43 protein-coding genes and 1 pseudogene are annotated in these 47,766 nt (G+C 66.5%); 18 read left to right on the plus strand and 26 right to left on the minus strand.

What is annotated here, in order from left to right; translation table 11 throughout:
* Positions 1-29: 29 nt before the first annotated feature.
* Positions 30-617 carry an SEL1-like repeat protein gene (locus HWX62_RS32150; RefSeq protein WP_175933112.1) on the minus strand — a complete coding sequence of 196 codons (588 nt, stop codon included), beginning with the start codon at positions 615-617 and terminating at the stop codon, positions 30-32.
* Between the two features lie 421 nt (positions 618-1,038).
* On the opposite strand from HWX62_RS32150, the gene HWX62_RS32155 reads away from it, so the two are divergent.
* The 3 genes from HWX62_RS32155 to HWX62_RS32165 all read left to right on the plus strand — a co-directional run bounded on the left by HWX62_RS32155 (position 1,039) and on the right by HWX62_RS32165 (position 3,506).
* Entirely contained in the window at positions 1,039-1,644 is a 606-nt protein-coding gene (locus HWX62_RS32155; RefSeq protein ID WP_175933113.1) for a TetR/AcrR family transcriptional regulator, read from the plus strand.
* Between the two features lie 40 nt (positions 1,645-1,684).
* Positions 1,685-2,068 carry a hypothetical protein gene (locus tag HWX62_RS32160; RefSeq protein WP_244136130.1) on the plus strand — a complete coding sequence of 128 codons (384 nt, stop codon included), beginning with the start codon at positions 1,685-1,687 and terminating at the stop codon, positions 2,066-2,068.
* A gap of 145 nt (positions 2,069-2,213) precedes the next feature.
* Entirely contained in the window at positions 2,214-3,506 is a 1,293-nt protein-coding gene (locus tag HWX62_RS32165; RefSeq protein WP_175933114.1) for an Nramp family divalent metal transporter, read from the plus strand.
* Between the two features lie 30 nt (positions 3,507-3,536).
* On the opposite strand, the gene HWX62_RS32170 is transcribed toward HWX62_RS32165, so the two are convergent.
* Entirely contained in the window at positions 3,537-4,541 is a 1,005-nt protein-coding gene (locus tag HWX62_RS32170) for a chemotaxis protein CheB (RefSeq protein WP_175933115.1), read from the minus strand.
* Between the two features lie 136 nt (positions 4,542-4,677).
* Complete coding sequence (locus HWX62_RS32175) at positions 4,678-8,826, minus strand: CheR family methyltransferase (RefSeq protein ID WP_175933116.1); 4,149 nt, start codon at positions 8,824-8,826, stop codon at positions 4,678-4,680.
* A gap of 493 nt (positions 8,827-9,319) precedes the next feature.
* Here HWX62_RS32175 and HWX62_RS33355 point away from each other — a divergent pair, with 493 nt between their 5' ends.
* Positions 9,320-9,601 carry a hypothetical protein gene (locus HWX62_RS33355; protein WP_059578822.1) on the plus strand — a complete coding sequence of 94 codons (282 nt, stop codon included), beginning with the start codon at positions 9,320-9,322 and terminating at the stop codon, positions 9,599-9,601.
* 289 nt (positions 9,602-9,890) lie between these two features.
* Positions 9,891-10,796 carry a manganese catalase family protein gene (locus tag HWX62_RS32185; RefSeq protein WP_175933117.1) on the plus strand — a complete coding sequence of 302 codons (906 nt, stop codon included), beginning with the start codon at positions 9,891-9,893 and terminating at the stop codon, positions 10,794-10,796.
* A 21-nt stretch (positions 10,797-10,817) separates the two neighbouring features.
* Here the strand turns inward: HWX62_RS32185 and HWX62_RS32190 are convergent, their stop codons facing one another.
* The 3 genes from HWX62_RS32190 to HWX62_RS32200 form a co-directional block, all read right to left on the minus strand.
* Positions 10,818-11,105, minus strand: coding sequence for a hypothetical protein (locus HWX62_RS32190; protein WP_175933118.1), 288 nt, complete (start codon positions 11,103-11,105; stop codon positions 10,818-10,820).
* A 116-nt stretch (positions 11,106-11,221) separates the two neighbouring features.
* On the minus strand, positions 11,222-12,844 hold the full coding sequence (gene groL, locus HWX62_RS32195; RefSeq protein ID WP_175933119.1) for a chaperonin GroEL: 1,623 nt from the start codon (positions 12,842-12,844) through the stop codon (positions 11,222-11,224).
* Positions 12,845-12,925: 81 nt separating this feature from the next.
* Positions 12,926-13,243 (minus strand): co-chaperone GroES, encoded by a 318-nt coding sequence (locus HWX62_RS32200; RefSeq protein WP_175933121.1) that lies wholly within the window; start codon positions 13,241-13,243, stop codon positions 12,926-12,928.
* Positions 13,244-13,686: 443 nt separating this feature from the next.
* Here HWX62_RS32200 and HWX62_RS32205 point away from each other — a divergent pair, with 443 nt between their 5' ends.
* On the plus strand, positions 13,687-14,010 hold the full coding sequence (locus tag HWX62_RS32205; protein WP_175933123.1) for a hypothetical protein: 324 nt from the start codon (positions 13,687-13,689) through the stop codon (positions 14,008-14,010).
* Positions 14,004-14,282, plus strand: coding sequence for a hypothetical protein (locus HWX62_RS32210; protein WP_175933125.1), 279 nt, complete (start codon positions 14,004-14,006; stop codon positions 14,280-14,282). Before HWX62_RS32205 ends, HWX62_RS32210 begins: the two co-directional genes overlap by 7 nt.
* A gap of 172 nt (positions 14,283-14,454) precedes the next feature.
* On the opposite strand, the gene HWX62_RS32215 is transcribed toward HWX62_RS32210, so the two are convergent.
* The 3 genes from HWX62_RS32215 to HWX62_RS32220 all read right to left on the minus strand — a co-directional run bounded on the left by HWX62_RS32215 (position 14,455) and on the right by HWX62_RS32220 (position 16,981).
* The gene (locus HWX62_RS32215; RefSeq protein WP_175933127.1) at positions 14,455-15,297 is read right to left on the minus strand and encodes a formate/nitrite transporter family protein; all 843 of its coding nucleotides are present in this window, start codon (positions 15,295-15,297) and stop codon (positions 14,455-14,457) included.
* A 124-nt stretch (positions 15,298-15,421) separates the two neighbouring features.
* Positions 15,422-15,580, minus strand: coding sequence for a hypothetical protein (locus tag HWX62_RS32930; protein ID WP_208458657.1), 159 nt, complete (start codon positions 15,578-15,580; stop codon positions 15,422-15,424).
* A gap of 45 nt (positions 15,581-15,625) precedes the next feature.
* On the minus strand, positions 15,626-16,981 hold the full coding sequence (locus HWX62_RS32220; RefSeq protein WP_175933164.1) for a nitrate regulatory protein: 1,356 nt from the start codon (positions 16,979-16,981) through the stop codon (positions 15,626-15,628).
* A gap of 393 nt (positions 16,982-17,374) precedes the next feature.
* Here HWX62_RS32220 and HWX62_RS32225 point away from each other — a divergent pair, with 393 nt between their 5' ends.
* Complete coding sequence (locus HWX62_RS32225) at positions 17,375-18,472, plus strand: IS3 family transposase (protein ID WP_244136133.1); 1,098 nt, start codon at positions 17,375-17,377, stop codon at positions 18,470-18,472.
* 128 nt (positions 18,473-18,600) lie between these two features.
* Here HWX62_RS32225 and HWX62_RS32230 read toward each other — a convergent pair whose 3' ends face one another.
* The 3 genes from HWX62_RS32230 to HWX62_RS32240 all read right to left on the minus strand — a co-directional run bounded on the left by HWX62_RS32230 (position 18,601) and on the right by HWX62_RS32240 (position 20,906).
* Complete coding sequence (locus tag HWX62_RS32230; RefSeq protein ID WP_175933129.1) at positions 18,601-19,644, minus strand: LLM class flavin-dependent oxidoreductase; 1,044 nt, start codon at positions 19,642-19,644, stop codon at positions 18,601-18,603.
* Between the two features lie 114 nt (positions 19,645-19,758).
* The gene (locus HWX62_RS32235; protein WP_175933131.1) at positions 19,759-20,157 is read right to left on the minus strand and encodes a DoxX family protein; all 399 of its coding nucleotides are present in this window, start codon (positions 20,155-20,157) and stop codon (positions 19,759-19,761) included.
* A gap of 134 nt (positions 20,158-20,291) precedes the next feature.
* Complete coding sequence (locus HWX62_RS32240; RefSeq protein ID WP_175933133.1) at positions 20,292-20,906, minus strand: NAD(P)H-dependent oxidoreductase; 615 nt, start codon at positions 20,904-20,906, stop codon at positions 20,292-20,294.
* A 131-nt stretch (positions 20,907-21,037) separates the two neighbouring features.
* Between HWX62_RS32240 and HWX62_RS32245 the strand changes: the two genes are divergently transcribed.
* A complete protein-coding gene (locus HWX62_RS32245) occupies positions 21,038-21,949 on the plus strand; it encodes a LysR family transcriptional regulator (RefSeq protein ID WP_175933136.1) in 912 nt (303 codons plus the stop codon).
* Positions 21,950-22,178: 229 nt separating this feature from the next.
* On the opposite strand, the gene HWX62_RS32250 is transcribed toward HWX62_RS32245, so the two are convergent.
* The 3 genes from HWX62_RS32250 to HWX62_RS32260 all read right to left on the minus strand — a co-directional run bounded on the left by HWX62_RS32250 (position 22,179) and on the right by HWX62_RS32260 (position 24,377).
* Positions 22,179-22,880 (minus strand): pirin family protein, encoded by a 702-nt coding sequence (locus HWX62_RS32250; protein WP_175933138.1) that lies wholly within the window; start codon positions 22,878-22,880, stop codon positions 22,179-22,181.
* A 113-nt stretch (positions 22,881-22,993) separates the two neighbouring features.
* A complete protein-coding gene (locus tag HWX62_RS32255) occupies positions 22,994-23,605 on the minus strand; it encodes an NAD(P)H-dependent oxidoreductase (protein ID WP_175933140.1) in 612 nt (203 codons plus the stop codon).
* A gap of 238 nt (positions 23,606-23,843) precedes the next feature.
* Positions 23,844-24,377, minus strand: a complete 534-nt coding sequence (locus tag HWX62_RS32260) for a hypothetical protein (protein ID WP_175933142.1) — start codon at positions 24,375-24,377, stop codon at positions 23,844-23,846.
* A gap of 554 nt (positions 24,378-24,931) precedes the next feature.
* Between HWX62_RS32260 and msrB the strand changes: the two genes are divergently transcribed.
* The 4 genes from msrB to HWX62_RS32280 all read left to right on the plus strand — a co-directional run bounded on the left by msrB (position 24,932) and on the right by HWX62_RS32280 (position 29,542).
* Positions 24,932-25,462 (plus strand): peptide-methionine (R)-S-oxide reductase MsrB, encoded by a 531-nt coding sequence (gene msrB, locus HWX62_RS32265; RefSeq protein ID WP_175933144.1) that lies wholly within the window; start codon positions 24,932-24,934, stop codon positions 25,460-25,462.
* 31 nt (positions 25,463-25,493) lie between these two features.
* On the plus strand, positions 25,494-27,353 hold the full coding sequence (locus HWX62_RS32270) for a cytochrome c biogenesis protein DipZ (RefSeq protein ID WP_175933146.1): 1,860 nt from the start codon (positions 25,494-25,496) through the stop codon (positions 27,351-27,353).
* A 61-nt stretch (positions 27,354-27,414) separates the two neighbouring features.
* The gene (gene msrA / locus HWX62_RS32275; RefSeq protein WP_175933148.1) at positions 27,415-28,158 is read left to right on the plus strand and encodes a peptide-methionine (S)-S-oxide reductase MsrA; all 744 of its coding nucleotides are present in this window, start codon (positions 27,415-27,417) and stop codon (positions 28,156-28,158) included.
* A gap of 268 nt (positions 28,159-28,426) precedes the next feature.
* Positions 28,427-29,542, plus strand: coding sequence for an aromatic ring-hydroxylating dioxygenase subunit alpha (locus tag HWX62_RS32280; protein WP_175933149.1), 1,116 nt, complete (start codon positions 28,427-28,429; stop codon positions 29,540-29,542).
* Between the two features lie 33 nt (positions 29,543-29,575).
* Here the strand turns inward: HWX62_RS32280 and HWX62_RS32285 are convergent, their stop codons facing one another.
* From HWX62_RS32285 to HWX62_RS32320, 8 genes are all read right to left on the minus strand, one after another.
* Positions 29,576-29,965, minus strand: a complete 390-nt coding sequence (locus HWX62_RS32285; protein ID WP_175933150.1) for a cytidine deaminase — start codon at positions 29,963-29,965, stop codon at positions 29,576-29,578.
* A gap of 24 nt (positions 29,966-29,989) precedes the next feature.
* Entirely contained in the window at positions 29,990-31,306 is a 1,317-nt protein-coding gene (deoA, locus tag HWX62_RS32290; protein WP_175933151.1) for a thymidine phosphorylase, read from the minus strand.
* Between the two features lie 78 nt (positions 31,307-31,384).
* Positions 31,385-32,659, minus strand: a complete 1,275-nt coding sequence (locus HWX62_RS32295) for a NupC/NupG family nucleoside CNT transporter (RefSeq protein WP_175933152.1) — start codon at positions 32,657-32,659, stop codon at positions 31,385-31,387.
* Positions 32,660-32,909: 250 nt separating this feature from the next.
* Positions 32,910-34,367 carry a dihydropyrimidinase gene (gene hydA, locus HWX62_RS32300; protein ID WP_175933153.1) on the minus strand — a complete coding sequence of 486 codons (1,458 nt, stop codon included), beginning with the start codon at positions 34,365-34,367 and terminating at the stop codon, positions 32,910-32,912.
* 65 nt (positions 34,368-34,432) lie between these two features.
* Entirely contained in the window at positions 34,433-35,941 is a 1,509-nt protein-coding gene (locus HWX62_RS32305) for an NCS1 family nucleobase:cation symporter-1 (protein WP_175933154.1), read from the minus strand.
* A 100-nt stretch (positions 35,942-36,041) separates the two neighbouring features.
* Positions 36,042-37,358, minus strand: a complete 1,317-nt coding sequence (preA, locus tag HWX62_RS32310) for an NAD-dependent dihydropyrimidine dehydrogenase subunit PreA (RefSeq protein WP_175933155.1) — start codon at positions 37,356-37,358, stop codon at positions 36,042-36,044.
* Positions 37,359-37,413: 55 nt separating this feature from the next.
* Positions 37,414-38,751: an NAD(P)-dependent oxidoreductase gene (locus tag HWX62_RS32315; protein WP_175933156.1), complete on the minus strand. Its 1,338-nt coding sequence runs from the start codon at positions 38,749-38,751 to the stop codon at positions 37,414-37,416.
* A gap of 127 nt (positions 38,752-38,878) precedes the next feature.
* On the minus strand, positions 38,879-40,159 hold the full coding sequence (locus HWX62_RS32320) for a Zn-dependent hydrolase (protein WP_175933157.1): 1,281 nt from the start codon (positions 40,157-40,159) through the stop codon (positions 38,879-38,881).
* A 319-nt stretch (positions 40,160-40,478) separates the two neighbouring features.
* Between HWX62_RS32320 and HWX62_RS32325 the strand changes: the two genes are divergently transcribed.
* Positions 40,479-41,171, plus strand: coding sequence for a TetR/AcrR family transcriptional regulator (locus tag HWX62_RS32325; RefSeq protein ID WP_175933158.1), 693 nt, complete (start codon positions 40,479-40,481; stop codon positions 41,169-41,171).
* Between the two features lie 124 nt (positions 41,172-41,295).
* On the opposite strand, the gene HWX62_RS32330 is transcribed toward HWX62_RS32325, so the two are convergent.
* Genes HWX62_RS32330 through HWX62_RS32340 form a run of 3 tightly spaced genes read right to left on the minus strand, consistent with a single transcriptional unit; the run spans position 41,296 to position 44,953 of the window.
* The gene (locus tag HWX62_RS32330; protein ID WP_175933159.1) at positions 41,296-42,486 is read right to left on the minus strand and encodes an acetyl-CoA C-acyltransferase; all 1,191 of its coding nucleotides are present in this window, start codon (positions 42,484-42,486) and stop codon (positions 41,296-41,298) included.
* A gap of 18 nt (positions 42,487-42,504) precedes the next feature.
* A complete protein-coding gene (locus tag HWX62_RS32335) occupies positions 42,505-43,272 on the minus strand; it encodes a 3-hydroxyacyl-CoA dehydrogenase (protein WP_175933160.1) in 768 nt (255 codons plus the stop codon).
* A 13-nt stretch (positions 43,273-43,285) separates the two neighbouring features.
* Positions 43,286-44,953, minus strand: coding sequence for an acyl-CoA synthetase (locus tag HWX62_RS32340; RefSeq protein ID WP_175933161.1), 1,668 nt, complete (start codon positions 44,951-44,953; stop codon positions 43,286-43,288).
* Between the two features lie 143 nt (positions 44,954-45,096).
* Here HWX62_RS32340 and HWX62_RS32345 point away from each other — a divergent pair, with 143 nt between their 5' ends.
* From HWX62_RS32345 to HWX62_RS33360, 4 genes and pseudogenes are all read left to right on the plus strand, one after another.
* Complete coding sequence (locus tag HWX62_RS32345) at positions 45,097-46,101, plus strand: AraC family transcriptional regulator (RefSeq protein ID WP_175933162.1); 1,005 nt, start codon at positions 45,097-45,099, stop codon at positions 46,099-46,101.
* A 174-nt stretch (positions 46,102-46,275) separates the two neighbouring features.
* Positions 46,276-46,875 carry a hypothetical protein gene (locus HWX62_RS32350; protein WP_175933165.1) on the plus strand — a complete coding sequence of 200 codons (600 nt, stop codon included), beginning with the start codon at positions 46,276-46,278 and terminating at the stop codon, positions 46,873-46,875.
* A 53-nt stretch (positions 46,876-46,928) separates the two neighbouring features.
* Positions 46,929-47,300 (plus strand): nuclear transport factor 2 family protein, encoded by a 372-nt coding sequence (locus HWX62_RS32355; RefSeq protein ID WP_175933163.1) that lies wholly within the window; start codon positions 46,929-46,931, stop codon positions 47,298-47,300.
* A gap of 124 nt (positions 47,301-47,424) precedes the next feature.
* A pseudogene (locus tag HWX62_RS33360) lies at positions 47,425-47,613 on the plus strand (GNAT family N-acetyltransferase); the annotation flags it as partial.
* Positions 47,614-47,766 lie beyond the last annotated feature (153 nt).

Raw genomic sequence — 47,766 nt, forward strand, 5'->3', positions numbered from 1 at the left:
CGCGGCTGCCCCCGTTGCCCGATGCCCGGTCAGTAGTACCAGTACGTCTGCTGCCAGACGCCGTAGTACGGATAGCCCGAGTACCAGTAGCCGTAATAAACGTCACGCCACTGCGTGCGCCATTTCCAGTCTTCTTCGTCTTCCTTCTTCGCCTTGCGCGCGAGCTCGAGCAGCTTCTTCGATTCCTTGTCGCCGCGGCCGGCCGCGATCGACAGCCACTTCTCCGCTTCGCGCGCATCCGAGCCCATTTCCTCGAGGCCGAACAGGTAGAAACTGCCGAGCGCCTTCTGCGCGTTCAGGTCGCCGCGCTCGGCGGCCTCGCGCATCCACTTGAGCGCCTGGTAGCTGTCCTGGCGCACGCCGTCGCCGCGGAAATAGCGCAGGCCGAGGTCGTAGGCAGCCTTCGGCTGGGTCTTCGCGGTTTGCTTGAGCGCGGCGATGCGCGGATCCTCGCGGTCTTCCGCGTCGTCCCTTTTTTGATAGGAGACCTGATCTTTAGGTCGATCGGAACATCCTGTGTCGTCGCAGATCCGTACCGTGCCGGCGGTCACCGACGGATCCTGCGCGCACGCGGCCAGCAGCAACAGCAGCCCCGGTGCGAGTAAACGGCGATACATGGGTACTTTCCTCACGTTTCATTGGCGCCGTGTTGCTTCGCGCGTTCGTCCGCGAGCATGCCCCCGGCCGGTGCGGGGCGCCGCGAAGACCGCTCGCCGGCCCGCCCGCATGCCAAGGCTCTCTCAGGTTCTCTTTTCGGCTTGAAACATCGTTGCAGCGTCTGATGCGGCAGACGGCGGAAAACGGGGACACTACCCGCCATTCCGTCTCTTTAACCCACGCAATATCGATCGACGCTTACAGGGTTCAAATGATACATATCGGTCTATCTAATAGTCAAGATAACTTGATAATCCCTCGAAAGCGAATATCGCGGCGGCGGCAATGCCCTCGTCCGGAGCCACGAGGCCGGCTCCATCGCGCAGCCCGATGCTAGAATAATCGGTCTATGCTGCTGAAATATCGAGGAGGAAGCCGTTCGTGCGAGCCAACAAACGCCAGCTGGTGGTAGACAAAGCGACCGAACTGTTCTCGAAGCACGGATTTCACCCGGTGGGCGTGGACTGGATCATCGACGATTCCGGGGTCGCCCGGATGACGCTGTACCGGCATTTTGCGAGCAAGGACGAGCTCATCCGCGAAGTGCTGGTCCAGCGCTACGACCTGATCGTCGGCAGCATCGATGCGCAGTTGCAGCACGTCGTCGATCCGGTCGAGCGCGTCAAGACCATCTTCGACTGGTATGCCGCGTGGTTTCGCACACCGGAATTTGCCGGCTGCCTGTTCGAGCGTGCGCTCGCCGAATTCGGCACCGCTTATGCGCCGATCTCGGATGTCGCGATCCGCTATCGCCGCAAGATGGTCGAATGGATCGCCGAACTGATCGAGGAGGCCCTCGTGCCGGCCGACACCGCCAACCGGCTGGCGACCGTCTTCATGATGCTGCTGGACGGCGCCACGGTCGAAGCGCGGGCGTTCAACGATTCGGCGGCGGCCGCGCGCGCGTGGCAAGCCGCGCATGCCCTTCTCGAACAGGCGATGCACGCGGCGGCACCGCCCGCGGACGGCGCCGGCAACCCGACGTAACGTACGTCGCGCGGCAATCGCATGTGCCGGCTGCAAGCCCGTGAACGTCAGTCGATACGCAATCCGGCAGCGGGACCGGAACGGCCTCACGATCGTTGCGTACACGTCGGAAGACCTGGCGTCGCTCGACAGAACGCCGCGGGCCGACCGCGTCCCTCTCCGCTACGCCGTCACGCCGGTCACCCGCCGCAAGCGATTCGATGCGGGTGCAACCGATATCGAAGACTACCCGTTCTCCGCGCGGCGGCTCGACATCCGCGCCCGCTGCCCGATCCCCACGTCGGCGTTCTGCTCGTCCTGGTTCATTCCGTTCCATGATCGCGCGGGGTGGCATGGCCCGGACTACGTGTCCGGACTCGATGCAAACGAACCGGCGCGCGTGAAGTTGTGCATCGGCGGCGGAAGCATGGCCAGCGCCCGTTGATGTCGAAGGAACACGCGATCAAGGTCGACGCAGGCGATATGGCGAAGCCGAACGGGCCATGATGGACGTGTGGGCCCTCGGCGCGAGACGCCGCTCGGGCAGGCACGGCGATTGCGCCTGCTGCATTCCCGGGAGGCCCGCCATCATGAACGACAACGATTTTCTGCAGCCCGAACCGACGGAACCGGCTCCGAACGCGGTCACGTGGGTGCGGCGTCTCGGCCCCGGCCTGATCACCGGCGCGGCGGACGACGATCCTTCCGGCATCGGCACGTACTCTCAGGCGGGCGCGCAATTCGGCTTCGAACTGCTGTGGGCGCTGCTGCTGACGTACCCGTTGATGACGGCCATCCAGCTGGTCAGCGCGCGAATCGGCCGCGTGACGGGCAAAGGCCTCGCGTCCAACATGCGCGCGCACTACCCGCGTTGGCTGCTGTACGGGACGGTCGTGCTGCTGATCGCGGCCAACGTGATCAACATCGCGGCCGACCTGTCGGCGATGGGCGCGGCCGTCAACTTGCTGCTGCCCGGCCCGCAGCAGCTCTACATCGTGTGCCTCGGCGGCGTGTCGGTCGTGCTGCAGGTTTTCGTCCCCTACGACCGCTACGCGCGCCTGCTCAAATGGACTGCGCTGACGTTGCTGGCCTATGTCGCGGTCGCCCTCATCGTGCCGGTCAACTGGGCCGATGTCGGTCGCGCGATCGTGCAGCCGCATGCGCAGTTGAGCGCCGCTTACCTGACCACGGTCGTCGCCGTGCTCGGCACGACCATCAGCCCGTATCTGTTTTTCTGGCAAGCGTCGCAGGAAGTCGAAGAGTTGCGCGCCGCGCCGAACCAGCGACCGCTGCGGCGCGTACCGCGTCAGGCGCCCGCCCAGTTGCGCCGGATCAACTTCGATACGTGGTTCGGCATGGGCGTCTCGAACGCGATTGCCTTCTTCATCGTGCTGACGGCAGCGGCCACGCTCCACGCGCATCACATCGACGTGAAAACGTCGGCGGATGCCGCGCGGGCGCTCGAGCCGCTCGCCGGTCGCTTCGCGTACGTGCTGTTCGCGCTCGGCATCGTCGGCACCGGCCTGCTGGCGCTGCCGGTGCTCGCGGGATCGGCCGCCTATGCGGCCGCGGGCACGTTCCGCTGGCGCAACAGTCTCGCGCTGCAGTTGGGTGTCGCGCCCGAATTCTATGCGGTGATCGTGTTGGCGATCGTCGGCGGAATCGCGTTTACGTTCACGCATTTCGACCCGATCCGCGCGCTTTACTGGAGCGCCGTCATCAACGGCGTGAGCGCCGTGCCGATCATGGTCGTGATGATGCTGATGGCGAGAAGCAGACGGGTCATGGGCGAGTTTGCCGTCAGAGGCGCGCTTGCGTGGGGCGGATGGATCGCGACGCTCGCGATGGCGATCGCGGCGATGGGCGTGTTCGTGCCGGGATGAAACCGGCAGCGTGGATGCCGCGCGTTGCGCTCACTTCAGTTCGCCGCGGCTTATCGCGGTGCCGACTGCATGGCGCAGCATGTCCGCGAGCCGCTGGTTCTCGTCGATGCGGGCCTGTTCGATCGCGACGTCCTCGGCGTTACCCGTGCGGCGCGCCCATTCCTGGCGCTCGCGCGCAAAAATCATGCGTTCGTGAACCGCGCGGATCGCCGCCCATATCGCATCCTCCGCTGTCCGCGCCTGCGCGTCGCCGAGAGAAAGCGCGGAGAACGCGTGCCCGGTATGGCATCGGTATCGCAACGGACGATCGTCGCGCATGCGCCAGAGCACGCCGTTGCAACTGGGGCACGTGAGCGCCGAACGCGTGCCGATTTCGTCGAGAAGCCCGGGGGCGGCGAGGCCGCCCTCGGCAATCCGGCTCTCGTGATCCAGGTCGCGCAAGTCTGCCATCGTTCGCTGCTCCTTCGCACGTGCGCCATGGACCGCTGCATGGATGGCCCGCGGCAGTTCTCCGGCCCGTGCGACCGCATCGGCGCCCGCCGCGGCCAGCGCGCTGCGCGGCATCGACGGCGCTTCGCATTCGTCGGGATCCTGAACGATACCGTACCCGCCTCTCGCGCGAATCGCCGCGAGGCCGGCCGCGCCGTCATCGAGGTCGCCGCTGAGCACCACCCCGATCGCGCCGGCGCCGTATTCGCGTGCGGCCGACCGGAACAGCGGATCGGCGGCCGGCCGGGCGAAGTTCTCGGCGGCCGTATCGAGCAGCCGGAGATCGCCGTCGCGCACGATCATGTGCCTGTCTGGCGGCGCCACGTAAATTCTGCCGGCTTGCGGCGGTTCCCCGTGTCGCGCCTCGCTTGCATCCAGCCTGCCCCATCGCGACAACAGCTCGGGCAAGATCGTCCGATGTCGACCAATGTGCTGCACGATGCAAATCGGCACCGGAAAATCCGCGGCGATGCCGGCCACCAACGTCCGGAGGACCGGGAGACCGCCTCGGGACGATGCAATGACGACGATATCTCGACGATCCATGGTGCCCCCCCCTTTGCGGACACAGCCGCAAGCCGGGTTCCTGAACCGCGATCCCGTCACGGGCGGTCGCAGACGGCGTAATACGGGTCGAATGGCGGTCACGGCAAAGCGCCGACCGGCAATGCGCGGGCCGTCGCTAGGGCCTGTTCACGTCGCCGAGTGCCGCGAGCAACATCCCGAAATCCAGCGGTTTGGACAGATGGCTGTCGAAACCGGCCTCCGCCGCGGCCCGGACATCGTCCTGGCGATTTCGGCCCGTCAGCGCCACGGTACGGAGATCGGCCCAGCGCGGTTCGGCCTTGACCCGGCGAATCAACTCGTAGCCATCCATGTCGGGAAGCCCGATGTCGGACACGATGGCGTCGACGGGCGTCCCGGGCAGCCTCTCCAGCGCCTCGCCCCCGCTTTCCGCGATCGTGACCACCGCCCCCGCGAGTTCCAGCAACGTCGTGAGCGACAGCGCCGTTTCCCGGTCGTCCTCGACCAGCAGCACGCGAAGGCCGGCGATATTGCCCTCCGGCACGCCGTGGTCGGAAGACACGGCGCGATGGTCCGATGCCGCCGGCAGCCATACCGTCATCGTGGTGCCGGACCCCGGCCCATCGGAGGCCGCGGTGATCCGGCCGCCGTGCATTTCCACGAGCTGCCGAACGAGGGCCAGGCCGATGCCGAGACCGCCCCGGGTCCGGTCGCGCGGCGCTTGCCGGAACATGTCGAAGACATGCGGAAGCGTATCGCCGTCGATTCCCTGCCCGTCGTCGACGACGTCGACACGCAGCATGGTGCCCTCGTGCGCGAGACGCACGACGATCTCGCCGTGCGGCTGCGTGTACTTGAGCGCGTTGGACATCAGGTTCCAGAAGATCTGCTCGCATCGCACCGGATCGGCGAGCGCGATAGCCGGCTCGGCCGGCAACTCCGTTCTCAGCACCAGGCCGCGCGCGTGCACGTCGAACTCGCAGGTGTCCGCGATGCTGCGCAATATCGCCGTCAGGTCGACCCGGTCCAGCTCGAGTGCAAGCTTGCCGGTCTGGATGCGCGACAGGTCGAGCAGATCGTCGATGATCTGGGCCTGGGCGCGCACGGCCTGCCGGATCGAATCCGCGGCTTCCCGCACGGCGGGAATGTCGCGCGTCTCCGGCAGGCGCGGCAGCATTTCCGACTTCACGCCGATCAGGTTGAGCGGATGCCTCAGCTCGTGGGACAGCACGGCGATGAACTCGTCCTTCAGCTGGTTCGAACTGAGCGCCTGCTCGCGTGCCGCCTGTTCCCGCGCGAGCGCTTCGCGATTCGCATCGTCGCTCTGCTTGCGCTGCGTCATGTCGCGCACGATCTTCGCGAAGCCGCTGAACGACGTATCGGAAATCGGCGTGACGACGCCGCTACAGAAGATCCGCCGCCCGTCCTTGGTCCGGTGCCAGCGCTCGTCGTCCGCGCGGCCTTCGCGGGTCGCGACCTCGCGCTCGCGCATCGGCACGAGCGCCTGCCGGTCGTTCGGCTCGTAGATCAGTTCCACGTCCTGACCGATCATCTCGTCTTCCGTATAGCCGAATATGCGTTCCGCACCGGCGTTCCAGCTTACGATGGACCCGTTGCTGTCCTGGATGATGATCGCGTAGTCCTTGGTCGATTGAGCGACCAGACGCAGGCGCTGCTCGCCTGCCCGCGCCGCCTCTTCCGCGTGATGACGGTCGGTGATGTCGATGAGCGTGATCACCGCGCCGTCGATGTGATCGTCGGCCGTCCGATAGGGCAGCAACCGCATCAGGTACCACCGGCCGGCCTCGCTCTCGATCTCGCGCTCGATCAACCGCAGCGACTGGAACGACTGCCGGACATCGTCGGCCAGCGTCGGATACCGCAGCGCGTGGGTGATGTGGAACAGCGACCTGCCCAGGTCCGTATCGATCAGGTTGAAAATCGCGGTGGCGTTGGGCGTAAACCGCTTGACCCGGATTTCCTTGTCGACGAACACGGTCGCGATCTCGCTCGACGCGATGATGTTGTGCAGGTCGTCGTTCGCCTTCGCGGTGTCTTCGATCCTTGCCTGCATTTCGGCATTGGCCGTGGTCAGCTCCTCGTTGACCGATTGCAGTTCTTCCTTGCTGCTTTCCAGCTCCTCGCTCGTGGAGCGCAGCTCTTCGTTGATCGCCTGCAACTCCTCGTTCGACGCCTTCAATTCCTCGACGGACGTTTCGTACTGCTCGATGATCGTCGCGAGTTGCTCGCGGCTGTGCTGCAGCTCCTGTTCGAGCTGCGCCAGAACCGGATCCTGCCCGCTCGTCTCGACCTGGTCCTCGTCGGTCATGCGGCCGGCCACCTCGTCGAACACGACGAGAAGGAATTCCGCATTCGCGACCTTGTCGTGAAACGGCCTGACCGTCATGTTGATCCACGACACGCTGCCGTCGTGGACCCACTTCACCCGGCGCGCCTCCACGCTCATGCCCGTTTGCAGCGCACGGAAAATCGCCGTGCGCAAGTCGAGCCGCAGATCGGGCAGCACCAGCGTCATGATGTTGCTGGACAGTTCGCCGCCGACATGCCTGAGGAACCGGCCGGCGTTATCCGACAGATGAACGACGTTCGATTCCTTGTCGATGATGACGCTCGGCGGCGAATACGTTTCGAGCGCGCGCTGATGGAGCTCCGCATAGGAGAAGTTGCGTTGCGCCGGGCTGGCCGGCACCCGCAGCGGGGGCTGCGGCGCGGCCCGCTCGTCGGTCGCGCCGGATTCGACCTGGAACAGCGGCGGAAAGCCCGTGGCCGGCTTCGCGCGATGCGTGACCACGCGTGCGCGGTAGATCCGGCGTTTCTTGTCCACGACGACAAACAGATCGTCCGCCGCGTCGGCCGATTCCGCGGTGCCGAGGAACAGGTAGCCGTTGGGACGCAACGCGAAATGGAACAGCTCCAGGATTTGCCGCTGCACCGCCCGTTCCAGATAGATCAGCACGTTGCGGCACGAGATCAGGTCGAGATGCGAGAACGGCGGATCGCGCAGCAGGCTGTGCGCGGCGAACAGAATGCGCTCGCGCACCGCCTTGGCGATCACGTAGTGCGCGCCGTCCCGCGTGAAATACCGCTGCAGCAGCGCGGCCGGCACGTCGCTGGCGATCGAAAGCGGGTAGGAGCCCGTTCGCGCACGGACGATCGCCGCTTCATCGATATCGGTCGCGAATACCTGGATGGCCTGGCTCGACATCGCCGCCTCGCGCGCCCGCGTCAGCAACAGCGAGATCGAGTACGCCTCTTCGCCCGTCGCGCATCCGGCCACCCACACGCGCACCTGATCCTCGCCGGACTCCGACGCGAACAACGAGCCGATCACTTCCCGTTCGAGGAAATCGAAGGCCTCGCGATCGCGGAAGAACTGGGTCACGCCGATCAGCATGTCCGCCAGCAGCGCGTTCGCTTCTTCGGGCGCGGCCCGCAGGAAATCCCGGTACGCGAGCAGATCGCGTTGCCCGTTGACCTGCATGCGCCGCTCGATGCGCCTCAGCACGGTCGCCCGCTTGTACAGCCGGAAATCGTGGCCGGTGCGCACCCGCAGGTGCATCAGAATGTCGGACAGCGCCCGCTCGGGATCGTTGACCGTCGGCCGATCGACGCTGTGCAGCGACTGCGCGAATTCGAGGCCTTGCTGTTCGATGCGGCGCGCATTCGACCAGAGTTCGAGCAACCGTTGCGGCATCTCGGCCGCCGGCAGCACGATATCGACACGCGCGAGGGCAATCGCGTGCTGCGGCATCTCCGCGTACTCGGCGTCATCTGGCGTCTGCGCGAGCGTGATGCCGCCTGCCTCCTTGATGCGGCTCAAGCCCGCCGCGCCGTCGGAGCCGGTGCCGGACATCACGATGCCGATCGCGCGCCAGTCGTGCGCGTCCGCCAGCGTCCGGAAGAAGTGGTCGATCGTGAACGGGACTTCGTCGGACGGATCCCGACCGTGGCAGCGCAGGCAACCGTCCGACATCTCGAGTTGCATGCCCGGTGCGATCACGTAGATATGGTTTTTTTCGATCGGTACCGTGGACGTCACCTGATGCACCGGCATGCCCGTCGTGCGCTGCAGGACCGCGTCCATATGACTGACCTGTTCCGGCGCGAGATGGACGACGACGACGAACGCCATGTCCATGCCCGTCGGCGCGCTCTCGAAAAAGGTCTGCAAGGCCGTCGTGCCGCCTGCCGACGCACCGATGCCCACTACCGGAAACGACAGATCGCTCTTCAACGTGGCGGGTGACGGAGGCCGCTCCTTGTGCGCAGGCGCTTGCCGTGCCATTGAATTCTCCTGATGGTGTTGCGGGGCGTCGTGTGCCGGCCGCCGATCGATACCGGGTCGCATCGCCCTCGTCCGGTCATCCCATGATCGCGCTCACGATACTTCCCTCTGTGCTTCCGTGCGCATTGTACGGCACCGCCAGGCGCGCGACCGCCCCCTGACGGGAGGCTGCGATCGCGGCCAGGATGTCGCGCACGGACCATCGCGCCCACGCACGGAGGCGTCACCGGAACGTCATCCGTGCCGACATACTCTGCTCCTCGGTGCGCGAAAACGCGATGCTTCCCTCGAACGAGACCGGGAACGAATCATGCTCCTGCGTCGACCAGCCGGATCCAATTTATTTTCTTTGACGAATGCCGGATTACCGGCGAATATTCGCGTCGATCAAGCGGTGAGTACCGCTCAAAACAAGACCAGACAATGCTCGCTCATGCAGTCGGGGACGTTACGCTGCTTCGCCAACAGATACGTGATCGAAGGGGAAGAAGAAATGACGCCGTTTTCCCAGGATGTGAGCATCAAGCAAACCGCTGCCGTCTCCAAGGCAGCCACGCCGTCGCCCGTTTTCTGGAAAGCGGGGCCGCTCGTCGAAGCCGCGCCGCCCGAGCCCAAATCCGCGACGCCGGACCTGCGCGATTTCTTCGCCGCCGCCGCGCTGCAAGGATTGCTGTCGCGCGACGCCGGGCGCAACGTGTCGACGATCGCCGACTACGAATCGAAGCGCGCGGTGAGCGCCTATCGCCTCGCGGACGAAATGCTGAAAGCGCGATGACCCGGCGGGCCGGCCGGCGCCGGTCGACCTGTCGGCAAAACGCCCTTCACCGCCACCGCGACGGACAGCACGACCTGTGCTGATCGCGAGCACCGACATCGAATCGCGCGCGTTCCGACGACGAACGCGACCGACATCGTGCCGGGCCGTCGTGCGGACAAATGACAACCGCTTGAAAATCCGGCAACGGCCGGCATCGCGCATACGCGGAATCTTCCGGCCGGCCACGGGATCGATTCATGCTGGTTCGACACGGCGAATCCCGCGCAACCCTTTCCACGGAGATGCCATGTTCATCCACAACACACGGCTTCAGTACACGGTGCGTGTCGGCGCGCCGAATCCCGGGCTCGCCAACCTGCTGCTCGAGCAGTTCGGCGGCCCGCAGGGCGAACTCGCCGCCGCGATGCGCTATTTCACGCAGGCGATCACCGAGGAAGACCCCGGCCGCAAGGACATGCTGCTCGATATCGCGACCGAGGAGTTGAGCCACCTCGAAGTGATTGGCTCGATGGCCGCGATGCTCAACCGCGGCGCCAAGGGCGAACTGGCCGAAGCGGTCGACGAACAGGCCGAGCTGTACCGCAAGCTGCACGGCGCGGGCAACGACAGCCACGTGACCCAGGTGCTGTACGGCGCGGGCGCGCCGTTGACCAATTCGGGCGGCGTGCCGTGGTCGGCCGCGTACATCGACACCATCGGCGAACCGACGGCCGACCTGCGCTCGAACATCGCGGCCGAGGCACGCGCGAAGATCATCTACGAGCGGCTGATCAACGTGACCGACGACCCGGATATTCGCGACGCGCTCGGCTTCCTGATGACGCGCGAGGTGTCGCACCAGATGTCGTTCGAGAAGGCGCTGTACGCGATCACCGCGAACTTCCCGCCGGGCAAGCTGCCGCCGAAGGCGCCGTACGATCACGTGTACTTCCGGATGCAGCCGGACGCGGCGCCGCTGGTCGGACCGTGGAACCACGGCGGCGAACTCGAAATCCGCCCCGCCGAGCCGGCGGTCGATGGCGGCAGCGGAATTCCGGAAGGCATGCTCGACGCGCAGCAGGCGCAGGCCATCGAAGCGATGGCGCAGCGACTCGCATCCGATCCGAACAGCGACCCGGTGACGGGTGCCGAACTCGGCGCGGGCCCGCCGGCCCCTCAGGGCGGCAAGCCGGGCAAGCCGGACGGTGCCTGAACGGACGCCCGCCGGCGCGTATCACGCGCCCGTTTCCCCCGGCCCGGTCTGGTCACCCTGGTCCGCCATCAGATACTGGATGACCAGCGTCGGGTCGGCGATGTCGAGAATCAGGCGGCGCATCACGCGCTTGCGCATATGGTCGTCATCCAGCGTCCACGGCCCCGCCGCGTCGCCGAGGTAGCGGCCGATCGTGCCGCGATGGTCGCCGTCCGGAGACAGGCCGAGCCGCGCGGCGAGCAGGCCGGCGATGACGTCGTCGAGTTCGACGCTCAGCGGCCTGGAATCGATCGAGAGTTCGAGCTTCATGGTCGGTCTCGCAAACACGAAAAAGCGGCGCGGCGCGCCCCCACTGTCGCGCGCGCCGGCAAAAGCCGCTCCGGCCAGCGGCTGTTCGGCGATCGCAGGCGAGCCTGCGACGCAGGTCAGTAGCCGAGTTCGGGCGCGGGGGCCGACTCGGCGCTGTCCTCTTTCGGCGCTTGCGCGACGGTCGCATCGGTCGTCAGCACCAGGCTCGCGATCGACGCGGCGTTCTGCAGCGCGGTACGCGTGACCTTGGTCGGGTCGACCACGCCTGCATCCACCAGATCGCCGTACTCGCCGGTCGCCGCGTTGTAGCCGAAATTCCCCTTGCCTTCGAGCACCTTCGAGACCACGACCGACGGTTCGTCGCCCGCGTTGGCCGCGATGACGCGCAGCGGCGCCTCCAGCGCGCGCAGCACGATCCGGATGCCGGCGTCCTGATCCGCATTCGCGCCCCGGATGTCCGACAGCGCCGCGCGCGCACGCAGCAGCGCGACGCCGCCGCCCGGCACGATGCCCTCCTCGACCGCTGCACGCGTCGCATGCAGCGCATCGTCGACACGGTCCTTCTTCTCCTTCATTTCGACCTCGGTGACCGCGCCGACCTTGATCACCGCCACGCCGCCCGCGAGCTTCGCGACACGCTCCTGCAGCTTTTCGCGATCGTAGTCGCTCGTCGCTTCGTCGATCTGCACGCGAATCGACTTCACGCGCGCCTCGATACGTGCCGCATCGCCCGCGCCGTCGATGATGATCGTATCGTCCTTGCGCACCTCGACACGCTTCGCACTACCGAGATCCTCGAGCGTGGCCTTGTCGAGCTGCTTGCCGGTTTCCTCCGAGATGACCGTCGCGCCGGTCAGGATCGCGAGATCCTCCAGCATGGCCTTGCGCCGGTCGCCGAAGCCCGGCGCCTTGACGGCGGCCACCTTCAGGATGCCGCGCATCGAGTTCACGACGAGCGTCGCGAGCGCTTCGGCCTCGACGTCCTCCGCCACGATCAGCAGCGGCTTGCCGGCCTTGGACGCCGCTTCGAGGATCGGCAGGAGGTCGCGGACACTGGAGATCTTCTTGTCGTGCAGCAGAATCAGCGCGTCGTCGAGATAGGCCGCCTGCTTCGCCGGATCGTTGATGAAGTACGGGCTCACGTAGCCGCGATCGAACTGCATGCCTTCGACCACGTCGAGTTCGTTCTCGAGCGACTTGCCGTCCTCGACGGTGATCACGCCGTCCTTGCCGACCTTCTCCATCGCATCGGCAATGATCTTGCCGATCGCCTCGTCCGAGTTCGCGGAAATCGCGCCGACCTGCGCGATTTCCTTGTGCGTCGAAATCGGCCGGGACAGCTTGCGCAGCTCGTCGAGCACCGCGCCGACCGCCTTGTCGATGCCGCGTTTCAGATCCATCGGATTCATGCCGGCCGCGACGTGCTTCATGCCTTCCTGCACGATCGCCTGCGCGAGCACGGTGGCCGTGGTCGTCCCGTCGCCGGCCACGTCGGCCGTCTTGGACGCGACCTGCTTGACGATCTGCGCACCCATGTTCTCGAAGCGGTCCTTCAGCTCGATTTCCTTCGCGACCGACACGCCGTCCTTCGTGATCACGGGCGCGCCGAAGCCGCGTTCGATCACGACGTTGCGGCCCTTCGGCCCGAGCGTCACCTTCACCGCGTCGGCCAGCACGTTCACGCCCTTGACGATCTGCTGGCGTGCGCCGTCGCGGAATTTCACGTCTTTTGCACTCATTTTTCTTGCTCCGGATACAGTCGTTGAACGGGATGCCGCGCGCATCGGGCAGACACCCGTGCGACGCGGTCGAATCGGCAATCAGGCCGCTTTCCTGGCGGGCTGCGATTCGGGTTCGAGTACGCCCATGACGTCCTCTTCGCGCATGACGAGCAGCTCCTCGCCGTTCACCTTCACGGTCTGGCCTGCATATTTGCCGAAGAGAACCTGGTCGCCGACCTGGAGCTGCAGCGGGCGCTGCGAGCCGTCCTGCAGCAGCCGGCCGCTGCCGACTGCAATCACTTCACCCTGCTCGGGCCGTTCGGCGGCCGAATCGGGAATCACGATGCCGGAGGCCGTCGTCCGTTGCTGTTCGATTCGCTTGACGATAACCCGGTCGTAGAGGGGACGAATCTGCATTTTCATCTCCTGAGCGATGAGATCACCTGGAAAAGGGAATCCGTCGGCGCATGTCCGCGCAAGGGCTGCGCTGCACCGGCGTGCCGTCGATTGGCGAAAAGCGAAATAGTGGCGCAGGGAGCGCGCTTCAAGAGGGGGATAAAAGCACATATGTAACAAAATGTTTCACGCCGGGCACCGCGTTCTGCCGGTCGGCGAACGTCTCGCGATGCCCGGTCAAGAGCGGCAACACGGCCTCGACGGTCGCCGCTCCGGGCCGCGAGAATCGTTGTGCAACGGGCGCTTGAAATCCGCGCGGCCCATCCTATTTTGGTAACGCTCGAGCAGCTGCGGCTAACGCGCTGCGTGTTTCGATTTGTTTGTCAGCGAGACCTTCGCGGATCGACGAACTGGAGCGCGTAGTCCGGTTCGTCCTCCGTGCGAGGTTCAACCGGGAGCGAATCATGAACGATCCTTTCTTTCTCTTCGATCGGCTGCCGGAGGTCGGCCGCCGACCACGACGCGTCGTCCGCGTCATCAAGGGTCTGCCGGCCGGCCTGCGGATGGTGCGCAACGGCACCGGGCGCTTCGCGCCGATCGGCGCGCGGGTACGCGGAGCGCGCAAGCCGTTCGCGCTGCGCGGCGTGGACCGGACGGCCCAGATCGGCCGACCGAAGCCGCCGCGGCGCCGGGTCGCCACACCTGGACGCGTGCTGCACCATGTTTCGTTTTTCGGCGCTACGCCTGCTGGCGGCACTTCCGTGCGCGACGGGAGGCGGCCATGCTGAGCCCGCACGAATTCGCGACACTGATGCTGGTGTACCAAGCGCCGGATCAGCTCGACATGAATCGCGCCGAACTCGATGCGCTGCTCGAACGGCAACTCGTCATGCTGGAACATGGCGCCCCCGGCCGCCGACGCGCGCATCTGACGAAAAAGGGTCGATCGATTCTCCATGCGCTCGGGGCCGACATCGCTTTCCGTCGCAGCCACGAGTCCACCGCGCAGCGCGGCAGTCAAGGCGAAGCGCCTGTCGCACTATCGGACGAGGCCGGATGATGCGGAGTGTGGGGCAACGCCCCAACGACCGGGCGGCGCGCGGCAAGGCTCGTCGGCGTGACCGTGATCGCGTCGGAGATCACCTCCGGCGCATCCGCCGACGTGAAGCTCTCGCGCCCCGTCGCACGTTTCAGCGCCTCGCCAACGTTCGGTCGCGGCTTGCGCAGCGCGATCAGGCCTTGCGCGCGACGACACCCACCGGCGAAGCGTGCGCGCGTTTCGGTGCGGTCTTGTAGTGCGTGCTGTACAGCGCCGCGCCGACGAACACCAGCCCGCCGACCAAGTTGCCGAGTACCGTCGGGATCTCGTTCCACAGCAGATAGTCGACGATCGTGAAGTGGGCGCCGAGCATCAGTCCGGACGGGAACAGGAACATGTTCACGACCGAGTGCTCGAAGCCCATGTAGAAGAACACGAGGATCGGCATCCACATCGCGATCACCTTGCCGGGTACGGACGTCGACATCATCGCGGCGACCACGCCGGTCGACACCATCCAGTTGCACATCACGCCGCGCACGAACAGCGTGAGCATGCCGGCGGCGCCGTGCGCCGCATAACCGAGCGTGCGTGCTTCGCCGATGCCGCCGATCTTCTGTCCGATCGCGTTCGGCGCTTCCGAAAAGCCGAATGTGAAGATGATCGCCATGAACAGCGCGACCGTCAGCGCGCCCGCGAAATTGCCGAAGAACACCAACGTCCAGTTGCGGAACACGCCCCCCCAGGTCGCGCCGGGCCGGCGATCGATCACCGCGAGCGGCGCGAGCGTGAAGACGCCGGTGAGCAGGTCGAAGCCGAGCAGGTACAGCATGCAGAATCCCACCGGAAACAGCAGCGAACCGGCCAGTGCGTTGCCGGTGTTGATGGTGATGCTGACCGCGAAGGCGGCTGCGAGCGCGAGGATCGCGCCCGCCATGTACGCGCGAATCAGCGTATCGCGGGTCGACATCGACAGCTTCGATTCACCGGCGTCGACCATCCTGGTGACGAATTCGTTGGGCATGAGGTAGGCCATGGTGTGCGCTCGCAAAGTTGGACGTGCAAAAAAAACGCGCCAGGCACTCGCTCGACATGCGAGTGCCTGGCGCGGACGCTGTTATCCACGTGATCGGCCGCCACGGTTCGACATGGCGTGATCGTCAGGCCGCCATTAGCCCGACGAGCGAGATGTTTGCAACTTTCATACCAGTGACGGGAATATCGCGATGCAGGCTGGCCGGACGCGAAATGCCGGGAGAGAAAGCCGCAACCGATCGCAGCGAATCGCACTCGCGCGGTGCAAACTGCACTTCGTGCATGCGCTTCGGGCGCCGCCGCGGTGCGTGAAGCGCGGTGCGTTCGGGTCAGGTCGTGCCGTCGTCGTGCGGTGTCTCCGGCGCGCTTCGCTGCATACGGCGTCGCGCGGAAGGTTGCGCGTGCTCGTCGACGAATCGCTCGGGCGACGTCAGCGCGTCTTCCGCGATATCGGCAAGCGGCCGATTGCCGTCCATCGACGCTTTCTGCAGCATCCGATACGCTTCGTCCTCCCGCAGGCTGAAGCGCGTCATCAGCGTCTTTTTCGCGCGCTGCACGAGCTTTCGTTCATAGAGCGCGCGACGTGCCGCGTCGAGCTCGACCTCCGCGCCGGCCAGGCGCGCCGATTGCGACTCCAGCAGGGATTTCAGGCTGGCGAGCGTCCCCAGGTCGGAGCCGGAGAGGCGTCCCGGCAGTTCGTGAACCGCCGTGCGCGCCGACAACGGATCGCCGGCGAAGAACTGGGCGAGGGCCTGGATATGCGGGGGCGGATTGTTCCGCAACTGCGCCATCAGGCGCTCGGAGTCGCGCAGCGTTCGATGCGCGTCGTCGATTCGCGCGTCGCACGTCTCCTGCACCTGCAGCGTCAGCGCGATCTGAAGGTGCCAGAGATCGTCGATGCGGGCGCTCGCGGCGTCGAACCATGCTTCGCTCAGGCCGGCATCGAGCGCATCGCCGGCGTGCGCCGTGCACAGTACGCGGCGCAGCTTCTCGAGCGCCGCCATGTGCGGCTCCGTCATGCGGGTTTCCCACCATGCGTTTTGCGCCGTGCTCGCGAAGCTCGCGAAGACTTCGAGATTGCGCTCCTGCGCGGCTATCAGATACAGCAGGCGCTGCTGCTGGTCCGCCGAAAACGTGCCCGCCGCGAACATGTGCGCGCCGACGGCGCGTTCCTGTCCCGCTTCCTCCTTGCCCTCGACGACATGGACGAGCGCAATCAGCATGCGCGACACCGACGGATCCGCCCCGCTGTCGGCAACCTGGAAAATCAGTTCCACCAGGCCGCCGATCACGGTACTGAACGCCTGGACGGAATCGGGCGCCGACAGCGCAAGATGGTCGATCTGTTCGCGCAGCACGTCCAGCGATTCCAGGTCGAGCAGCACCCAGGCGATCAGCGACAGCAGGCGCGACGTCGAGCCGCGCGCGGGCGTCAGTTCCAGATCCAGGCGCTCGCGCAACTGCGCGACGAGCGGCACCGATTCGGCGCGCGAAGCCGCGCGTTCGGCGACAAAGCGCTTGCCGCTCGACGCCAGATAGATGCTGCTGGCGCCGCGCTCGCGCTGCAGCGCATGGATCAGGCGGCCGAGCAGGTCAACCAATTCGATCTGCTCGGCCAGGTGGCGCAGGGACGCGATTTCCTGCTGCTTGGCGAGCAGCGCGAATTGCAGGGCAGTGGCGGGCATGGTGGATACTGACCGTCGACAGGGACTCGGTGCAGTGTAGTGCGGACAATAATCGTTGTTTTTTACGCCTTGCATGTCAAGATTCGTGACGAAGGCCTGGTCCGCAACAAGGCGATCTATCTGGCGCCGTTCAAAAACGAGCTTTACCCGCTCCCCGATCGTCCTGTTCTCTGGCGGGGCAGGCCAGCCGTGATAAGCAGGCTTGTGCGAAACCCGAGTTCGACCGGGCAATCGGAGCATAGAGATAAGGTTCCCATCTCGTTATCATGCTGTAGGAGTTCACAATCAATGCTAGCCGTGCCCAAAGGAGTGCTAGCAATGTTGCACCTGAGACGTTTCTTGTAGCCATTGGGCAAGTGAGTTCTCTTTTATCCTAGAGGCAAGGGGAACTCGATGAAGAAGCGATTTACCGACGAGCAGGTCATCCGGATCTTGCGCGAGGCCGAGAGCCGGGATGAGCCGGTGAAGGATCTATGTAAGCGCCACAACATCTCGGAACAGACGTTCTATCGTTGGCGCAACAAGTTCGGCGGCATGGACGTGGCGGACGCGCGTCGGCTCAAGGAACTGGAATCGGAGAACGATCGGCTCAAGCGCCTGATCGCCGAGCAGATGCTGGTAATCGACGGCCTGAAGGCGTTCAGCCGAAAAAATGACCACCCCGACGGGCCGGCGCGAGGCGCTGGAAGTCCTGACTCGGCGGGGGCTCTCGCAACGCAAGGCATGTCGCTACTTGGGATTGAGCCGCCGAGTGGCGACCTATACGCTCAAGCAACCGGAGAAGGATCGGCGTCTGGGCGAGAGGCTGATGACGGCCGCGCAAGAGGTGCCGCGCTTCGGCTATCGCCGGATGTCGGCCTGGCTGGCGTTGAGCGAATCGCGCGTGCGGCGAATGTGGCGGGCCCTGCAGCTCAACATTCCGCGCCGACGTCCTCGCCGACGTCGTTGCGGCGACGACATACGCCTGCCCGGTGCACACAGCCCAATTCGGTCTGGAGCGATGACTTCGTGCACGATCAACTGGTGGATGGCCGGGCGTTGAAGATGCTATGCGTGATCGATGAATACACCCGCGAATGCTTGGCGATCGAGGTTGGCGCCAGCCTGCGGTCGCAGGACGTGATCTTGGCGCTATCGCGACTCATACGGCTGTACGGCAAGCCCGCGTTTATTCGGTCGGACAACGGCGCAGAATTTACCGCGGCCAGGGTCATGCGTTGGCTGCGGGACGCTGCAATCGGTCCGGCCTTCATTGCGCCTGGCAGTCCATGGCAAAACGGATTCGTCGAAAGCTTCAACGGCAAACTGCGAGACGAATTGCTAAACCGCGAATGGTTCCGCAGCCGCGCCGAGGCCAAGGTGCTGATCGAACGCTGGCGGCAGTTCTATAACGAGCGCCGGCCTCACAGCGCTCATCGCTACCAACCTCCGGCCACGATCCGTCGAGCGTGGCTGGATTCCGATAATATCGACGCGAGACTCACTGCCTGATTGGTCACAGAATTCCGCCGCAGGTCAGTCGTAGCGAATCTGGAACTTGTCGCCTTCGGCGCGGTTGCGCACGGCAAACTCCCTGCAGTAGTTGAAGAACAGGAAGTTGATCAGTTCACCCATGCTATCTACACTTTCCGATCTGGCGCGTCTCGAAGCAGTGGCACGACTTTAGTGCCAAGCAACTCGATCGATCGCCGCATCGCCTCTGTTTCGAGTGCAGCGGGGCTCATCTGAAAGGTGATGCGGGACACGCCGCCCAACGCATGGCTGCACGCCTTCATTTTGGCAGCAACCGTTTGCGGACTGCCGACCAGGAAGGCTCCTGCGGGACCGCACATCGCCTCGAATTGAGCCCGCGTCGGCGGCGGCCAGCCCCGCTCCTTCGCGCCGGTGCTAAACGCCTGGAACCAGCCGGGAAAGAAAGCCTCCCTGGCCGCTTCATCGGTATCGGCGACAAAACCCATGGCATGGACGCCTACCCTTTGTTCGGCCAGTGGATGTCCGGCAACCTGCCAGGCGCGCCGGTAGAGGTCGACAGCAGGCCGGAAGCGCTCGAAGCTGCCGCCGATAATGGCGATCATCAGCGGCAGGCCAAGCGTACCGGCCCGCGCGAACGAACCGGGCGTACCGCCGACGCCGAGCCAGATCGGCAACCGCTCCTGATGCGGGCGAGGATAAACACCTTCACCCTTCAGCGCGGGCCGGAAACGGCCATTCCAATGGATATGAGGCCCCTCGTTGAGCTTGAGCAGGAGATCGAGCTTTTCGGCGAACAACGCATCGTAGTCGCGCAGGTCATAACCGAACAGCGGATAGGCTTCGGTGAAAGAACCCCTGCCAACCACAAGTTCGGCTCTCCCTTTCGAAATAAGATCGAGTGTCGCGAATTCCTGAAACACCCGTACCGGGTCGGCAGCGCTGATCACCGCCACAGCGCTTGTCAGCCTGATAGCCTTCGTGCGCGCCGCCGCAGCCGCGAGAATAACGGCAGGAGCCGAGTCGAGTGCGTTCTCCCGGTGATGCTCGCCCATCCCGAAGACGTCCAGGCCGACCTGGTCGGCCAGTTCCACTTCAGCAAGCACGCTTTCCATGCGATCAGGGGCGGCCTGCAAACGGCCGGTCCGCGGGTCGATCGCAAGCATCGCAAAACTATCGATACCGATCTCCAATCTTCATTCCTTGCGAGGCACGATGCCGAGAACTCATGCGATCTGTAATCTCGACAATGCGGTGTTGATCTCCAAAGGCATTCAGGAATGCCTGTTTTGAGCCCGACTTCGGTTTCAGCCTTGGTTCTGGAGGACGTTGGACAGACTGCGACGATGCAGCCATGCAACCGTCGAGGTGATCGCCAGCAGCACGATAGCGGGAATCGGATTTCCGCCGATCACCGCCAGATGGGTGAACACGGCGCAGACCATCGTGACAGCCAGCAGAACGGCGCCGAACGCTACCGTCGCCGGGAGCAGGATGGCGATAGCGCCAGCGACTTCGACCAAGCCGGTGAGGATCCTGAACCACTGGCCGGCCCCGATCTGTTCGAAGATGGCGACCATCATTGGTACGCCCGCCAGCTTGGCGCCGCCGGCGGCAAGGAAAGCGGCGGCACTGAGCAGGCGAAGAACCCACGAAGTGATCTTGACAGCTTTGGTGGGAGACTGTGAGTTTTGGGATGATGGCATAGAGCACCTTGAAACTGAGTGTTGCGGGACACTGCGCAACCCAGACGAGTTTGATTGCGCTTTTCAGTGCTGATCGTATCTATTCAGTATTGCTAATCGTCTTGATGGACCTGAGAGACAGCGTCGGCACCTGATCAGACCACCAGCGCCTTAATCTCGGCCTTCGCGGACGTGATCGCGGAGGCCTTTGCCTCTTCGCTGATCGCGAGGCCTTCCGCACGGATGATGCTGACATCAGTCAGCCCGATGAACGCGAGCGCCGCCCTCAGATAACCTTCCTGGAAATCGAGAGAGGCCGCGGGGCTGCCTCCGGTGTAGACGCCACCGCGCGTCGAAACGACATAGACTTTCTTGCCCGCGGGCAGCAGGCCTTCCGCCCCATTCTCCGTGTAGCGGAACGTCCGCCCCGCCACGAGCACGCGGTCAATCCAGCTCTTCAACTGCGAGGGAACGGTGAAGTTGTACATCGGAGCGCCGATGACGATCACATCGGCCGCGAAAAGATCGTCGATATAGGCAGCGCCCCGAGCAATATCTTCGCCCAAAGCTGAGCTTTCGGGCGTTGCGCCCTGGAAGGCGGCAAGATGCTGGCCAGACAAATGGAGGGTCGAATCGGCAGCGAGGTCGCGGTGGACGATGGTCGCGCCTGGATGCAGCGCAACTTGGCGTGCAACGGTTTCAGCGGTTAGCTCGCGGCTGGCAGAATGCGCGCCGAGGATACTGGAATCGATTTGCAGGATTGATGTCATGGCGTGACCTCCAGGTAAATTTTGCGAGGGCATGAAAGCCGATCGCGACATCACAATTCTCTCGCGGCCCTTGCCATCTGAAAAGCCGTTATTTTAAGATGCATACCATCGGACAATCCAATGGATCATGCATGATGGACGGTTTATCGCTTGATCAGCTGCGCACCTTCATTGCTGCGGTCGACGAGGGGAGTTTTTCTGCCGCCGCGCGCAAGCTGGGTCGCGCCCAGTCCGCCGTCAGCGAACTCGTGCGCGCTCTTGAGCATCAGTTGCGCGTGGAGCTCTTCGACCGGACCGGTCGCTACCCGCAACTGACGCCGGCCGGAAGCATGCTGCTCGCTGGCGCGCGCGAGGTGGTCGCCAAAGTCGATGCGTTCAAGTCACACGCGAAAGGCATGGCATCCGGGCTCGAACCCGAGCTGTCGGTCGTGATCGATGTCTTCTTCCCCATCAGCGTCATTGCCGAGGCCGCCCGGGATTTTCGGGACCAATTCCCAACCGTGCCTCTACGGCTCTTCGTCGAGGTTCTGGGTGGCACGGTTCTGCCGATCCTTGATCGCCGCGCTCATTTGGGCATCGTCGGTACCTTGCCTGTCATGCCCCCCGGCATCAGCACCGAGCCGCTCGGCGCCGTGGATTTTGATGTCGTGGCCGCTGCCAACCATCCGCTTGCGGCGTTCGATGCGCCAATCCCGCGCCGCGAACTCAGCAACCATATCCAGCTCGTCCTTACCGACCGTACCGAACTTTCGCAGGGACGGGAGTTCGGGGTCTTATCGTCGCAGACCTGGCGGCTGGCCGACCTTTTCGCCAAGCATACGTTCCTGCTCAACGGACTGGGATGGGGCGGCATGCCAAGCCATGCGGTCAAAGCGGATATAGAGGAAGGGCGCCTGTCTCGCCTGCGCATCGAAGGCATCGCCGCCAGCGACCTCAAACTGCCGATGTCCATCGCTTATCGCGCCGACGATCCCCCGGGACCGGCCGGCCGATGGCTTATCCAGCGATTGGGAACATGCGCACATCACCAGACAGGTTCCTGACGAGGGCAAACGCGCCGGCGCGCGCGAACGACTGCGGCGTCCCGCCGACGCCGAGCCAGATCGGAAGCCGATCCCGGTGCGGGCGCGGACAGACACCCTGACCGGTCAGGGCCGGGCGATAGCGGCCTGACCAGCGGGGGGGCCTTATCGCGCAGCTTGACCGGTGGCGGGATCGGGCAAAATAGCCGCGAATCTGCCGATGCCGATGTCCATGACGTGGTCCGCTCCTCTAATCTCGGGCCATCGTCACGAGGACGAGTTCGCTGTCGGCAAGCGCGTCGATCTCGATAGCGGTCTCCTCTTGGATCACCAGCCCCTCGCCCGCCTCGACCGTCTGGTCATTGACTCGAACGGAGCCCCGAGCGGGTGCCAGATAGCCGCTGTGGCCAGGCAGGAACACAAACGTCGCTGTCGCTCCAGCGGGAACCCAGGCGCCGTAAACCTCCGCGTCGGATCGGATGGGTAGCGCTTCGGGCGCGCCATAGCCGCTGGCGAGGGGCACGAACCGGCCGGCGCGATCGGCCATGGGAAACGCCCTCGTGCCCCAACGCGGCTCGCCGCCTTCGGCGCGCGGCCGCAGCCAGATCTGGAACATGCGGGTGCGGCCCGCTTCCTCATTGTATTCGGAGTGGCGAATGCCCGTCCCCGCGCTCATGACCTGAACGTCCCCGGCTTGGGTGCGGCCCTTGTTGCCGAGGCTGTCCTCGTGGGTGACCGCGCCCATTTGCACGTAGGTAATGATCTCGACATTGGCATGAGGGTGCAGCGGCCAGCCGGATCCGCTGACAATTTCATCATCGTTGAAGAGGAACAGGGGCCCCACCGGACGATGCGCCTGATTGCCATGAGCGCCGAAGGCGAAGTGGTGGCGCGCCTTGAGCCAATCCAGGTCAACGCGGGCGATCTCGGCTAAGGGCTTGTGCTGGAGCATGCTCAGTTGGCCCGCGTCGCGACGATGTTCATCGGGATGATCCTTGGATTGAATGAGGTTCGGGGCGTGTTCCGGAGGCCGGAATCGCGGTTCCGGCCTCTGCGTCTTTCCGCCTAGGCGGCGAGCGCGGCGATCTCGGCCTTGGCCTTGGCGATCGCGGCGGCCTTGATCTCGTCGCCCATGTTGAGGCCTTCAGCACGCACGACCTTAATGTCGGTCAGGCCGATGAAGTTCAGCACGCTTCGCAGGTAGGTTTCCTGGAAGTCGAGACCAGCGGCCGGGCTGTCGCCAGTGTAGACGCCGCCGCGCGAGGAGGCGATGAACACCTTCTTGCCCTTGGGCAGCAGGCCTTCGGGCCCGTTCGCGCCATATTGGAAGGTGCGGCCGGCAACGCAGACGCGATCGATCCAGCCCTTCAGCTGCGATGGAACGGAGAAGTTGTACATCGGCAGGCCGATGACGATGATGTCGGCGGCGAACAGGTCGTCGATGTAGGCGCCACCAGCGGCCAGGTCCGCCCCGAGGTCCGGGTCCGACACCGCGCCGCCCTGGAAGACGGCCATGTGCCGATCTGACAGGTGCAGGGCGGCGTCCGCCACCAGATCCCGGTAGATCACCTTGGAGTCCGGGTGCAGGGCCTGTTGTCGGGCCACGATGTCGGCAGAAAGCGAGCGGCTAACCGAGTAGCCCCCGAGAATACTGGAGTCGATGTGTAGGATCGTCATGGATTTCACCTCCAGCTTGCGCTCGGGTTTGGGCATTGGGCGGAACAGGAGTTTTCTGAGCGCTTCAAAACATGAGCGCATTATCCTGCCGCCTACTCTCTCTGACTAGTCGCGATATTCCGAACCGATCCATCGGCTAGGCAGATGGATGGCAGGATCGCGCCCAGGACCGGGCTTCTAGCTGGCGGGATGGTCCACAATCACCCCACTTACTCATTTTGATCCCGGTCGATCACGCTCAAGCACATTGAAACACTAATAAGTTCGCGCTTTTTCGCCCTTGCGTACTGGGGGCGGTTTGGGCAAATTGGGAGCTGTAAGAGGGGTAATAAACGGCCTTCCGCTCCCAGCTAGCGATCCCTGTTTCTCCCCGACCGATCCCAGTTCCGGAAGGAGGAAGCAGCTGGCCGGTCCAATCGATCAGCAATCGCTTCCACGGCTGATTTCGTTCGCCCCACCGAATCATTTGCCGGATCGGGATCAACATCTCGACCGCTTGCCGGTTGTGTCTCCCGTCGGAAATCGCGGTAAGCAGCGGCAGAACGTTCGACGCAAACACGCCTGCGATCCTGTGTGTACGGAGAGACGGCAGCATATGTTTTTCCATCGCACTTCGAAGCGACTTACCGCCATCCTTCCGGCCTTTCCTGCCGCGCTTCTTGTTGATGGTCGCGAACCACGCGTCGAATAAGTCGCCGAACGTGAGGTCCGCCATCGCCGCTTTTTCAACCTTGGCCCGGCGTTCACGCTTCTTCGCTTCGAGATAGTCCACACCGTCGCGCGCTTGTGAACGAATCGTCGCCGCGGCTGCGCGTGCATCCTCGAGGGACAGCTGCGCATCTGTGGTCGAGCGTGCCCACGCCTTGCCGAGCGGCTTGTCGAGCTGCTTGCCGTTGATGCTGACGCGAACAAATCAAGTCTTTCCGCCGGCCGGACACGCAGGAACAGTCCACGCCCATCCGACAGGAAATACCGCTTTCCGGTCGCCCTTGCGGCTTCGATCTGCCTGACCGTCAGTGCACCCATGATCGCCCTCCATTGATTTCGTCATCGGGTCGGCTCGTGCATCCCAAGCAGAGCCTACCCCACACCACGAACACTAAAAAGACACTAAAAAATTGCGGCTCGTGCGGGATTTCCGCGGAAGTGGACGGACCACGAATACCCTGAAAACCCTTGTCAGACAGGGCTTTGACGGATTTCACCGGACCTGGCCGGAACACCCGGAAAATGATCACGATTCATTTAACTTTCCGTGAGGACTTCGACACCGGCCGCTGCCTACGATGGGCGCATGTTTTCAGCACCTGCTTCCAGGAGCCCATCATGCCCACCCGCAGACATCTGCTGTTCGCCGGCGCGACCGGCCTCGCCGCGCTCGCGGCGCTGTCGTCCGCCGGCCGCCGCGCGCTGGTCGGCCGCGCGTTCGCCGCGCCGCCCGCCGGCTCGCCCAAGGCCGCCCCGTTCGAGATCACGCTCAGCGACGCCGAATGGCATCGCCGGCTCACGCCCGCCCAATACGCGGTCCTGCGCGAAGCCGGCACCGAGCGTCCGTACAGCAGCCCGCTGAACGCCGAGCACCGGCACGGCACGTTCGCGTGCGCAGGCTGCGACCTCGCGCTGTTCTCGTCGGCCACCAAGTTCGACAGCCACACGGGCTGGCCGAGCTTCTGGAAGCCGCTCGACCACGCCGTCGCCACCGACACCGACGCGTCGTTCGGGATGGTCCGCACCGAAGTGCACTGCCGCCGCTGCGGCGGCCATCTCGGCCACGTGTTCGACGACGGCCCGGCGCCCACCGGCCTGCGCTACTGCATGAACGGCGTCGCGCTCGCCTTCCACCCGGCTGCCGCCTGATCCGGCCCGCCGATCGACTGGAGAACGCATCATGCTGCTCATCGTCCTTGCCTATCTCGGCGGCGTGCTCACGATCCTGAGCCCGTGCATCCTGCCCGTGCTGCCGTTCGTGTTCGCGCGCGCCGACCAGCCGTTCGTGCGCACCGGCCTGCCGCTGCTCGCCGGCATGGCGCTCACGTTCGCCGTCGTCGCGACGCTCGCCGCCGTCGGCGGCGGCTGGGTCGCGCAGGCCAACCAGGCCGGCCGCTGGATCGCGATCGTGCTGCTCGCGGTGTTCGGCCTGACGCTGCTGATGCCGCGCTTCGCGGAACATCTGACGCGCCCGCTGGTGGCCGCCGGCAACCGGCTCACCGGGTTCGCGCAACGCGACGGCCGCCCGGCCGGCCCGGCGTCGTCGCTGCTGCTCGGCGTCGCGACGGGCCTGCTGTGGGCGCCGTGCGCCGGCCCAATCCTCGGCCTCGTGCTGACCGGCGCCGCGCTGCGCGGCGCGAGCGTCGCCACGACGCTGCTGCTCGTCGCGTATGCGGCCGGCGCGGCGACCTCGCTCGGCGTCGCGCTCGTGATCGGCGGCAAGGTGTTCGCGGCGATGAAGCGCTCGCTCGGCGCCGGTGAATGGATCCGGCGCGGGATCGGCGCGGCGCTTCTGGCCGGTGTCGGCGCGATCGCGCTCGGCCTCGACACGGGCGCCCTCGCGCAGTTGTCGACCGTCACCACGGGCGGGCTCGAAACGAAGCTCGTCGCTCGCCTCGGCGGGCGCTCGAACGGCGCGCCGGCAGCGTCGGCCGCCACCGGCGCGGCCGACGACGCGACGGGCGGCGCGATGATGGCCGCCGCGACGGATGGCGCGCAGGCCGGCGGCGCTGCAATGGCCGGCAGCGCGATGATACGCGCGGCCGGCGCGACCGCGGCCGCGCTGCCCGTCGAAGGCACGCTGCCGTCGCTCGACGGCGCGGTGCAGTGGCTGAACTCGCCGCCGCTGACGGCGGCCGGGCTGCGCGGCAAGGTCGTGCTGGTCGATTTCTGGACCTATTCGTGCATCAACTGCCTGCGCACGCTGCCGTACACGACCGCCTGGGCCCGCAAGTACGCGCCGTACGGGCTCGTCGTGATCGGCGTGCACGCGCCGGAGTTCGCGTTCGAGCGTGACATCGGCAACGTGAAGAAGGCCGTGCACGACCTCGGCATCGACTACCCGGTCGCGATCGACAACGGCTATTCGATCTGGCGCGCGTTCAACAACGAATACTGGCCCGCGCACTATTTCATCGATGCACAAGGGCGGATCCGCCATCACCACTTCGGCGAAGGCGAATACGCGCAGTCGGAACGCGCGATCCAGTCGCTGCTCGCCGAAGCCGGCCATCCGGACGCGCTGAACGTGCCGCTCGGGCTCGCCGGCGCACCCGCGAAAGGCGCGCTCGCGGCCGCCGATAGCGCGGACGTCCGTTCGCCCGAAACCTATGTCGGCTATGCGCGGGCGGAAAGCTTCGCGTCGCCGGGCGGCGTCGTGCGCGATGCGGCCCACCGCTACGACGTGCCGGCCCGGCCCGATCTGAACGACTGGGGTCTCGCGGGCACGTGGAACGTCGGCGCCGAACGCGCGTCGCTGGCCGCGCCGGATGGCCGGATCGTCTACCGCTTCCATGCGCGCGACCTGCACCTCGTGCTCGGCCCCGGCGCGAACGGCCGGCCTGTGCGCTTTCGCGTGACGCTGGACGGTGCGGCACCCGGCGCCGCGCATGGCGCCGACGTCGACGCGCAAGGCTACGGCACCGTCACCGGCCAGCGCCTGTATCAGCTCGTCCGTCAGCCCGGCGCGATCGCCGATCGCACGTTCGCGATCGAGTTCCTCGATCCGGGCGTCGATGCGTACGCCTTCACGTTCGGTTGAGCGCGCGCGCCGCCGTCATCCGGTCGCCGTCTTTTTTCAACGCATTCCGAAGGAGCAAAAAATGATCCCGATCCCTCCCCGCGACGCCGCCGCACGACGGCGCGCGATCGTGCTGCGCCGCATCGGCGCCATCGCCGTCGCGGCGGCGGCCGTGTTCGGCTACCAGCGCATCGTCCAGTCCGCCGAGCCGATGCGCACGGTGCCCGCACCGACGCTCGACGAAACGCCCGGCGCGTCGCACGACGAGACGGCCGTGTTCGCCGGCGGCTGCTTCTGGGGCGTGCAGGGCGTGTTCGAGCACGTGAAGGGCGTGAAGCAGGTCACCGCCGGCTATGCGGGCGGTGCGTCCGAAACCGCGCACTACGCGCTCGTCGGTTCGGGGCTGACGGGGCACGCGGAATCGGTGCGCATCGTCTACGACCCGACGCAGATCACCTACGGCCGGCTGCTGCAGGTGTTCTTCTCGGTCGCGCACGACCCGACCGAGCTGAACCGGCAAGGCCCCGACGAAGGATCGCAGTACCGCTCCGCGATCTTCCCGACCACCGCGCAGCAACGTGCCGTCGCGACCGCGTACATCGCGCAGCTCGGCGCCGCGCACGTGTTTCCGGCACCCGTCGTCACGCGCGTCGAGGCCTACAAGGGGTTCTATCCGGCCGAGGCCTATCATCAGAACTACCTCGAGCTGCATCCCGATGCGCCGTACATCGCGTTCAACGATCTGCCGAAGGTCGCCGGGCTGAAGCAGCGCTTCCCGGCGCTGTACCGGGCCGACCCGGTGCTGTGGCGCGAAGCGCGCTTATGAGCCGCTTGTGAGCCGCTTGTGAGCCGCTTGCGCGCCGCTCGCGACCGTCTGCCCGCGGCATGACGGCATGCCGGCCGCCGTACAGCCGCGCCGTGCGCCGCCACGCGTCGGCGGCGACCGCTTTGCGCCGCATCAACGAACCGGCGGACGCGATGCCGGGGCAAACCCGCATCGCGTCCGCCGCGGCCGGCAACTTCGCGTAGACTTCTCCTGATCCCCGCCGCACGATGCGGCACCCGGACCACCGGCCAGCCAGGAGGCGTCACGCATGCGCGCAGTGCCTTTGCCTGACAGCAATACCCTCGAAGAACCGTCCACCGGCACGGTCGTGCGCGACCTGCGCCGCGTGCCCATTCATCCCGATCACTGGTACCCGCTCGCCTGGTCGCGCGAGCTCAAGCGCGGCAAGACGCTCGGCGTGCGCTTCGCCGGCGAGCCGATCGTGCTCGTGCGCACCGAATCGGGCGCCGTGTATGCGCTCGAGGATCGTTGCGCGCACCGCCAGGTGCCGCTGCACGCGGGCGTCGTGAGCGGCGAAACGCTGCGCTGCTGCTATCACGGCTGGACCTACGCGTGCGACAGCGGCCGCTGCGTCGACGTGCCCTACCTCGGCCGCGAACGCTTGCCCAACGGCGTGCGCGCGTATCCGTGCCGCGAAGCGCACGGGCTGATCTTCGTGTTCCCGGGCGACGCCACGCTCGCCGACACGCGGCCGTTCCCCGCGCTCGAATCGGCGGACGATCGAGCGTTCAAGACACGCCGTTTCGGCCGCGAGGTCAAGTGCCACTACTCGTTCATGCACGAGAACCTGATGGACATGAACCATCAGTTCCTGCATCGCAAGCAGATGGGGCAGATGCGCGCACGCTCCGTGGGCCGCCGCCGCGGCGACGACTGGGTCGAGGTCGACTACACGTTCGCGCGGATGGAAGGCAAGCAGCCGGTCGGCGAGGCGCTCGTGTTCGGTTCGAGCAAGAAGCCCGGCGACCAGGCCAACAAGAGCGTGATGACGGTGCGCACCGAGTATCCGTACCAGACGCTGCGGATCCGGTCGAGCGAAGGCACGCTCGTGATGGACCTGTGGATCGTCTACGTGCCGCTCGACGCGGAGCAGCGCACCAACCGCACGTTCGGGCTGCTGTCGATCCACAAGCCCGGCATCCCGTTCGCACTCGATCTCGCGTGGCCGCTGCTCGTGTGGTTCACCGAGCGCATCTTCCGCGAGGATCGCTGGATCGTCGAACGGGAGCAGGAAGCGCATGACCGGCAGGGCGCCGACTGGAACCACGAGGTGTTCCCGGTCATCAACGAGCTGCGCGACCTGCTGCGCCAGTGCGGCGCGCGCACCGTGATCCCGATCCGCGACGCGCGTGACAGCGCATGAGGCGACGCGCGCGGCTCGCCTCGGCGCGTGCGGTTACAGCATGAACGCACCCGGCAGCAACGCGCTGGCCGTCGTGATCTCGACGGCCCCTTTCAGGTTGGCGAGAATCACCTCGATGTCGGGCTTGCCGATCTCGACGATCACCTGGCGGCATGCGCCGCACGGCGCGATCGGGCCGTCCGTGTCGCCGACGACCGCGAGCCGCGCGAAATCCCCCGGCCGATAGCCGGCGGCGATCGCCGCGAACATCGCCGTGCGCTCCGCGCAATTGCACAGTCCGTACGACGCGTTCTCGACGTTGCAGCCGTGGAAAACCGTCCCGTCGCGCGCTTGCAGCGCCGCGCCGACCTTGAAGCGCGAATACGGCGCATACGCGCGTTCGCGCGCTGCCTTCGCCTGTTCGATCAGTTCGTCTCGTTCCATCTGTGATATCTCCCTGAGCAGAGGTCAGCCGATCTGCTGATAAAGGGTCGGCGGCGGCTCGCCCGTGTCGCCGAGCACGTAGCTGCGCGTAATCATGTCGATCGCATGCGCGGCCGTTGCGTCGTCGCGGGCGTGCACGAAGCCGAGCGGCTCGCCGGCCTCGATGCGCTGCCCGATCTCCGCGAGCGCCGACAGGCCGACGCTGACGTCGATCGCGTCCTCCGCGCGCGTACGGCCGCCGCCGAGCGCGACCACCGCCAGCCCGAGCGCGCGGCAATCGACACGCTGCACCACGCCGCTCGCGGGCGCCGGGACCGGCACGATCACCGCTGCGCGTGCCAGGTGCCGCGCGGGCGCGTCGATCAGGTCGGCCGGGCCGCCGAGCGCGACGACCATGCGTGCGAAACGCTCGGCCGCCGCGCCTGAATCGAGCGCCTGCTGCAGTTTCTCGCGCGCGTGCGCGGCATCGCGCGCCAGCCCGCCGGTCACGAGCAGTTCCGCCGACAGCGCCATCGTCACGTCGTGCAACCGCGCGGGACGCGACTTGCCCGTCAGGTAGTCGATCGCGCACGCGACCTCGAGCGCATTGCCCGCGCACGGCGCGAGCGACTGGTTCATGTCGGTGAGAATCGCGGTCGTCTTCATGCCGGCGCCGTTGCCGACGTCGACGATGCTGCGGGCCAGTTCCGCCGATTTCTCCGCGGTCGGCATGAACGCGCCGGAGCCGACCTTGACGTCCATCACGAGCCCGTCGAGCCCCGCGGCAAGCTTCTTCGACAGGATCGACGCGGTGATCATCGCCACCGATTCGACGGTCGCCGTCACGTCGCGGATCGCATAGATGCGCTTGTCGGCCGGCGCGAGCCGCGCGGTCTGCCCGATGATCGCGACGCCGACCTCGCGCACCGTGCGGCGAAACGCGTCCGTATCGGGCATCACGTCGTAGCCGGGAATCGCGCTCAGCTTGTCGAGCGTGCCGCCGGTGTGACCGAGCCCGCGCCCCGAGATCATCGGCACGTAGCCGCCGCACGCGGCGACCATCGGCCCGAGCATCAACGACACGACATCGCCGACGCCGCCCGTCGAATGCTTGTCGATCACCGGGCCGCCGAGATCGAGCGCGCGCCAGTCGAGCACGTCGCCCGAATCGCGCTGCGCGAGCGTCAGCGCGACGCGCTCGTCCGTGCTCAGGTCGTTGAAATACACGGCCATCGCGAACGCGGCCACCTGGCCCTCGGTCACGCTGCCGTCGGTCACGCCGCGCACGAACGCGGCCATGCCGTCGCGATCGAGCGGCTGCCCGTCGCGCTTCCTGCGAATGAATTCCTGCGGTAGAAACATCGTTGCCTCGTTTCGATCGGTCGGGGTCGACTGCACGGTTTCGGGCCTGTTCACGCCAATAACGGGTTTGCGCTGGCCCTAATGCAGCGAGAAAAACAGGCCGGCAATCGCCGCGCTCATCAGGTTCGACAGCGTCGCGGCCGTCAGCGCGCGCAAGCCGAGCCGCGCGACGTCCGAGCGGCGCTCGGGCGCGACCGCGCTGAAGCCGCCGGCGAGAATCGCGATCGACGAGAAGTTCGCAAAGCCGCACAGCGCGAACGACACGATCGCGAGCGTCTTCGGGTCGAGCACCTGCAGGCCGGCCGCCGCCGCGTGCGCGCCGCCCTTCAGGTACGGCGACAGGTCGCCGTATGCGACGAATTCGTTGAAGATCAGCTTCTCGCCGATGAAGTTGCCGGCCAGCGCCGCGTCGTGCCACGGCACGCCGATGATCCACGCGAGCGGCGCGAACAGGTGGCCGATGATGCCGACCAGCGTGACTTGCGGGAAGCCCGCGAACGCGGCCGCGCCGCCGACGATCAGGTTCATCAGCGCGATGAGCCCGACGAACGCGATCAGCATCGCGCCGACGTTGATCGCGATGCGCAGGCCGACCGATGCGCCGGACGCCGCGGCCTCGATCACGTTGGCGGCACGCTTGTCGTCGAAATCGAGGCCGTCGACCACCACGCGGCTCGGCTCGACGGTCGGAAACAGCAGCTTGCCGAACAGCAGCCCGCCCGGCACCGCCATGAACGACGCCGCGAGCAGGTACTCCATCTTCACGCCGAGGCCGGCGTAGCCGACCAGCACCGAGCCCGCGACCGACGCCATGCCGCTCGCCATCACCGTGAAGATCTCGGCGCTCGTCATGTTGCGCACGAACGGCTTCACGAGCGCGGGCATCTCGCTTTGCCCGAGGAAGATCGTCGCGACGGCCGAGCACGCTTCGATGCGGCTCACGCCCAGCACTTTCGCGAGCCCCGCCCCGAGGATCGCGACGATCCACTTCATCACGCCGATGTAGTACAGCACCGAGATCAGCGCGGTGACGAAGATGATCATCGGCAGCACGCGCAGGCCGAACACGAACCCGCCGTCGCCGAACAGCTGGAACATGCGCGCGTCGACCAGCCCGCCGAACACGAACGCGATGCCGTGATTGCCCATGTCGAGCACGCGATTGACGCCGTTCGCGGCCGCGGCCAGCGCCGTGCGGCCCGACGGCACGAACAGCACGAGCGCGCCGATCGCGAACTGCGTGAGCAGCGCGGCGATCATGGTCCGCGCACTGACCGCGCGGCGGTTGTTCGACAGCAGATACGCGACCAGCAACAGAAACAGCATACCGAGGAGACTGCGCAGAATATCCACCTTATGCTCCTTTCTCACTATTTGAACTGTCCGGCGGGCGGCCCGTGCCCGCGACCCGCGTGATCGGGTGGGTGGATGTTACTCGCTCGGCATGCACGCCGGCAACGTCGCCAAAATCGCCGCGATCAACGACGTCGATCGTTTCCTTTTTCGTTCTTCACCAACTTGATCAGTTGTTCTACCTACCCCATCGAAAACGCGCGCGGGGCGTGCCGTTCGAACGGGCACGCCCCGCGCGACACGCGTTCGTTCAACCTGCGCGTTCGACCGGATGCGGCTCGCGCAGCCGGTTCGCGATCCGCGCGGCCTCGTAATAGCCGGCCGCCGGCGGGCGCTTCAGGTAGCGGCCCGCGCCGCGCACCGCGCGCAATTCGCCGTCGGCCCACGCGAGTGCGCCGCGCGTGAGCGTGTGCGTCGCGACGCCCTGCACCGTCATCCCCTCGAATACGTTGAAGTCGACCTGCTGGTGATGCGTCTTCGCCGAGATCGTCTTCGTCGCGGCCGGATCCCACACGACGAGGTCGGCATCGGCGCCGACCTGCACGGCGCCCTTGCGCGGATACAGGTTGAAGATCTGCGCGGCATTCGTCGACGTGATCCGCACGAACTCGTTCGGCGTGATGCGGCCGTGATTCACGCCGTGATGCCACAGCACCGACATGCGATCCTCGACGCCGCCGCAGCCGTTCGGAATCTTCGTGAAATCGTCGCGGCCCATCGCCTTCTGCGATGCGCAGAATACGCAGTGATCGGTCGCCGTCGTATGCAATTGCCCCGACTGCAGCCCGCGCCACAGCGCCTCGCGATGCTCGGCCGAGCGAAACGGCGGGCTCATCACGTGGGCCGCCGCGCGCGTCCAGTCCGGATCGCGATAGACGGCCTCGTCGATCACGAGGTGGCCCGGCAGCACTTCGCCGAACACGCGCAGCCCTTCGCTGCGCGCGCGCGTGATCACGTCCACCGCGTCCTTCGCCGATACGTGCACGATATACACGGGCACGCCGAGCACCTGCGCGATGCGGATCGCGCGGTTCGCGGCCTCGCCTTCCACCTCCGGCGGCCGCGACAGCGGATGCGCCTCCGGCCCCGTGATCCCGCGCGCGAGCAGCGCCTTCTGCAGCTGGAACACGAGCTCGCCGTTCTCCGCGTGCACGGTCGGCAGCGCGCCGAGTTCGAGCGAACGCGTGAAGCTGTTCACGAGAATCTCGTCGTCGGCCATGATCGCGTTCTTGTACGCCATGAAGTGCTTGAAGCTCGATACGCCATGTTCGCGCACGAGCGTCCCCATGTCGCGGTGCACGCTGTCGTCCCACCATGTCACGGCCACGTGAAATCCGTAGTCGGCCGCCGCCTTCTCGGCCCAGCCGCGCCATTCGCGGAACGCGTCCATCAACGGCTGCTTCGGGCTCGGAATCACGAAGTCGATGATGCTCGTCGTGCCGCCCGACAGCCCGGCCGCGGTACCCGAGTAGAAATCGTCGCTCGCGGTCGTGCCCATGAACGGCAGCTCCATGTGCGTGTGCGGGTCAATGCCGCCCGGCATCACGTACTGGCCGTGCGCGTCGACGACGGTCGCGCCGGCCGGCGCGTCGATCCGCTCCGCGATCTGCAGGATCGTGCCGCCGTCCTGCGGGTCCGCGCAAAGCACATCCGCGCGATAGGAACGGTCCGCATCGACCACGGTGCCGCCACGAATCAGGATTGCCATTTCGTTGCCTCCTCGTTGACTGTCGGGTGCCGCATGTCGCGCCTGAGCCGTCTCCGGCTCGCGCGTCATGCGCTCGCGATCTGCGCGCGCTGTCCGGCGCGCCACTTCATCCAGGTGCCGTACACGCCGGACGCCAGCACGAGGCCGACGAACCACGCGTACGTGTAAAGCGTGTTGAAGAACGCCGGCACGTTCGGGAACGTCGCCGGAAACGCCGTATGCAGGAAGCCCGGCAGGTTGGGCAGCACGCCGATCGCGAGCGCGGCCAGCGCGGCCGGATTCCAGCCGCGCGCGTAGCTGAAGCCGCCGCGCTCGTCGAACAGCGCGCGCGTGTCGAGCTGCGTGCCGCGAATCAGGAAATAGTCGACCATCAGGATGCCGGCGACCGGCCCGAGCAGCGCCGAATAGCCGACCAGCCAGGTGAAGATGTAGCCGTCCGTCGTCGCGAGGATCTTCCACGGCATCATCACGATCGCGATCGTCGCGGTGATCATCCCGCCCGCGCGGTACGAGATCGCCTTCGGCCACAGGCTCGAGAAGTCGTATGCGGGGCCGACGAGATTCGCGGCGAGGTTGCAGCACATCGTGTCGAGCGTCAGGATCACGAGCGCGATGCCCACGCCGATGCCCGTCATCCGGCTCGTCAGGTCGATCGGATCCCAGATGGCGTTGCCGTAGATCACGACGGTCGCCGACGTCACGACGACCGACACCACCGACAGCAGCGCCATCGGCACCGGCAGCCCGAGCGACTGCCCGATCATCTGGTCGCGCTGCGAATGCGCGAAGCGCGTGAAGTCGGGAATGTTCAGCGCGAGCGTCGCCCAGAAGCCGACCATCGCGGTCAGGCCCGGCCAGAACGTCGCCCAGAAGAGCCCCGCCTTCTTGCCGCCCGCGGCGAACTGCGACGGCGCCGACAGCATCGAGCCGACGCCGCCCGCCTTCGACGTCGCCCACCACACGAGCGCCACGCACATCACGACCTTGATCGGCGCGGACCAGCTTTCGAGCCAGCGGATCGAATCGGTGCCGTGCAGGATGAAGTACAACTGCAGCGCCCAGAACACGAGGAAGCACGCGAGCTGCCCGAACGAGATCCCGACGACGGGCAGCGCCGCGCCGTGCAGCGCGTTGCCGGTCAGGATGTTCAGCAGCGTGTAGATCGCACTGCCGCCGAGCCAGGTCTGGATGCCGTACCAGCCGCACGCGACGATCGCACGCAGCAGCGCCGGCAGCTTCGCGCCCTGCGTGCCGAACGACGCGCGCACGAGCACCGCGTACGGAATCCCGTGCTTCGCACCCGCATGGCCGATCAGCAGCATCGGCACGAGCACGATCAGGTTGCCGAGCAGCACCGTCATCACCGCCTGCCACGGCGACATGCCTTCCTGGATCAGCCCGGCCGCGAGCATGTACGACGCGATGTTCATCACCATCCCGACCCACAGCGCCGCGAAGTGGTACCACTTCCACGTGCGCTGCGCCGGCGTCGTCGGCGCGAGGTCGTCGTTGTACAGGCTGCCGCCGTGCGCCGCGGCGCTGTCGGGATCGGCGGGAATCGCTGCTGGTTTCATTGGACGCGCTCCACGAAAACGTCGGTGCCGGTATCGTGCGATGCCGGCCCGGGGAAACGAAAAGCGGCGGTGCAAGATCTCTCGCGCCGCCGGACGCCGGTCAAGCCGCCTTCGCGTGCTTCTCGGGCGCGGCCGCCGGGCCGCCGCTCGAACCGGCTTCCGCGCTCGCCGGATTGTTCGGATGCGTGGTCCAGTTCGCGTAGTCGCCCGAGTCGACGCGCTCCATCGTGATGCATTGCTCGACCGGACACACATGCATGCAAAGATTGCACCCGACGCATGCCGAATCGACCACTTCGAAATGCCGCACGCCGTCCTTCGTCGCCGTGATCGCCTGGTGCGACGTGTCCTCGCACGCGATATGGCACAGCCCGCACTGGATGCAGCGGTCCTGGTCGATGCGCGCCTTGATGTCGTACTTCAGGTTCAGGTATTTCCAGTCCGTCACGTTCGGCACCGCGCGGCCGCGGATGTCGTCGAGCGTCGCGTAGCCCTTCTCGTCCATCCAGTTCGCCAACCCATCGACGAGATCCGACACGATCCGGAAACCGTAGTGCATCGCGGCGGTGCACACCTGCACGCTGCCGGCGCCGAGCACCATGAACTCGGCCGCGTCGCGCCACGACGAGATGCCGCCGATGCCCGAGATCGGCAGATTCGGTGTTTGCGGATCGCGTGCGATCTCCGCGACCATGTTCAGCGCGATCGGCTTGACCGCCGGGCCGCAATAGCCGCCGTGCGTGCCCTTGCCGTCGACGGTCGGCATCGGCGCCATCTGGTCGAGATCGACCGCGACGATCGAGTTGATCGTGTTGATCAGCGACACGCCGTCCGCGCCGCCCTTGTACGCGGCGCGCGAACCCATCCGGATGTCGCTGATGTTCGGCGTGAGCTTCACGAGGCACGGCAGCTTCGTGCCCTCCTTCACCCAGCGCGTGACCATCTCGACGTATTCGGGCACCTGCCCGACCGCCGCGCCCATCCCGCGCTCGCTCATCCCGTGCGGGCAACCGAAGTTGAGTTCGACCGCGTCGGCCCCGGTATCCTCGACGAGCGGGAGGATCCATTTCCAGTCGCGCTCGTTGCACGGCACCATCAGCGACACGATCAGCGCACGGTCCGGCCAGTCGCGCTTCACCTGCGCGATCTCTTTCAGGTTCACGTCGAGCGGACGGTCGGTGATCAGCTCGATGTTGTTCAGCCCCGCGATGCGCTGGCCGTTCCACTGCACCGCGCCATAGCGCGAACTGACGTTGACGACGTGCGGATCGAGCCCGAGCGTCTTCCACACGACGCCGCCCCAGCCCGCCTCGAACGCGCGATTGACGTTGTAGGCCTTGTCGGTGGGCGGCGCGGACGCCAGCCAGAAGGGGTTCGGCGAAGCGATGCCTGCGATGGTGCAGCGAAGGTCGGCCATGTTCGGCTCCGTGAGAATGGGGTCGTGTTCGGTGTGCTGACGATGCGTCGCGCGTTCAGGCCGCCTTCGCGTCGCGCGCCGCGAGCGTCGCGTCGATCGACGCGGCCGCGCGCTTGCCGTCCTGCACGGCCTGCACCGTCAGGTCGATGCCGCCCGTCGCCGCGCAGTCGCCGCCGGCCCATACGTCCGGCAGCGCCGTGCGCCCGTCCGCGTCCACCGCGATGCGCGTGCCGTCCGCGGTCAGCAGCGCGGCCGCGATACCGTCCGGCGCCAGCGTCTGGCCGATCGCCTTGAGCACCATGTCCGCGTCGACGGTGAAGCGCTCGCCCGATGCGGCTTCGAATTCGACAGCGGTCACCTGCCCGTTCGTCCCGGCCATCCGCACCGGCTTCGCGTGCGTGACGAGCGTGACGCCGCTCTTCTGCGCGAACTCGCGCTCGGCCCACGTCGCGCTCATCGCGTCCACGCCGCGCCGGTACACCATCGTCACGCGCTCCGCGCCGAGCTTGCGGCTCTGTACCGCCGCGTCGATCGCCGTATTGCCGCCACCGATCACGACCACGCGCCGCCCGACCGGCACGTTCTCGAGCCCGTCGGCCTGCCGCACCTGCTCGATGAAATCGACCGCGTTCATCACGCCGCTCAATTGCTCGCCGTCGATCGCGAGCGTCCGCACGCCGCCCAGCCCCATCGCGAGAAAGACCGCATCGTGCTGCTCGCGCAATGCATCGAGCGTCACGTCGCGTCCGATCGCCACGCCCGTTTCCAGCGCGATGCCGCCCACCGACAGCAGCCACTCGACTTCGCGCTGCGCGAAATCGTCGACCGTCTTGTACGCGGCGATCCCGTATTCGTTGAGGCCGCCGGCCTTCGGGCGCGCATCGAACAGCGTGACGCGGTGCCCGGCGAGCGCGAGCCGGTGCGCGCACGCGAGCCCGGCCGGCCCCGCGCCGACCACCGCCACATGACGGCCCGTCTCGGGCGCGCGCCGGAACTGCACGGCGCCGGTCTCCATCGCCCAGTCGGTCGCGTGCCGCTGCAGCGCGCCGATCGCGACCGGCTGCGCATCCTGATGGTTGCGCACGCACGCGCCTTCGCACAGGATCTCGGTCGGGCACACGCGTGCGCACATCCCGCCGAGCGGATTCGCGGACAGGATGTCGGTCGCGGCGCCCTTCAGGTTGCCGTTGCCGATCTTGCGGATGAAGCTCGGGATGTCGATCTGCGTGGGGCACGCGTGCACGCACGGCGCGTCGTAGCAGTAATGGCAGCGGCTGGCCGCCGCGGCCGCGGCAGTCGGATCGAGCAGCGGCGCGATATCGGCGAATTCGCACGAGAGTTGCGTGGACGACAGACGATGCGCGGCGATATCGCCGGTTGGCTGGGTGGTCATACGCGTTCCTTCGACTGGGTGGAGACAAAGCCGCCCCCGCCGGCTGCGGATGCACAGTCGGGGCGGTCATGCTTAGGAATGCAAATGCCTGATGCGATGCAGCCTCGCGGCTGCTACGGGCGGCCCGTCATGAGGCCGGCTCGCACGCACGCGACAGCATCGCGTGCAGCAGTACGTTCGCGCCGGCCTCGATCCATGCGGGCGTCGCGTCCTCGATCTCGTTGTGGCTGATGCCGTCGACGCAGGGCACGAACACCATCGACGTCGGCGCGACCTGCGCCAGATAGCACGCGTCATGCCCCGCGCCCGACACGATGTCGCGATGCGAGTAGCCGAAGCGGTCGGCCGCATCGCGCACCGCGGCGATGCAGGCGGGATCGAATGCCACGGGCTTGTAGTAGAAAATCTGCTCGAGTTCGGTGTCGAGCCCGATGTCGCCCGCGATGCGCGCGACGCCGTCGCGCAGCGCCGCGTCCATCTTCGCAAGCACGGCGTCGTCCGGATGACGGAAATCGACGGTGAAGAACACGCGCCCCGGAATCACGTTGCGCGAATTCGGGTGGACCTGCATCATGCCGACCGTCGCGCAGCCGAACGGCGCATGATCGAGGCCGATCCGGTTCACGAGATCGACCACGCGCGACGCGCCGAGCAACGCGTCGCGGCGGCGCGGCATCGGCGTCGGCCCCGCGTGCGCTTCCTGCCCGATGAACGTGATCTCGTACCAGCGCTGCCCCTGCGCGTCGGTCACGACGCCGATCGTCTTGCATTCCGCTTCGAGAATCGGCCCCTGCTCGATATGCAGTTCGAACGCCGCATGCAGCTTGCGCCCGCCGCACGGCACGTCGCCCGCGTAGCCGATGCGTGCCAGTTCTTCGCCGATCGTCTTGCCGTCGACATCCTTGCGCGACAACCCGTATTCGAGCGGGAACACGCCCGCGAACACGCCCGATGCGACCATCGCGGGCGCGAAGCGCGAACCTTCCTCGTTGGTCCAGATCACGACCTCGACCGGATGCTCGGTCTCGACGCCGTGATCGTTCAGACTGCGAATCACTTCCAGGCCGCCGAGCACGCCGTAGATGCCGTCGAAACGCCCGCCGGTCGGCTGCGAATCCGCATGCGAGCCCGTGACGACCGGCGCCGCGTCGGCCACGCGGCCCGCGCGGCGCATGAACACGTTGCCCATCGTATCGACCGTCACCGTGCAGCCGGCGGCCTTCGCCCAACTGACGATCAGGTCGCGGCCGGCCTTGTCGAGATCGGTCAGCGCGAGGCGGCACACACCGCCTTTCGGCGTCGCGCCGATCTTCGCGACTTCCATCAGGCTCTCCCACAATCGCTTGCCGTCGACCTTGATCGACGTGTCGAAAGCTGCCCGCTTCACTGTTTCCGATACCGCGTTCATTCGTATCGCTCCTGTGGGGTCGTGATGTCGTCAGCCCGGTCCGTGCCGGTGCATGCAAGGCCTGTTTCGGGGCACGCCGCGCGGTTGCGGTGCAAGCCCCATCGGTTCGTGAAACGCATCAAATCCTGTCCGATTGGACAGGTTTTAGACGATCAAAATGACCAGCGCAACGTCTTTCTTGCGTGATGCGGCGGAGCGAGAAACGTGCCACCGCAACGCAGCATCGTCGCGAACGCGCGGTATCGCCATGCGTGCGTGCGACGTGAATCAGCGGCTAGAATGAAGCCCAACGCGGCATGGCCGCCGCGCGAGGGTAACGATGAGACATGACGAGGCGGCAATCGAAGCCACCGACCGGGACGAAACGCCGGTGCCTTTGCGGCGACGCAAGGCGCACATTCGCGAGTCCAACGAAGCACATCTGCTCGCCTGTGCGGAGGCCGTCTTCGCGGAACGCGGGCTCGCCGGCGCCAGCACCGCGATGATCGCGGAGCGCGCCGGCCTGCCGAAGGCGAATGTGCACTACTACTTCCCGACCAAGCTTGCGTTGTACCGCCGCGTGCTCGACGACCTGTTCGAGGAATGGCATCGCGCGGCCGGCTCGTTCGAGACCGACGACGATCCGGTCGAAGCGATCGGCAGCTACGTGCGCGCGAAGATGGCGCTGTCGCAGCGGCGCCCGCTCGGCTCGAAGGTCTGGGCCAACGAGATCATCCACGGCGCGGAGCACATGCAGGACATCCTGTCGCAACGCGTGAAGCCGTGGTTCGAGGCGCGCGTCGAGGTGATCGAAGGCTGGATCGCGCGCGGGTTGCTCGCGCCGATCGACCCGCACGCGCTGATGTACCTGATCTGGGCGACCACGCAGCACTACGCGGATTTCGACGCGCAGATTCGCGCGCTGAGCGGCAAGCGCGCGTTCACGAAGAAGGCGTTCGACGACAAGACCGAACAGGTCGTGCAACTCGTGATTCGCGCGTGCGGCGCGGTGTCGCCGCATGTGAAGCCGTAACGCGATACGGCGATCCGCCGAATGAAAACGGGCGGCGCGTACCGCACGGCATGATCCGTGCGATACGCGCCGCCCTTGATGCCACGTGCCTGCGTGTGAACGACGCGATACGTGATGCGACGTGTTACGCGATGCGCTCGATCGCGACCGCCGTCGCTTCGCCGCCGCCGATGCACAGCGATGCGATGCCGCGCGTCAGCCCGTACGTTTCGAGTGCGGCCAGCAGCGTCACCATCACGCGCGCACCCGATGCGCCGATCGGATGCCCGAGCGCGCACGCGCCGCCGTGCACGTTCACCTTTTCGTGCGGCAGGTCGAGGTCGCGCATCGCGGCCATCGGCACCACCGCGAACGCTTCGTTGATCTCGAACAGGTCGACGTCGCGCAGGTTCCAGCCGGTTTTCTCCGACAGCTTGCGCAGCGCGCCGATCGGCGCGGTCGCGAACAGGCCGGGCTGGTCCGCATAAGTCGAATGCCCGACGATCACGGCCTTCGGCGTGAGGCCGAGACGCTCGGCTTCCGAGCGGCGCATCATCACGAGCGCGGCCGCGCCGTCCGAGATCGACGATGCGTTCGCGGCCGTCACCGTGCCGCCGTCGCGGAACGCCGGCTTGAGCGTCGGGATCTTGTCGAGCTTCGCCTTGCCCGGCTGCTCGTCGATCGACACGACGCTTTCCGTCTTGCCGGCCTTCACGGTCACCGGCGCGATCTCCGACACGAAACGCCCTTGCGCGATCGCGCGCTGCGCCCGCGTCAGCGACGCGATCGCGAACGCGTCCTGCGCTTCGCGCGTGAACCGGTACGCCTGCGCGCAGTCCTCGGCGAAGGTGCCCATCAAGCGGCCTTTTTCATACGCGTCCTCGAGCCCGTCGAGGAACATGTGGTCGAGCACCTGCCCGTGACCCATGCGCATGCCCGCACGCGCCTTCGGCAGCAGGTACGGCGCATTCGTCATGCTCTCCATTCCGCCCGCCACGGCCACGCCCGCCGAACCCGCCAGCAGCAGGTCGTGCGCGAACATCGCGGCCTTCATCCCCGAACCGCACATCTTGTTGACCGTGGTCGCGCCCGCCGCGAGCGGCAGCCCGGCCTTCAGCGCGGCCTGACGCGCGGGCGCCTGCCCCTGGCCGGCCGGCAGCACGCAGCCGAACACGATTTCGTCGATACGCTCGGCCGGCACGTTCGCGCGCTCGAGCGCCGCGCGAATCGCCACCGCGCCGAGGTCGCTCGCGCTGGCCGCCGCCAGGTCGCCCTGAAAACCGCCCATCGGCGTGCGCGCCGCACCCACGATTACGATCGGATCCTGAGTCGTCATGATTCGCTTCCTCCAGTGTCAGCGCGGTGCCATGCGCAACGCGCCATCGAGACGGATGACTTCGCCGTTCAGCATCGTGTTCTCGGCGATATGGCGCACCAGCGCCGCAAATTCTTCCGGGCGGCCGAGCCGCGGCGGGAACGGCACGCTCTTGCCGAGCGCGTCCTGCACGTCCTGCGGCATGCCGGCCATCATCGGCGTCGCGAAGATGCCGGGCGCAATCGTCACGACGCGAATGCCGAAGCGCGCGAGCTCGCGCGCGATCGGCAGCGTCATGCCCACCACGCCGCTCTTCGACGCCGCATACGCGGCCTGTCCGATCTGCCCGTCGAACGCCGCGACCGACGCCGTATTGACGATCACGCCGCGCTCGCCTTCCGCGTCGGCGTCCTGCTTCGACATCGCTTCGGCGGCCAGCCGGATCATGTTGAACGTGCCGACGAGGTTGATCGACACCGCACGCGCGAAGCGGTCCAGCGAATGCGGGCCGTCGCGGCCGACGACCTTCTCGCCCGGCGCGACGCCCGCGCAGTTGACGAGCACGTCGACGCGGCCGAATGCGTCACGCGCGGCCGCGACGGCCGCCTGGCCGTCCGCTTCGCTCGTGACGTCGGTCTTCACGAAGCGCGCGGCCGCGCCGAGTTCGTTGGCAACGCCTGCGCCCGCCTCTTCATTGATGTCCAGCAGCACGGCCTTGCCGCCTTGCGCGACGACCATGCGCGCCACCGCGGCGCCGAGGCCGGAACCTGCGCCCGTAATCAGAAAAACGCGATCCTCGATATTCATTCGCAGTCCGTATTCAGGGTTGAGCGGCCTTCTCGGCTTCCATCTTGCGCAACACGAAGCGCTGGATCTTGCCGCTCGGGGTTTTGGGTAATGCGTCGACAAAGTCGATCGCACGCGGATAAGCGTGAGCGGACAGCCGCCGCTTCACATGCTGACTCAATTCCTCGGCCAGTTCCGGCGTGCCGTCGAACCCTTTCGACAGGACGACGAACGCCTTCACGATCTCCGTGCGCTCGGGGTCCGGCACGCCGATCACGGCGACTTCGCTGACCGCCGGATGCTCGATCAGCGCGCTTTCCACGTCGAACGGGCCGATCCGGTAGCCGGACGACGTGATCACGTCGTCCGCACGGCCGATGAAGCTCACGGCGCCGTCCGGCTCCAGCTCGACGTTGTCGCCGGTCCGGTAGTAGCCGCCCGCGATCGCCGGCGTGTCCTGTTGCCAGTAGCCGCGGAACCACAGCAGCGGCGAGCGCGCGATGTCGACCGCGAGGTCGCCGGGCTCGCCCGGGCCGAGCTCGCGGCCCGCTTCGTCGAGCACCGCGACACGGTAGCCCGGCATCGCGAAACCGGCGGACCCGACGTGCACCACGTGCGCGAGGCCGTGATGGTTGTTCACGACCATCCCGAGTTCGGTCTGGCCGTAGTGATCGTGGATCGGCGCGCCGAGCGCCGTGTCGAACCAGCGCACGACTTCCGGATTCAGCGGTTCGCCCGCGCTGCTCACGACGCGCAGCTTGCCCTTCACGCGCGCGGCCGCTTCCGGCCCGGCCGCCATCAGCATGCGGAACGCGGTCGGCGAGCCCGCGAGGCTCGTGATGCCGAGCCGTTCGATCACGTCATACGTGCTGTCGACCGTGAAGCTGCCCTCGTAGAGCGTCGTCGCATGGCCGAGCACCAGCGGGCCCGTGATCGCGTAATAGAGGCCGTACGCCCAGCCCGGATCGGCGATGTTCCAGAACCGGTCGCCGGCGCGCAGGTCGACCGCTTCGCGCATGTACGCGCCGAACGCGAGCAGCGCGTACAGCGGCACCGGCACCCCCTTCGGCAAGCCTGTCGTGCCCGACGTCGACATCATCATGAACAGGTCCGACCCCTTGCGCGGCACGGGCTCGAACGTATCGGGCTGCGCGTCGAGCGCGGCCCGGAAATCGATGTCGCCGTCCGCCAGCGTGGCGCCCGCTTCGCACACCGTCGCCACCGGCGGGCAATCGACGATTTCGTCGAGCTTCGCGCGATTCGCGACGTTGGTCACGACGAGCCGCGCGCCGCTCATGCGCAACCGGTGCTCGATCGCCTTCGGGCCGAATGCGGTAAACAGCGGCTGGTACACGGCGCCCGCGCGCCACGTGCCGAGGATCGTCGCGACAAGCTCCGGCGTGCGCGGCAGCAGGCCGGCCACCACGTCGCCCGGCTTCACGCCCTGCGCGGCGAGCAGGTTCGCGACCCGGGCCGACAACGCCTGCATCCGAGCGAACGTGAAGCGGTGGTGCTCCCCGCCGGCGTCGATCCAGTCGAGCGCGATCGCATCCGCCTTCGCGTGCCGGTCGCAGCATTCGACACAGGCATTCAGGCCGCGCTCCAGGTCGCCGCCCAGGTGTGCGGCGGCGGTCTCGATACTGAACCGGGCCACGGCGTCGGCGTAGGCCGGCACCGCCCGGGCGGTAGCTCCTTCAGGCATGCGTGTCTCCTGTACGTTATGGCCGCCGGCGAGCCAAGGGCGCGACGGGGATACATCGATAGTAGACAGCCCCCACATTGCAATCAATGACAAACGGAATCTAGAATCGTGATCGCTTTTGCCATGTCGGGGGACGCTGAAAAATGGGGCCGCAGATGATTTCGCCGGATTTCGTCGACGATGCGCTCGCGTGCCTGCGCCGGCGCGGCCTGCCGACGGCGCCCGTGCTGCATGCCGCGGGGCTGCCGCTCGCCGTGCGCGAGCCCGTCACGCCACAGCAGTACGGCCGGCTGTGGCTCGCGATCGCCGGCGCGCTCGACGACGAATTTTTCGGGCTTGCCGCGCGCCCGATGCGGCGCGGCAGCTTCACGCTGCTGTGTCACGCGGTGCTGCATGCCGGCACGCTCGACAAGGCACTGCGGCGCGCGCTGCAGTTCTTGCGGATCGTGCTCGACGAGCCGCATGGCGAACTCGTCGTGGCCGACGGGCAGGCGCAGATCGTGCTGGCGCAATCCGGGGCGCCGTACCCCGCGTTCGCGTACCGGACGTTCTGGCTGATCCTGCTCGGCGTCGCATGCTGGCTGATCGGCCGGCGCATCCCGCTGCAGCGCATCGATTTCGCGTGCCCGAGCCCCGGCCAGCGCAGCGACTATCACCAGTTCTTCGGCGTACCCGTGCATTTCGACCGGCCCGACAGCCGGCTCGCGTTCAACGCCGCGTATCTCGCGCTGCCGACGATCCGTTCGGAGCAGGCGCTGAGGACTTTCCTGCGCGGCGCACCCGGCAATCTCCTCGTGCGCTACCGGCACGACACTGGCTGGGTCGCGAAGACCCGCGCGCACCTGAAGGCGCTACCGGCCGCCGAATGGCCCGATTTCGACACGCTGGCCGCGCGCCTCGACACGACGCCCGCGACGCTGCGGCGGCGGTTGCGCAGCGAAGGGCAAAGCTTCGCGGGGATCAAGGACGAGTTGCGCGGCGCGCTCGCCCAGTCGCTGCTGCGCGGGCACGCGCTGAGCGTCGCGGAGATCGCGGCCGAACTCGGCTTCACCGAGCCGAGCGCGTTTCATCGCGCGTTCCGGAAATGGACGGGCACGAGCCCCGGCGCATTTCGGCGCGACGTGCATGCGGCGAAGGCCGAGTCTTGACTGGCAGGGGGACGCGGAGCGTCTCGTCATGTGTCGTCGTTACGCGTAGGTCTGGTTTCGTCTGCGTGTCGGTGCGAATCTGCGTGGCGCTCATCGCACCGCGGAGCGCACATGACGTTGCGCCCTGTTCCGTCCGACCACATACTGATCGGCAACCCGAACAAGGTGGCGTCGATGGTGAATGTCGATGGAAGCGCCGCTTCGATCTTCGGCGTGATCGGAACGGCCGTGTCGCTGCTGGCAGCGATCCCTTACGCGCTCGCGATCTGCCGGCGCATCGTTCGCCCGCATCTGTTCACGTGGCTCGTGTGGTCGGTCGTCACGGCGATCGCGGCCGCCGGCCAGTTCGTCGCGGGCGCGGGGCCGTCCGCGTGGTGCACGGCGGCGATTGCCGTCACGTGCTTCCTGACGCTGATTGCCAGTGTGTTTCGTGGCGAGCGCGGCTGGACAGGTCTCGACTGGCTGTTCCTGTGCGCGGCACTGTCGGCCATTCCGCTGTGGATGCTGACCGACGATCCGACGGTGTCGATCTGCCTGGTCACGCTGATCGAGCTTGCCGGCCTCGGCCCGACCGTGCGCAAGACGATCCGCGACCCATGGAGCGAGAGCCTCGCCTATTTCGCGCTGTGCGTGCTCAAGTACACGCTGGCGTTGCTGGCATTGAGCACGTGGAGTGTCGCGGTCGCGTTTTACCCGAGCGTCAACCTCATCGCGTCGGTCGGCATCTGCATGGTGATGCTGGTCCGGCGTCAGTCGTTGTCGAACGCGCGGTAGGCTGCGTTTGTCGCCGCCGCGCCGCTTCCTTCCGAAATGATGCGAGGCCTGACATGGATGCAATCCGTACCGTCATCGAACCCTGCGAAACCGCGCTGCGGGCGGCAATGCTGACCAACGATGTCGCGGCGCTCGATGCGCTGCTGGACGACGATCTGATATTCACCGTCCCGACCGGCCAGGTCATCTCGAAAGAGGACGACCTGGCCGCACATCGCGCGAGGCTGCTGCGTCTCGACACACTCGACGTTCTCGGGATGCACGCCTGTGCGATCGACGAGATGATCCTGACCACGACGCGAGCGACCCTCTCCGGCCATTTCGATGGCGCGGCATTCGCCGGCACGTTTGCCTATACGCGCCTCTGGCGTCGATCGGGCGCCAGCTGGCGCGTCGTCGCCGGACATGCGTCGCAAGTTTCGTAGCCACGTCGGGGGCGCGCGGCTGAACGATGTCGCTCAGCGCCGCGGCGAGCGAGCAGGCGGCCGATTGGGTGGTGAAACGCTGCTGTCCGGACACGAGGTGATGTCGGTAATGACGGGGAACGAAATGCACAAGCTATTTACCGTGCGTGCTGCGCATCGCGCGGACGCCGACGAACTCACGCGACTGGCACGCCTTTCAAAAGCCCATTGGGGTTATCCGAAGGAATGGCTCGACTTGTGGCAAAACGATCTCACGATTTCGCCGGAGACGATCGAAGGGGCGATCGGATACGTCGCGGAATCTGGCGAGTCGATGACCTTACCCCGCCGAGTACACCATTCGTAAGTTAGTGGGCTCTCCGGTTTTCGGTTGATGCAATTGCCGGAATTGGTCCGGCGCCAACTGCCCCAAGGCGCTATGCGGGCGCACCGAGTTGTAGTCAGTGCGCCAGGCCTCGATGCGCAT

The organism is Burkholderia sp. BCC0506, from assembly GCF_902833145.1.
Classification (GTDB): Bacteria; Pseudomonadota; Gammaproteobacteria; order Burkholderiales; family Burkholderiaceae; genus Burkholderia.

Coding starts and splice junctions, on each gene's coding strand:
- msrA (WP_175933148.1), top strand. CDS start 27,415: ATGATCCCGATCCCTCCCCGCGACGCCGCCGCACGACGGCGCGCGATC.
- hydA (WP_175933153.1), bottom strand. CDS start 34,367: ATGGCAATCCTGATTCGTGGCGGCACCGTGGTCGATGCGGACCGTTCC.
- HWX62_RS32205 (WP_175933123.1), top strand. CDS start 13,687: ATGAACGATCCTTTCTTTCTCTTCGATCGGCTGCCGGAGGTCGGCCGC.
- HWX62_RS32150 (WP_175933112.1), bottom strand. CDS start 617: ATGTATCGCCGTTTACTCGCACCGGGGCTGCTGTTGCTGCTGGCCGCG.
- HWX62_RS33355 (WP_059578822.1), top strand. CDS start 9,320: ATGACGCCGTTTTCCCAGGATGTGAGCATCAAGCAAACCGCTGCCGTC.
- HWX62_RS32225 (WP_244136133.1), top strand. CDS start 17,375: ATGAAGAAGCGATTTACCGACGAGCAGGTCATCCGGATCTTGCGCGAG.
- HWX62_RS32190 (WP_175933118.1), bottom strand. CDS start 11,105: ATGAAGCTCGAACTCTCGATCGATTCCAGGCCGCTGAGCGTCGAACTC.
- deoA (WP_175933151.1), bottom strand. CDS start 31,306: ATGTTTCTACCGCAGGAATTCATTCGCAGGAAGCGCGACGGGCAGCCG.
- groL (WP_175933119.1), bottom strand. CDS start 12,844: ATGAGTGCAAAAGACGTGAAATTCCGCGACGGCGCACGCCAGCAGATC.
- HWX62_RS32165 (WP_175933114.1), top strand. CDS start 2,214: ATGAACGACAACGATTTTCTGCAGCCCGAACCGACGGAACCGGCTCCG.
- HWX62_RS32335 (WP_175933160.1), bottom strand. CDS start 43,272: ATGAATATCGAGGATCGCGTTTTTCTGATTACGGGCGCAGGTTCCGGC.
- HWX62_RS32320 (WP_175933157.1), bottom strand. CDS start 40,159: ATGAACGCGGTATCGGAAACAGTGAAGCGGGCAGCTTTCGACACGTCG.
- HWX62_RS32350 (WP_175933165.1), top strand. CDS start 46,276: ATGGTGAATGTCGATGGAAGCGCCGCTTCGATCTTCGGCGTGATCGGA.
- msrB (WP_175933144.1), top strand. CDS start 24,932: ATGCCCACCCGCAGACATCTGCTGTTCGCCGGCGCGACCGGCCTCGCC.
- HWX62_RS32330 (WP_175933159.1), bottom strand. CDS start 42,486: ATGACGACTCAGGATCCGATCGTAATCGTGGGTGCGGCGCGCACGCCG.
- HWX62_RS32285 (WP_175933150.1), bottom strand. CDS start 29,965: ATGGAACGAGACGAACTGATCGAACAGGCGAAGGCAGCGCGCGAACGC.
- HWX62_RS32355 (WP_175933163.1), top strand. CDS start 46,929: ATGGATGCAATCCGTACCGTCATCGAACCCTGCGAAACCGCGCTGCGG.
- HWX62_RS32245 (WP_175933136.1), top strand. CDS start 21,038: ATGATGGACGGTTTATCGCTTGATCAGCTGCGCACCTTCATTGCTGCG.
- HWX62_RS32215 (WP_175933127.1), bottom strand. CDS start 15,297: ATGGCCTACCTCATGCCCAACGAATTCGTCACCAGGATGGTCGACGCC.
- HWX62_RS32930 (WP_208458657.1), bottom strand. CDS start 15,580: ATGCACGAAGTGCAGTTTGCACCGCGCGAGTGCGATTCGCTGCGATCG.
- HWX62_RS32305 (WP_175933154.1), bottom strand. CDS start 35,941: ATGAAACCAGCAGCGATTCCCGCCGATCCCGACAGCGCCGCGGCGCAC.
- HWX62_RS32270 (WP_175933146.1), top strand. CDS start 25,494: ATGCTGCTCATCGTCCTTGCCTATCTCGGCGGCGTGCTCACGATCCTG.
- HWX62_RS32280 (WP_175933149.1), top strand. CDS start 28,427: ATGCGCGCAGTGCCTTTGCCTGACAGCAATACCCTCGAAGAACCGTCC.
- HWX62_RS32175 (WP_175933116.1), bottom strand. CDS start 8,826: ATGGCACGGCAAGCGCCTGCGCACAAGGAGCGGCCTCCGTCACCCGCC.
- HWX62_RS32210 (WP_175933125.1), top strand. CDS start 14,004: ATGCTGAGCCCGCACGAATTCGCGACACTGATGCTGGTGTACCAAGCG.
- HWX62_RS32255 (WP_175933140.1), bottom strand. CDS start 23,605: ATGACGATCCTACACATCGACTCCAGTATTCTCGGGGGCTACTCGGTT.
- HWX62_RS32170 (WP_175933115.1), bottom strand. CDS start 4,541: ATGGATCGTCGAGATATCGTCGTCATTGCATCGTCCCGAGGCGGTCTC.
- HWX62_RS32315 (WP_175933156.1), bottom strand. CDS start 38,751: ATGACCACCCAGCCAACCGGCGATATCGCCGCGCATCGTCTGTCGTCC.
- HWX62_RS32200 (WP_175933121.1), bottom strand. CDS start 13,243: ATGCAGATTCGTCCCCTCTACGACCGGGTTATCGTCAAGCGAATCGAA.
- HWX62_RS32235 (WP_175933131.1), bottom strand. CDS start 20,157: ATGCCATCATCCCAAAACTCACAGTCTCCCACCAAAGCTGTCAAGATC.
- HWX62_RS32345 (WP_175933162.1), top strand. CDS start 45,097: ATGGGGCCGCAGATGATTTCGCCGGATTTCGTCGACGATGCGCTCGCG.
- HWX62_RS32325 (WP_175933158.1), top strand. CDS start 40,479: ATGAGACATGACGAGGCGGCAATCGAAGCCACCGACCGGGACGAAACG.
- HWX62_RS32250 (WP_175933138.1), bottom strand. CDS start 22,880: ATGCTCCAGCACAAGCCCTTAGCCGAGATCGCCCGCGTTGACCTGGAT.
- HWX62_RS32185 (WP_175933117.1), top strand. CDS start 9,891: ATGTTCATCCACAACACACGGCTTCAGTACACGGTGCGTGTCGGCGCG.
- HWX62_RS32340 (WP_175933161.1), bottom strand. CDS start 44,953: ATGCCTGAAGGAGCTACCGCCCGGGCGGTGCCGGCCTACGCCGACGCC.
- HWX62_RS32220 (WP_175933164.1), bottom strand. CDS start 16,981: ATGCCCGCCACTGCCCTGCAATTCGCGCTGCTCGCCAAGCAGCAGGAA.
- preA (WP_175933155.1), bottom strand. CDS start 37,358: ATGGCCGACCTTCGCTGCACCATCGCAGGCATCGCTTCGCCGAACCCC.
- HWX62_RS32240 (WP_175933133.1), bottom strand. CDS start 20,906: ATGACATCAATCCTGCAAATCGATTCCAGTATCCTCGGCGCGCATTCT.